Origin of the sequence: Streptomyces sp. NPDC002870, assembly GCF_042888505.1 — a bacterium.
Taxonomy (GTDB): domain Bacteria; phylum Actinomycetota; class Actinomycetes; order Streptomycetales; family Streptomycetaceae; genus Streptomyces.
This window is the reverse complement of sequence record NZ_JBIAPW010000017.1, coordinates 1-55,302: the sequence shown is the minus strand read 5'-3', so window position 1 is coordinate 55,302 and position 55,302 is coordinate 1. Positions and strand designations below refer to the sequence as shown.

The window sequence follows — 55,302 nt, the reverse complement described above, 5'->3', positions numbered from 1 at the left end:
ACCCAGGCGGGCCAGCGCATCCCGCTGGGGCATCAGGTCCGCGCCCGGCAGCGCACACGCGTCCAGCGCCACATGGGAGGTGATGTCGCAGCTGCCGTCAGGGACGGGAGGGACCTCGCGGCCCTCCCGGAAGCCGGTCAGTGTGCCGAAGGGCGGCCGGGCGTCCCGTACATGCGCGTAGTCGGCCGCGACCGCCAGACCGGCCTCCAGCGTGCCCACCGCCGCGGACCACGCCTCGTCGCGCGGGCGGCCGATCTCCGCCCGCCTGCCCCGCTCCGTCAGGGGCCACCAGCGGGCCAGCCAGTCCGCGTCCGCGCCGCCCACGGGGGAGCCGAGGTGTTCCGTGCCGTCCGGGCGTACGAGGACGTAGCGCGCCACCCCGTCCGGGTCCACCTCGGCGACGTCAACCGGGACGTTGTCCAGCCACTCGTTGGCGAAGAGGAGCCCGCTCACGCCCGCGGGGAGCTCGGCGGTCCACTCGATACGGGGGTCGAGGCCGACGGGGCGGGCTGCACGTTCGACGGCGTACGCCCGGACCGGGAAGCCGGACGGGAGCACCGCCAGCACGCCCGTCACGAGTTCCCCGCGGCCCGCGCCGACGTCGACGAACGCCACCTCCTCGAGACCGGCCTTTTCCGCCGCGCTGAGGAGTAGCCGAGCGACCGCCGCGGCGAAGAGGGGCGAGACGTGCACGGACGTACGGAAGTGCCCGGCCGGTCCCTCGGGCTTCAGATAGAAGCCGTCGGGCCCGTACAGCGCGGCCTCTGTCGCTTCCCGCCAGCCGCGCCATTGGCACGTCTCACCCGTTACGTCATCCATCACGCGAACAAGTCTCCACCTTGCGGAGTACGCTGCCGCCATCCGGATCGCTCCTCCGGTTGACCCTGGCAGCTATCTGCTTTCTTTACGCTGGGTTACGTGCAGCTCCTCTATGACTTCATCCGCAGACACCCGACGGGCGTCGACACCTTCTGGGCTGTCGTGCTCTTCGGGTTCTCGATGCTGTGGGTGATCCAGGTGCCCGTCGGGGTCGAGGCCCGGACATCGGCAGCCGTGATCGTTCTCCTGCTGAGTCTGGTCGTGGCCCTGCGCCGCCGTATGCCGGAGAGGATGCTGGTCCTCGCCGCCGTACTGGGCGTCGCCCAGCTCGTGCTGGACATCGAGGTCAACCCGGCCGACTTCGCGATGCTGGTGATCATCTACACCGTCGCCGCGTACGACGGCTCGCGCTGGGCGTCCCGGCTGGCACTCCTCGGCGGGCTGGCGGCGGCGCCGTTGGCGCAGGTGCGCTGGCCGATGCAGGAAGCCGGTGCGGGCGGCAAGATCTTCTTCACGATCGTCATGAGCGCGACCTTCGCCCTCGCCTGGGTGCTCGGCGACTCGATACGGACCCGGCGCGCGTACTTCGCCCAGCTCGAGGAGCGCGCCACCCGGCTGGAGAAGGAGCGCGAGGCGCAGGCGAAGGTCGCCGTCGCCGCCGAGCGCGCCAGGATCGCCCGCGAGCTGCACGACGTCGTCGCGCACAACGTCTCGGTGATGGTGGTGCAGGCGGACGGCGCCGCCTACGTCCTGGACGCCGCGCCCGACCAGGCCAAGCAGGCGCTGGAGACCATCTCCACCACCGGCCGCCAGGCGCTCGCGGAGATGCGCAGGCTGCTCGGCGTGCTGCGCACCGGCGACGCCAAGGAGAGCGGTGAGTACGTCCCGCAGCCCGATGTGCAGCAGATCGAGGACCTGGTGGAGCACGTGCGCAGTGCGGGCCTGACCGTGGACTTCAAGATCGAGGGCACGCCGCGGCCCCTGCCGAGCGGCGTCGAGCTCACGGCGTACCGCATCGTCCAGGAGGCGCTGACCAACTCCCGCAAGCACGGCGGCCCGGAAGTCGGCGCCAGCGTACGGCTGGTCTACTTCGACGACGGCCTCGGCCTGCTGGTGGAGGACGACGGGCGCGGCGCGGCACACGAGATGTACGAGGACGGCGGCGCCGACGGCCGGGGCCACGGGCTCATCGGCATGCGCGAGCGCGTCGGTATGGTCGGCGGCACGCTCGACGCCGGGCCTCGGCCCGGCGGCGGCTTCCGGATCAGCGCACTGCTTCCCCTCAAGCCCGCCCACTAGAGACGTCCCGCCCACTAGAGACATAAGGACCCTGCTGACATGTCCATCCGTGTGATGCTCGTCGACGATCAGGTGCTGCTGCGCACCGGATTCCGGATGGTGCTGGCGGCCCAGCCGGACATGGAGGTCGTCGCCGAGGCGGGCGACGGCGCGGAGGCGATCGAGAACCTCCGCTCCACGGCCGTGGACGTGGTGCTCATGGACGTCCGTATGCCGAGGATGGACGGCGTCGAGGCGACCCGCCGGATCTGTGCAGAGCCGGGGGCGCCGAAGGTGCTGATACTGACGACCTTCGATCTGGACGAGTACGCCTTCTCCGGGCTGAAGGCGGGCGCCAGCGGCTTCATGCTCAAGGATGTGCCGCCCGGCGAACTGCTCGGCGCGATCCGCTCGGTGCACAGCGGCGACGCCGTCGTCGCGCCGTCCACGACGCGACGGCTGCTCGACCGGTTCGCGCCGCTGCTGCCGAGAAGCGGCAAGGAGCCGCGGCACAAGGAGATCGAGAAGCTCACCGAGCGGGAGCGCGAGGTGATGCTGCTGGTCGCGCAGGGCCTGTCGAACGGCGAGATCGCGGGCCGTCTGGTGCTCTCGGAAGCCACGGTCAAGACGCATGTGGGCCGCATCCTCACCAAGCTGGGCCTGCGGGACCGGGTGCAGGTGGTGGTGCTGGCGTACGAGACGGGGCTGGTGCGGGCGGGCGGGGCGGGCTGATCAGTCTTCCCGGAGGACGAGGTCGAGCAGCCCGGGAAAGCGCGCGTCGAACTCCGTACGCCGTAGCCGGCTGACCCGCTTCGGCCCCATGTCCCGATGCTCGACGAGTCCGGCGGAGCGCAGCACCGAGCGGTGGCGGCTGATGGCCGCCTGACGCAGCGACTAACGCGGCACGGTCTCCAGGAAGTCGCTGCCGAGGCGGGCGACGGCGGCGCTCTCGGGGGTATGGGGGCGTCAGCCCCCGCGTTCCCTCCCCCGAGGGGGCTGTGGAGCATCCCCAGTTTCGGGATGGGGGTACCTCCCAGGCGAAGCTCTGGGGGAGGGCGGGGTGGGGGAGCTACCCCACCCGCCGCACAAACTCCTCCACCGCCTTCCTCACGTCCTCCCCCGTCCACTCCAGCCCCTCCGCCCCCACCGTCACTTCCGTCACCGCGATCCCCGGCGGGCACCCCTCCGTGAACCACCTGCGGAACAGCGTCACGCCCGTCTCCTCCGACTGGCCGAGCGCCGCCGCGTTCAGCGCGTCCGCATCCGACGCCAGCCAGACCTGGAACTGGTGCGTATGCGGCTCATCCGGGTGGACGCGGAACCACGGGACGCCTGCCGCCGCGAAACCCTCCCGCAGCGCCGCCGCGACGACCTTCGCGTGGGCGACGTACGACGGCAGCCGCGGCAGCTCCCGTTCGAGGCCCAGCAGCGCCGACAGGGCCGTGGGGTACTGCTGGAAGATCTGGCCGCCGTACCGGTGGCGCCAGGCGACGGCCTCGTCGACCAGCTCCGGCGGGCCCGCGAGCACCGCGCCAGAAAGCGCGTCCAGGGACTTGTAGAAGGACACGTACACGCTGTCCGCCAGCGACGCGATCTCATCCAGCGCGCGGCCGAAGTGCGGGGCGCACTCCCATAGGCGCGCGCCGTCGAAGTGCACCACTGCATCGCGTGAGCGCGCCGCCTCCACGACCGCCACCAGCTCGTCCCACGTCGGCAGGACGAAACCCGCGTCCCGCAGCGGCAGTTCCAGCATCAGCGCCCCGAAGGGCTCGTCGAAGTCGAGCACCTCGTCGGCCGTCGGCAGCCGCGGCTCCCTCGTCGGGTGGACCGTGCGCAGCCCGCTCACCACCCCGAACGCACCCCGCTCGTGCAGCTCCGGATGCGCCTTCGGATGCAGCGCGACCGTCGCGTTCCCGGTACGCCCCGCCCAGCACCGCAGCGCCACCTGCTGCGCCATCGTCCCGGTCGGGAAGAACGCCGCGGCCGGGAAGCCGAGCAGCCGCGCCACCCGCTGCTCCAACTCGGCGACGACCCCGTTGCCGTATACGTCGGTCCATTCGTCCAGGTCGTAGACCGTCCCCGCGTCCGCCGCCAGCGCCGTCAGCCGCTCCCCGACGCGGCGGTCTGCGGAGGCCCGCCACAGCACCCGGTGCGAGGCCCGCCACGCGGCGAGCCTGCGCTGCCGCTCGTCCGGCTCGCCCACTTGGGCCTCGTCAGCTTCAGCCATGCTCCGATCATCGCCCACGCCACCGTCGGCGTCCTCCCCCTCGCCCACAGGCTGTGGACAACCGCAAGGGTGCGAGAGGCGCTGGCGTAGCATGACGAGAAATCGTCCGGTACCCCCCGCGGACTGGAACGGAAGGCCCCGCCGCGTGAATGCCACAGCACCACAGGAACCGCTCGACCCGCGGGACCGCCCAGCCCGCCTGACCGTGGGCGTCGTCGGCGCAGGCCGTGTCGGTCCGGCCCTCGCGGCGTCGCTGCAACTCGCGGGACACCGCCCCGTCGCCGTCTCCGGCGTCTCGGACGCGTCCGTACGACGGGCGGCCGTCCTTCTCCCCGACGTACCGCTGGTGACCCCCGCCGAGGTCCTCGCCCGTTCCGAACTGGTGCTGCTGACCGTTCCGGACGACGCGCTTCCGGGGCTGGTCGACGGACTCGTGGAGACCGGTGCCGTACGCCCCGGGCAGCTGCTCGTGCACACCTCCGGGCGGTACGGCGCGAACGTGCTGGACCCCGCCAGGCGAGCCGGCGCGCTGCCGCTCGCGCTGCACCCGGCGATGACGTTCACGGGGACGAGCGTGGACGTCCAGCGGCTGGCGGGCTGCTCGTTCGGAGTGACGGCCCCCGAGGAACTGCGGCTGGCCGCAGAGGCGCTGGTCATCGAGATGGGCGGCGAGCCCGAGTGGATCGAGGAGGAGGCCCGCCCGCTCTACCACGCGGCGCTCGCCCTCGGCGCGAACTACCTGGTCACGCTGGTCGCGCAGGCCATGGAGCTGCTGCGTACGGCGGGGGTCGCCGCCCCCGACCGGATGCTCGGCCCGCTGCTCGGCGCGGCCCTCGACAACGCACTGCGCTCCGGCGACGCGGCCCTCACCGGACCGGTCGCCCGCGGTGATGCCGGCACCGTCGCCGCCCACGTCGCGGAGCTGCGCAAGCACGCCCCCGGCATGGTCGCCGGCTATCTGACGATGGCGCGCACCACCGCCGACCGGGCCCTCGCGCACGGCCTGCTGAAACCGGAGATGGCGGAGGATCTGCTGGGCGTCCTCGCGGACGGTGACCCCCGATGAGCCGCAGGTTCGAACTCGTACCGACGCGCGAGGCGCTTCAGTACGCCCTCGACCACCGCGCCACCCCCGGCCGCATCGCCGTCGTGATGACCATGGGCGCGCTCCACGAAGGCCACGCCTCCCTGATCCGCGCCGCCCGCGCGCAGGTCGGGCCCGAAGGCTTCGTGACGGTCACGGTCTTCGTCAACCCGCTGCAGTTCGGTGCGGGCGAGGACCTGGACCGCTATCCCCGTACCCTCGAAGCCGATCTCAAGACGGCCGAACAGGCGGGCGCGGACGTGGTGTTCGCACCGTCCGCCGACGAGGTCTACCCCGGCGGCGAGCCGCAGGTCAGGATCGCCGCAGGCCCGATGGCCGAGCGCCTCGAAGGTGCTTCGCGCCCCGGCCACTTCGACGGCATGCTCACCGTCGTCGCCAAGCTTCTCCACCTCACCCGCCCCGATGTCGCCCTCTTCGGCCAGAAGGACGCGCAGCAGCTCGCCCTGATCCGCCGTATGGTCCGCGACCTGAACTTCCCGGTCGAGATCGTCGGCGTGCCCACCGTCCGCGAGAGCGACGGCCTCGCGCTGTCCAGCCGCAACCGCTACCTGTCGGCGGCCGAGCGGCGCACCGCGCTCGCCCTGTCCGGCGCGCTCTTCGCGGCCCACGACCGGCTCGCCGCCCAGCAGGCGCTGCACGCCCGCGCCGAGGCCACCCCCGGCACGCACGCCCGCGCCGCCGCGCTCTCCGCGATCGGCGAGGCGCGCGCCGCGGCCGACGCGCACGCGGTGGCCCAGGCGGGACCGGGCGGCGCCGACGGCGTACGAGCCGCGGCCCGTACCGTCCTCGACGAGGCAGCGCAGGCCGCGCCGCCCCTGGTCCTCGACTATCTGGCCCTGGTCGACCCGGCCACGTTCGCCGAGGTCCCCGACGACCACACCGGCGAGGCGATCCTCGCGGTCGCCGCGAAGGTCGGCGCGACGCGTCTGATCGACAACATCCCGCTGACCTTCGGGCCCCCGGTCTTCGACCCGCAGTCTCGCGAAGCGCCGTCTCGCGACGCGCAGCCCGTCGAAGCGCAGCCCCTCGCATCATCGACGCCCGACCACCCGCCGACCCTCGAACCCCCGACCTTCGGAGCCGCCAAGTGACCGGTATACGGCTGACCGCCCCCGCTCCCGGCTGGGCCATCGACGCCGACGTCGTCGTGGTCGGCTCCGGCGTCGCCGGCCTCACCGCCGCGCTGCGCTGCGCGGCCACCGGGCTGAGCACGGTCGTGGTCACCAAAGCCCGTCTGGACGACGGCTCCACCCGCTGGGCGCAGGGCGGCATCGCCGCGGCGCTCGGGGACGGCGACACCCCCGAGCAGCACTTGGACGACACCCTCGTCGCCGGCGCTGGCCTGTGCGACGAGGAGGCGGTACGCACCCTGGTCACCGAGGGCCCCGACGCCGTACGCAGGCTCATCGCCACCGGCGCGCACTTCGACACCTCCGAGGCCGGCGAGATCGAGCTCACCCGCGAGGGCGGCCACCACCGCCGCCGTATCGCGCACGCGGGCGGCGACGCGACGGGCGCCGAGATCTCCCGCGCCCTGGTCGAGGCGGTCCGCGCGGCCGGTCTGCGCACCATCGAGAACGCCCTGGTCCTGGACCTGCTGACGGACGCCGAAGGCCGTACGGCAGGCATCACCCTCCATGTCATGGGCGAGGGCCAGCACGACGGCGTCGGCGCGGTCCACGCCCCCACCGTCGTGCTCGCCACCGGCGGCATGGGCCAGGTCTTCTCCGCCACCACCAACCCCGCCGTCTCCACCGGCGACGGCGTCGCGCTCGCGCTGCGCGCCGGAGCGGAGGTCTCCGACCTCGAATTCGTACAGTTCCACCCGACGGTGCTCTTCCTCGGCGCGGACTCTGAGGGCCAGCAGCCGCTGGTCTCCGAGGCGGTACGGGGAGAGGGCGCCCACCTCGTCGACGCATCCGGCACCCGCTTCATGCTCGGACAGCACGAGCTGGCCGAGCTCGCCCCCCGCGACATCGTCGCCAAGGGCATCATGCGCCGCATGCAGGAGCAGGGCGCCGCGCACATGTATCTCGACGCCCGCCACTTCGGCGCCGAGATGTGGGAGCAGCGCTTCCCCACGATCCTGGCGGCCTGCCGCGCCCACGGCATCGACCCGGTCACCGAGCCCATACCGGTCGCCCCGGCCGCCCACTACGCCTCCGGCGGCGTCCGCACGGACCTGCACGGCCGCACGACCGTGCCCGGGCTCTACGCCTGTGGTGAGGTCGCCTGCACGGGCGTCCACGGCGCGAACCGGCTGGCCTCCAACTCCCTTCTGGAGGGCCTTGTCTTCGCGGAGCGCATCGCCGCCGACATCGCCTCCCGCGCCCCGCTCCCGGCCGGCGCGGCCGCCGAGCCCGCGACCCTGTCCGTACTGCCGCTCATCGCTCCCGAGGCGCGGTCCGACATCCAGCGGATCATGTCGCAGGGCGCCGGCGTGCTCCGCTCGGCCAGTAGCCTCGCCGGCGCGGCGGCCGCGCTGCACGCGGTCCACCGCAACGCCGTGCACGACCAGGAGGGTTCCGGCAAGACGGCCGAGCCCGGCGTCGAGTCCTGGGAGACGTCGAACCTCCTGTGCGTGGCCCGCGTGCTGACCACCGCGGCCCTCGAGCGCGAGGAGACCCGCGGCTGCCACTGGCGCGAGGACCGCCCCGAGCGCGACGACGCCGACTGGCGCCGCCATCTCGTCGTGCGTCTGGCTCCCGACCGCAGCCTTGTCGTCGGCCGCACCGAGAACACCGCTTTCGCCCCGACCGTCCCCGAATCCGTCCCCGCCACCGTCCCCGCCACCGTCCCCGACGCCCCCAGGGAGCCGTAACCGTGAGCACGCCCGAAGAACGTCCGCGTCCCGTGGACGTACCGCTGATCCAGATCGGCGCCCCCGCGACCGAGACGGGGGGGTGCTCAGACGCCTGCGGCTGCGGCGACGACGAAGCGTACGAGTGCGGTCTCGATCCCGCCCTGGCCCGACTGCTCGCCGACGCGGGCCTCGACCCGGTCCAGGTCGAGGACATCGCGCACCTCGCGCTCGGGGAGGACCTCGACGGCGGCGTGGACGTGACGACCGTGGCGACCGTCCCCGAGGACGCCGTCGCCACCGGCGACTTCACCGCCCGCGAGGCCGGCACGGTCGCGGGCCTGCGGGTCGCAGAGGCCGTCCTGTCGATCGTCTGCACCGAGTCGTTCGAGGTGGAGCGGCACGTCGAGGACGGCGACCGCGTCGAGGCCGGGCAGAAGCTGCTGTCCGTCACCACCAACACCCGCGATCTGCTCACCGGCGAGCGCAGCGCGCTGAACATCCTGTGCCGCCTGTCCGGCATCGCGACCGCGACCCGCGCCTGGGCGGACCTGCTCGAAGGCACCAGGGCCAGGGTCCGCGACACCCGCAAGACGACGCCCGGCCTGCGCGCCCTGGAGAAGTACGCGGTGCGCTGCGGCGGCGGCGTCAACCACCGTATGTCGCTGTCCGACGCAGCCCTGGTCAAGGACAACCACGTGGTGGCGGCGGGCGGCGTGGCCGAGGCGTTCAAGGCCGTACGGGAAGCCTTCCCCGACCTCCCCATCGAAGTCGAGGTGGACACCCTCCACCAGGTACGCGAAGTCCTCGACGCGGGCGCCGACCTGATCCTGCTGGACAACTTCACCCCGGCCGAGACAGAGGAGGCCGTCGCGATCGTCGCGAGCCGCGCCGCCCTGGAATCCTCCGGCCGCCTGACCCTCGAGAACGCCCGCGCCTACGCCGAGACGGGCGTCGACTACCTCGCGGTGGGCGCGCTCACGCACTCCTCCCCGATCCTCGACATCGGCCTCGACCTGCGCGAGGCAGGCATCTGATGCTGCTCACGATCGACGTCGGCAACACCCACACCGTCCTCGGCCTGTTCGACGGCGAGGAGATCGTCGAGCACTGGCGCATCTCCACCGACGCCCGCCGCACCGCCGACGAACTGGCCGTCCTGCTCCAGGGCCTGATGGGCATGCACCCGCTGCTCGGCGACGAGCTGGGCGACGGCATCGAGGGCATCGCCATCTGCTCCACCGTCCCCTCCGTCCTGCACGAGCTGCGCGAGGTGACCCGCCGCTACTACGGCGACGTGCCGGCGGTCCTCGTCGAGCCCGGCATCAAGACCGGCGTACCGATCCTGATGGACAACCCCAAGGAGGTCGGCGCGGACCGCATCATCAACGCGGTCGCCGCCGTCGACCTGTACGGCGGCCCGGCGATCGTCGTCGACTTCGGCACGGCGACGACCTTCGACGCGGTCAGCGCGCGCGGTGAGTACGCGGGCGGTGTGATCGCCCCGGGCATCGAGATCTCCGTCGAGGCGCTGGGCGTGAAGGGCGCACAGCTGCGCAAGATCGAGCTGGCCCGTCCGCGCAGCGTGATCGGCAAGAACACCGTCGAGGCGATGCAGTCCGGCATCGTGTACGGCTTCGCCGGTCAGGTCGACGGCGTCGTACGGCGCATGAAGGTCGAGCTGGCGGACGACCCGGACGAGGTCACCGTGATCGCGACCGGCGGTCTGGCCCCGATGGTGCTGGGCGAGGCGTCGGCGATAGACGAGCACGAGCCGTGGCTGACCCTGATCGGCCTGCGCCTGGTCTACGAGCGGAACGTCTCCCGGATGTAACCGGGGGCTTCGCCCCCAGACCCCAGAGCCCAGACCCCAGACCTCAATCGCCTCACCTCATTCGCCGGAAGGGCTCAAGATGAGCCCTTCCGGCGAATGAGGTGAGGGTCCGCCGCGCCCGGGGTTGGTCAATTAACCCGATTTTGTCCAAGTCGCACGTATCGTCGGGCCATGCCCACGCCATACGGATCCCGCGGAGGCATGGCCTTCAGCGCCGACGAGCTGCGTGTGCTCCGACGCGCCCTCGCCATGGCCCTCCATCCTGTCCCTCTCGCCGACGACGACGTCCAGGAGACACTGCGGCTGGCCGACTCCGTGGACGAGGCGGTACGCGAGGCCGGCCGACTGCGCACGTTCCTCCTCGCCGACCTCGTCCGCTACCGCGAAGCGCTCCCCGGCTCCGCCGCGGGCTATCTGGAGCTCCTCCAGGACGCCCTGGCCTCCGGCTACCACCCACACCCCGAGGACCTGGCCGCGCTGCGCACGCTGCGCTCCACCCCTGTCGGCGCGGCCGTGCTGCACCGCTGCCAGACGCTTGCGGAGCAGTCCGTGCGCGCCCGGCTGGCCGGCCGCTCGGTGGAGGCCGGGGCCACCGCCCCGGCCCCCCGCACCCGGCTCCTCGCGCTCGTCGGCGGCCGCGCTGCCAACGATCCCAAGCCGCAGCAGAAGCCCCAGCAGAAGCCCCAGCAGAAACCGCAGCCCAAGCCGCCCGCGCCGGGCGAGAAGCCGGTGCCGAAGCCGTCCGAGGTCTTCCCGCCGCGCCGCCGGCCCGTGCCCCCGCCCGAACAGCTCGCTGCCGGATAGCTACTCTGTGAGCCATGGACTACGTATCCGCGCTCCTGCCCCCCGTGGTGATGGCCATCTTCTTCACCGCTCTGGTCGTGACGATCGTCAAGAGTCAGGGCGGCCCGAACAAGGCCAAGGAGGACGCGATCGTGGACGCCGCAGTGGCTCGCGCGCAGGCCGCCAAGCAGGCCGGCCGCGACGACTGACCCTGTCGCACACCGAGGACGTACGGCCGATTTTCAGTCGTACGTCCTTTTTGTTCCGTCAATAACCGGCCATTCCGGCGTCTCCCACTATGGTGGTTATGTGCCCCGCCAATTGGGAGAGCTGGAAGACGCCGTCATGACACGCGTCTGGCAATGGAACCGGCCGGTCACCGTCCGCGAAGTCCTCGAAGACCTTCAGCAGGAACGGTCCATCGCCTACACCACCGTCATGACCGTAATGGACAATCTCCATCAGAAGGGCTGGGTCCGCCGGGAAGTCGACGGCCGCGCCTATCGATATACGGCGGTCTCCACCCGGGCCGCGTACTCGGCCGCACTGATGAACGAGGCCTGGTCCAAGAGTGACAACCCGGCGGCCGCACTTGTCGCGTTCTTCGGCATGATGTCGCCCGAGCAGCGTGAAGCGCTCGCTGCCGCAGTCCGACTCGTTCAGGGTGACGTTCAGGGAGACGTTCAAGCCGCGGTTCGGGCCGAGGTTCCCGGCGAGGTTCCGGCCGACGAGGCCGCCGACGGCGGGACGTCCCCGGAGCGATAGCGTCGGGGCATGCCTTATGCCGCACCAAATGCCATCACCGTCAGACGGGCCAGGACCAGCGATGTGCCGTCTGTCCGCCGACTCGTCGACCCGTACGTGAGTGAAGGCATCCTGCTCGACAAAGCGACGGTCACTCTTTACGAAGCCATCCAGGAGTTCTGGGTCGCGGAACGCGACGAGGACGCCAGGGTGGTCGGCTGCGGCGCACTGCATGTGATGTGGGAAGACCTCGCCGAAGTGCGCACTCTCGCCGTCGATCCCGTCTTCAAGGGAACCGGCGTCGGCCATCAGGTGCTGGACAAGCTACTGCGGACGGCCCGCTGGCTCGGAGTGCAGAAGGTTTTCTGCCTCACCTTCGAAGTGGACTTCTTCAGCAAGCACGGCTTCGTGGAGATCGGTACGACACCGGTTGACGGAGATGTCTACAGCGAGCTGCTCCGTTCCTATGACGAGGGCGTCGCGGAGTTCCTCGGGCTCGAACGAGTGAAGCCGAACACCTTGGGCAACAGCCGGATGCTTCTGCACCTGTGATCACCGCTTGAGACGGATCCCTATGTCCGAATCGCGCACGTTTCCCGTGTTCTCGAGGATCTGAACCTCTGCCAAGGGTTTGTGTTTTTCGGGGAAAAGCGGTTTCCTTTCCGCGTACTGCATTTTCGATGAAAGGAAATCCGGTGGCACAGAAGGTTCAGGTCCTTCTTGTCGATGACCTCGACGGTGGCGAGGCGGACGAGACCGTGACGTTCGCTCTGGATGGCAAGACCTACGAGATCGACCTCACCACCGCCAATGCGGACAAGCTCCGTGGTCTGCTCGAGCCGTACGCCAAGAGCGGCCGGCGTACCGGCGGCCGTGCCGCGTCCGGCCGTGGCAAGGGCCGTGCGGCTGCGGGCGGCAACAAGGACACCGCCGAAATCCGCGCCTGGGCCAAGGCGAACGGCTTCGAGGTCAACGACCGCGGCCGAGTCCCGGCAACGGTCCGCGAGGCTTACGAGAAGGCCAACGGCTGAGTATTCGCACGCGGCGTATTCGTACGCAGCAATCGGGCCCGGTGGCACTCAGTCGCCACCGTGTCCACAAGTCGTACGAGATCGGGGCCGATTCCCTCACCGTCTGCGGCACTGCGTCCGAAAGGGGCCAGGGCCGGCAGCGTCGGCTCCACCTCGCGCCCCGGCACGGGGGGTCGCACCCACACGGCGGCCCCCCGCGAGCCAGGGCAACCCGATCCAGGGCATCCAGGAGGTGGCGGCGCGGTCATCAGGCCGCCCGTGCCGATGGCGGTCAGATCGAGAGCGATCCCGCCCCACTCCAGCCACTCGAGCAGCCCAGGCAGCTCGTCGGCACTTCCCGCTGCCACCAGGAGCCGCATTCTGTGCCCCATGAGGGCCACGGGCCCGGCGGTCCTCGTCCGGCGCAGCACGGCGGCGCCCGCGTCGGCGGGCAGCTCCAGCACATCGAAGCGCAGCCCGGTCAGCAGCCGCACCGGCGACCCGTCGGCGGCGGCCCAGCCGAGCTCGTTCTCGTACCACCGCGCGACACCGCCGTCCGACGGCGTGCGGGGGAGTGGAACGGTGATGGCCATACTCCGGGAACTCCCGATCGGCCCCGCCAGTTACGCAGAGTGGGGGAGTGATTGCTTACCGTGTCCGAGTTTGGGGCGTGTGGGGGCATTCGGGGGCGCAAAGTTGTTCGCCCATAGCTGAGGGAACCGGTGCGCGCCGCATGGACTGTCAGTGATTGCGGGTAAGACATTCCTAGTGGGAAGGGGCGACACGCATGCCTGGCCGTCTCACGTTCGCCATCGGCGTAGTGATGGTGAGGGTAACTGCCTGGCCTGCGGGAACATCGTCTCGCACCATCGGGTTGGAGCAGGTGTCGGCGTTCAGCGGTCAGGAGGCCATGGACGGGTGTCGGCAGTTGGAATGAGCGGTCCCCGCTTGCGGGACTAAGCTGCGGAAGGACAGGGAGGGGATCGTCCCCAATCTTTCTGACCGCTCTGAGGAGCGATTAACGATGTTCGAGAGGTTCACCGACCGCGCGCGGCGGGTTGTCGTCCTGGCTCAGGAAGAAGCCCGGATGCTCAACCACAACTACATCGGCACCGAGCACATCCTCCTGGGCCTTATCCACGAGGGTGAGGGTGTCGCCGCTAAGGCCCTGGAGAGCCTCGGGATTTCGCTCGAGGCGGTCCGCCAGCAGGTGGAGGAGATCATCGGGCAGGGGCAGCAGGCCCCGTCCGGGCACATCCCCTTCACCCCTCGTGCCAAGAAGGTCCTGGAGCTCTCGCTCCGGGAGGCCCTCCAGCTCGGCCACAACTACATCGGCACCGAGCACATCCTGCTCGGCCTGATCCGCGAGGGCGAGGGCGTCGCAGCCCAGGTCCTCGTGAAGCTGGGCGCCGATCTCAACCGGGTGCGGCAGCAGGTCATCCAGCTGCTCTCCGGCTACCAGGGCAAGGAAGCCGCCACGGCAGGCGGCCCGGCCGAGGGCACGCCCTCGACCTCGCTCGTCCTGGACCAGTTCGGCCGGAATCTCACCCAGGCTGCTCGTGAGTCCAAGCTCGACCCGGTCATCGGGCGCGAGAAGGAGATCGAGCGGGTCATGCAGGTGCTGTCCCGGCGTACGAAGAACAACCCGGTTCTCATCGGCGAACCCGGCGTCGGCAAGACGGCGGTCGTCGAGGGCCTGGCGCAGGCCATCGTCAAGGGCGAGGTGCCCGAGACCCTCAAGGACAAGCACCTCTACACCCTGGACCTCGGCGCGCTGGTCGCCGGCTCCCGCTACCGCGGTGACTTCGAAGAGCGCCTGAAGAAGGTTCTCAAGGAGATCCGCACCCGCGGCGACATCATCCTGTTCATCGACGAGCTCCACACCCTGGTGGGTGCGGGCGCCGCCGAGGGCGCGATCGACGCGGCCTCGATCCTCAAGCCGATGCTGGCGCGGGGCGAGCTGCAGACCATCGGCGCCACGACGCTGGACGAGTACCGCAAGCACCTGGAGAAGGACGCAGCGCTGGAGCGCCGCTTCCAGCCCATCCAGGTCGCGGAGCCGTCGCTGCCGCACACCATCGAGATCCTCAAGGGCCTGCGGGACCGTTACGAGGCCCACCACCGCGTCTCCATCACGGACGAGGCGCTGGTCCAGGCCGCGACGCTGGCGGACAGGTACATCTCGGACCGCTTCCTGCCGGACAAGGCGATCGACCTGATCGACGAGGCCGGATCCCGGATGCGCATCCGCCGGATGACCGCGCCGCCGGACCTCCGCGAGTTCGACGAGAAGATCGCGGGCGTCCGCCGCGACAAGGAGTCGGCCATCGACTCCCAGGACTTCGAGAAGGCGGCCTCTCTCCGCGACAAGGAGAAGCAGCTGCTTGCCGCGAAGGCCAAGCGGGAGAAGGAATGGAAGGCCGGCGACATGGACGTCGTCGCCGAGGTCGACGGCGAGCTGATCGCCGAGGTCCTCGCCACGGCGACGGGCATTCCGGTCTTCAAGCTGACCGAGGAGGAGTCCTCGCGCCTGCTCCGTATGGAGGACGAGCTCCACAAGCGCGTCATCGGGCAGAAGGACGCCATCAAGGCGCTCTCGCAGGCCATTCGCCGTACGCGAGCGGGTCTGAAGGACCCGAAGCGCCCCGGCGGCTCGTTCATCTTCGCCGGCCCGTCCGGCGTCGGTAAGACCGAGCTCTCCAAGACGCTCGCCGAATTCCTCTTCGGCGACGAGGACGCGCTGATCGCCCTCGACATGTCGGAGTTCAGCGAGAAGCACACGGTTTCCCGTCTCTTCGGTTCCCCGCCCGGATACGTGGGTTACGAAGAGGGTGGCCAGCTCACCGAGAAGGTGCGCCGGAAGCCGTTCTCCGTCGTCCTCTTCGACGAGGTCGAGAAGGCCCACCCCGATATCTTCAATTCCCTTCTGCAGATCCTGGAGGACGGTCGGCTGACCGACTCCCAGGGCCGCGTCGTGGACTTCAAGAACACGGTCATCATCATGACGACCAACCTCGGGACCCGGGACATCTCGAAGGGCTTCAACCTGGGCTTCGCCGCGCAGGGCGACGTCAAGTCGAACTACGACCGGATGAAGAACAAGGTCAACGAAGAGCTGAAGCAGCACTTCCGGCCCGAGTTCCTCAACCGTGTCGACGACACGGTGGTCTTCCACCAGCTCACCGAGGAAGACATCATCCAGATCGTCGACCTCATGATCGCCAAGGTGGACGAGCGGCTGAAGGACCGTGACATGGGCCTGGAGCTCAGCCCCACGGCCAAGTCGCTCCTCGCCAAGAAGGGCTACGACCCCGTTCTGGGCGCCCGGCCGCTGCGCCGGACGATCCAGCGCGAGATCGAGGACATCCTGTCGGAGAAGATCCTCTTCGGCGAGCTGCGCCCCGGTCACATCGTGGTCGTGGACACCGAGGGCGAGGGTGAGGAGAAGAAGTTCACCTTCCGCGGCGAGGAGAAGTCGGCGCTGCCCGACGTCCCGCCGATCGAGCAGGCCGCCGGCGGAGCCGGTCCGAACCTGTCGAAGGACGCGTGACGCTCGCGCTGAGCTGAGCTGAGCGATTGAAGGGGCTGCCCCGGCCGTACGGAAACGTACGGACCGGGGCAGCCCCTTTTCGTGGTCGTCAGCGGTAGCCGATGATCTGTCGCTTCGGAAGGCCGGAGACATTGAGCTTCAACCCGGCCACAGCCCGCAGCGGCCTCAGATTCAGCTTTTCCCCCTCCAACGAGGGGTACGAGATGTAGACGGAGCGCAGCCGGGATATCCGGGCCATGGCCCCCACATCGGCGGCGGAAACCCGTACGGCATCCAGGTCGACCACCTCCAGCGCTTCGAGCTCCGGGAGGAAGGCGAGGCTCTCCACGGCGGGGCAGCGCCTGATGGCCACCTGCCTGAGCTGTGAATCGCAGCAGCGCAGGAAGCTCAGGTCGGTGAGGAGCTTGTTGTCCGCGATGCCGATGGTCTCGATGCTGTGGCCGTCGAGGCGGGACTCGAGTTCGGCGGTACTGATGTCGCCCGTGATGTCGAGGTGCCGAGCGTGAGACAGCACGGGGAGCTGTGCCAGCTGTTCGCGGTTGGTGATCTGCAGGGGCACGTCCGTCAGGTCGACGCGAGCCAGGACTTCGCGGGCGAACGTCTCGACCGGGTAGTTGGCCCAATTGCGCGCCAGTGAGAAGGCCAAGCGGTTGGAGCCGTCGGCCCTTTCCGCGAAACGCCGGGCGTAGGGAACGGCGTCGACGCCGCCGATCTCGTTGATCAGATCGACCACATGCTTCTTGTTCCATGTGTCCCGGTGGTCGGGGCCAGGCAGAAGCGGCAGCACATACGGCCCCAGCCGGGCCAGCAGGTGCAGCTCGGTGGCATTGCGGGGCGGGAGGGAGGACGTGATCCCCGACCGCACGCGCTTGAGAGTTGTCGCGTCCAGCCACGCCGCGTGCTGTGCGCACAACGCCGCCAGTACGTACAAGGCGGTACGCCTGCCTTCCCGCTTCCCCATCGAGGAGCCGGCGGCCATCAATCCATTGACCAGCAGGGGCAGTTCGCGACGGGAGCAGTGGCCCGCGGACAGCAGCAGGACGTCCTGCCACTGCTGCTCATGGGCGTGCTGCAGCGCCTCCTTGAGCTGGTCGCCCTCGACGAACTCCTTGGCCGCCAGGAAGTCCTGGAAGGTGCGGTGGGCGAACTGGAAGCTGTCGTCGCCGCGTTCCTGGAGGAGACCGCTGCGGTTGAGCAGATGATTCAGTACATCCTCGGGGGTGCCCTGCTCCTGTACCCGTGGCATCCCCGGCAGGGCGCGGTTCAGTTGGTGCAGGGCCTGTTCCCGGGTGAATTCGGCCTGGCCGCCCCGCACCAGCCACACCGCGATCCGCTGGAGCAGCTGCAGATGCTCCTCCACAGTCATGGAGATGCCTTCGGGCGCGTCGATCTTGCGGCGCTTGTCGCGGTTGCCGAGGAGCATCTGGAGCGCGGACTGGTAGAGCGCCCACCGGGTCTCCGGCAGGAAGCCCTGGCGCAGCCGGTGCAGGGCGCAGATGACCGCGCAGAGCAGCGGCGTACGGGCGAGATCGCTGAGCGCGCGATTCTGCTCGAACTGCTGGGTCAGGTCCCGTTCCAGGTCGTCCAGGTTCTCGCCGTCGTCGCCGTCCAGGCGGGCTGCCCTGTGCCAGGCGGCGACGAAGGAATGGATGTCCGAGCCCGTCATGGGCAGCAGACTGAGCTCCTCGAAGTGCTCCGACTTCAGCCAGTCAGGCTCGACCGCGAGCGGCCGTACGGTCACCACGCACCGGGTGCCGGGGAAGCGGGCGAGCAGCCCGGACAGCCACGCATGGGCCTCTTCCCGGTCGCTCTTCGGCACCTCGTCGAGCCCGTCCAGCAGCAGCAGGGCGCGACCGGCCTTGAGCACCCGCCCCGCCCAGCCTTCTGGCGGGTCGTCCGTCATCAGCTGGGCCACCGAGTGGAGCTGGGAAGGGGTGGGGAAGGTGCCGCCGCGAGCACGCAGGGTGCGCAGGGGGACGACGAACGGCACCAGCCCGTTCAGCTGATCGAGCCGTGGACCGAGCGTCCCCGCCGAGGCGTGCGCGGCAAGCCACCACATCAGTGTCGTCTTGCCGGCGCCCGCCTCACCGCGCAGCAGGACGCGCGGGCGGTCGGCCAGCAGCTCGTCGATCCTCTTCGGTACGGAGGCCACGGCACCGCCCGCAGCGGGGATTTCGGGCACTTCGGGGGCTTGGGGCGGGCCGCCGGGCCCATTGTGACGCTCGCCCTCCCGGGGCTGGGCCTCCAGGCTCACATAGGCCGTGTCGAGGTCCCACTCGGAGTCCCGTTTGCGCAGCTCGTCGAGGCCGAAGATCCTCGTTCTGCGGTAGGCGGCGCCCACTGCCTCCGCAAATTCCCTCTCGAAGCGGAGGTCGTTGATCGCCGGGCTGCTGAGCTCCGTCAGGCGCGGCGGCGGGTGACCGGTCGACGCACCGTATGCCTCAAGGAATCCCTGGTTCATCGCGAGCGTCTGCAGCGCAAGGCACCCGACTCGCTGGTGGCCACGGCCGCGAGGGACCTCCTGGACGATGCCGAGAAGCCCGTCGTCGGCGAAGACCGGCGCACCGGAGAGCCCCGCGAGCGGCGACGTACCGTCAGCGAGCTCGCGCGCGGGAGGCCGGTCGAACTCGAAGACCATCGTGCGCCGGATGAGCCCGGCCATGGGGAGGATCGTCCCGGTGTACTGATCGAGGTCCAGCTTTCTGCCGTCGTCGTATCGCTGGATCCGAGGGAAGCCGATGATCTCGCAGTGCGGCAGTGGCCGGTCGGCGGCCACGGTGCTCATACGGGGCAGCTGTATGCGGGCTTGCGGCTTGCGCGTGGTGTGCAGCAACGCCGCGTCGAGGCCCTCGTCGGACCAGACCAGCCGGCAGACCAGTTCGCCTGCGCTGCCGGGGAAGGCCACCCGGGCGGTGTCGGCGGCGCCGACGACATGCGCGCACGTGAGCACGGTGCTGCGGCCGATCAGTACGCCGCTGCCCTGGCGTTCGGCCAGGACCGCGACGACACTCCGCGACGGCGTCATGGATGACGAGCGGGCCATCAGTCAGCGGGTCCGGCGCCGAAGTCGTCGGTGCTGCCGAGGTCTTCGTTGCCGACCTTCCAGGACTCGCCCGTGGCCGCGTTCCGAGGCTTGAGGGTGAAGGCGATCTTGTGGGTGTGGCCGGTGGTACGGGCGGCGTCCGCACCCGCCTCGACCACCCAGGCCTTCACCTTCGCACCGCCCTCGACCTCGTTGCGGAGTTCGATCGTGAACTCCATCTGGATGTCCCCGACTTCGAAGGCGACCGGCTGGCCGGTGGCCCGAGTGGCCGCGTCGAGTAACTGGTCGCGTACCGACTGAATGGCGTCGGCGAGCTCGATGTCCGTCATGGCCCGGACCGTACCTTCCGTACGGTCCGGGCGACCGGCGTTTCAGCAGAACCTCGGCTTCTGCCAGGAGCATTCGACGTCCGCCGCCGGATCCGAGCTGCGCGGAGTCCGCGGGGGTGCGGTGGCGATCGTGCCCCCGGCCGTGTCGGACCTGGCCAGTGTGACCACGATCGCGTCCTCGATGCTCTTCACCGAAGAGGCCAGGTAGTTGTTGAGCACGACGCTGAAGACGAGTTCGCGGCCGCCGGCGTCCGTGACGTATCCGGAGAGGGCCGAAGCGCCCGTCAACGAGCCGGTCTTGGCGCGGGCGTTGAGGGCCGCCGGGGTCCCGCACATCCGGGAGCGCAGGGTGCCGCCGATGGCGCGGTCCGGGTTGCAGGCCACCGGGAGGGACGCCGACCAGTCGGCGTACCAGGGGGCGTCCCGTACAGAGAGGAGCAGGGTGGCGAGCTGCTGGGCCGGGAAGAGGTTCATCCGGGCCAGGCCCGAGCCGTCGAACTGGCGAATGGTGGAGGTCTGCACGCCCTCCTGCTTCAGGTAGCCGGCGATCGCAGACAGGCCCGCGTCCCAGGTGCCGCGGCCGGCCGTCTCGTAGCCGATCGTCTTGGTGAGCGCCTCGGCGTGCATGTTGTTGGACAGCTTCATGAAGGGGAACATCAACTCCCGCAGCGGCATGGAGCTGTGCGAGGCGAGGAGCTTCGCGTCGGGCGGGGTGGGACGGCCGAGGCGGGGGCTGCCGGCGATGCGTACGCCATGGGCGGCGAGTGCGTCGGAGAAGACCGCGGCGGCGTAGCCGGTGGGTTCCCAGACGGTCACCCACTCCCTGGTGGCGCTCGCGCCGACCGGGATGTTCCCGCTGACGGTGATCGTGTTGGTGCCGTGCTGCCGCTCGACGGCGAGGGTGTCGGGCTGTCCGGCGGGGACGGTGGTGCCGCGGACGTCGACGCGTACGTAGTCGGTGGGCGGGGTGAGCTTCACGCGCGGCTTGTCGCCCGGTGCGGCGCCGGGGAGTGCCTCGACGACGACCGTGCCGGAGTCGTAGTCGGTGTCGGGCGCGACGGTGAGCGGGGAGATCTGCGCGGAGTAGTACGAGGACTCGTCGTCCGCGGCCCAGGAGCGGCCGAGGCGCTGGGTGTCGAAGCGGGTGTCGTCCGCGACGAGGCGGCCGGCGACGCGGGTGACGCCGGAGGCGGCCAGGTCGGCGGCGAGCCGGTCGTAGTCCTTGGCGAGCGTGGTCGGGTCGCCGCTGCCGCGCAGATAGAGGTCGCCGAGGAGGATGGAGCCGTGGCGGCCGCCGGTGGACAGGACGTCGGTGCGGTAGCGGTAGTCGGGGCCGAGCAGCGCCATCGCGGCGGCGGAGGTGGCGAGCTTGGTGTTGGAGGCGGGCATGAGGCGGTCGGCGCCGTCGCGCTGGTAGAGCCGCTCCCCGGTGGCGGCGTCGGCGATCACCACGCTTGCGGCTCCGCCGTCCATGCGGGCGTCGGCGAGGATTTTGTCGATGGCGCCCTTGAGGCCAGTGTCGGAGGGGCCGGCTCCGGCGGGCGCGCTCCAGGTGAGCGTGCAGGCGAGCCCGATGACGACGGGCAGGATCCAGCCGCGGCGGCGTCGCTTCGGGCGAATCACGGGACTACTCGTTGCACACACGGGTCTACTCATGGCACACGAGCATCCCGGACGAGAGTGTGCGCGGGAAGAACGCGTGGCCGTCCGGAGGGGGTCAGGAGGGGGTCAGGAGGGGTCCAGAACGGGTTCCGGAGGGGGTCTCGGAAGGGTCTCGGAGGGGTCTCGGAAGGGGCATGCGGAGGGGCGGTTCTCCGTCCAATCCGTGACAAGGCACACAGGGGTTTCGGGGCCTACTAGCCGCAGTAGTGGGCTGGATCGGCTCTGATGCGGGACCTCGGGCCAGGGCTGGCCGGGACCTTGGGTCCTCCGGTGTCCGATGGCGGGTGATCCGGGGCGGATGTCGTATTCGCACGGTTCGTACGCGGTCCGTACATGGGGTTAAACCTTTCCGCTTCGGAGGATTTCGCCCGATTTGCGATTGGGCTCCGAAGGGAGGACAGGGACCGTCAAGGGCTGGATTCCCCGCGCCGCGGCTACGACCCGATGTCGTAGTTGGGTGGTTTTGGGCATTGTGGGTGCCTGGGTTACCAAGGGATGGCCAAGCCCGGCGCCGAGGTGCCGGGTCCCTTAATGCCCCGGAGGTTCACTCCAATGTCGCAGCGCGCCACGACCCACCTTCCCCGCCCGTCCGCTCTCCGTACCCGCGCCGCCGTGGTGGCCGCCGGCCTGGGGGCGTCGATGGTGCTCGGAGCCGGGGCCGCGTTCGCCGCTGGGACCGGTGCGCCGGCGGCTGCCGGGTCCGCCACCGCGGTGGACGCCTCGAGCGCCGTCGCCGCGCAGGCCCTGGCGCAGTCCAAGGCCGCCGTCGCCGCGAAGACGGCAGCGGCCAATGCGGCAGCCGCGAAGGCCGCCGCCGCGAAGGCCGCTGCCGCCAAGGCCGCAGCCGCCAAGGCCGAGGCCGCGAAGTCCAAGGCCGCCAAGCCGAAGGCCGCGAAGAAGGCCGTGTCCTGGGTCAAGCCCGTCACCGGCTACACGCTGACCGCGAGCTTCAACCAGGGCGGCAACATGTGGTCGTCCAAGCACTCCGGCCAGGACTTCGCCGTTCCCGTCGGCACCCCGGTCAAGGCCGCCTTCAACGGTGTCGTCGTGAAGGCCGGCCCGAACGGCGGCGGCGACGGTCCCGCGTACGGCAACGCCGTCGTGATCAAGCACACCAATGGCAAGTTCTCGCAGTACGCCCACCTGTCGAAGGTCAACGTCACGGTCGGCAACAGCGTGAAGGCGGGCGAGACCATCGCCCGGTCCGGCAACACCGGCAACTCGTCCGGTCCGCACCTGCACTTCGAGATCCGTACGACCCCGAACTACGGCTCCGCGCTCAACCCGATGGCCTACCTGCGTTCGGCCGGCGTCACCATCTGACGCAGCGGAGCTGCGGTGCTGCGGCGCGTGTGCCTGCCGTGACCGTCAGCCTTTGACGTGGTGAGCCTGGCTCACCAGCTCGATGGCGACCTCGAGGACGGCCTGGCGCTTGTCCTCCGGGTCGGCCTCGATGTCCTTCAGTACGAACATTCCGGCGTGCATCGTGAAGAGCGCGCTGATGCAGCGGACCTGGTCGGCAAGGGCCGCCTCCGGTTCCTTGATGAGTTCGAGCATCACCATCATGCGGTCCTTGAAGGTCTCGCCGATGCTCAGATCGCGCATCGCGGCCTGGTTCTCCTGCATGAAGCGGAAGAACGGGGCCGCGTTGACGAGCGCCTCGCTGTAGCGACGCAGGATCTCCTGCTTGGTCTCCAGCGTGTGCGGCTGGGACTGCCCCCACTCGATCAGCTCGTCCATCGGCCTCGTCAGGTCCTGGAAGAGGCTGATCAGGATGTCTTCCTTGGTCTTGAAGTGGTAGTACAGCGCCGCCTTCGTGACATCGAGGGCCTCTGCGATCTCGCGCAGTGACGTCTTCTCGTAGCCCCGCTCGGCGAAGAGCTCCAGGGCAACGTCCTGAATGCGCTGGCGGGTGTTGCCTCTGGCCATGAGGGCTCTCCTGAGAACTTACTTGACGCCCGGCTAGTTGCGGGTCTACCTTCCCCAGTGTAGTCAACTAGCCGGGCGGCAAGTAAGTGCCAGGGGAGCGGGAACGATGGTTGATATAGCCAAAGGCGAGGCACAGCCGAGCGCTGACGCGCAGCCGCGCGCAGGGGCCCGGCCGGGCGCGGAGGGGCCGCCGGGCATCGAGGGGCCGCCGAGCGCCGGTGGCCGGGCGGGCGCCGCGAGGCAGCCGGGGGCCGAGGCGCAGCCGGGTTCCGAGCCTCAGCCCCGCAGCATGCGGGTAGTGATACTCGCGCTCATGATCGCCATGCTGCTGGCCATGCTCGACAACATGATCGTCGGCACCGCGATGCCGACCATCGTCGGCGAGCTGGGCGGCCTCGAGCATCTGTCCTGGGTGGTCACCGCGTACACCCTGGCCACCGCCGCCTCCACCCCGATCTGGGGCAAGCTCGGCGACATGTACGGCCGCAAGGGCGTCTTCCTCACCTCCATCGTGATCTTCCTGATCGGCTCGGTCCTCAGCGGCATGGCCCAGGACATGGGGCAGCTGATCGGCTTCCGCGCCGTCCAGGGCCTGGGCGCGGGCGGGCTGATGGTCGGCGTCATGGCGATCATCGGGGATCTCGTGCCGCCGCGGGAGCGCGGTAAGTACCAGGGGATGATGGCCGCCGTCATGGCCGTCGCCATGATCGGCGGACCACTGGTCGGCGGGACCATCACCGACCACCTCGGCTGGCGCTGGAGCTTCTACATCAACCTGCCGCTGGGCGCCGTCGCGCTCGCCATGGTCACCGCCGTGCTCCACCTGCCGAAGAAGGAGCGGACCAAGGCGCGCATCGACTATCTGGGCGCCGGGCTGCTGACCGTGGGCATCACCTCGATCGTGCTGGTCACCACCTGGGGCGGTACGGAGTACGCCTGGGACTCCGCCGTGATCATGGAGCTCATCGCGATCGGCGTGGCCGCGCTCACCGGCTTCCTGTTCGCCGAGACCAGGGCGGCCGAACCGATCATGCCGCTGCACATCTTCCGCAGCCTCAACTTCACGCTGATGTCGGTGATCGGCTTCATGGCCGGGTTCATGATGTTCGGCGCGGTGCTGTTCCTGCCGCTGTTCCAGCAGTCCGTCCAGGGCGCTTCTGCGACCAATTCCGGTCTGCTCCTGCTGCCGATGCTGATGGCGATGCTCGTCGTCTCGATGATCGCGGGCCGGGTCACCACCAGCACCGGCAAGTACCGGCTCTTCCCGATCATCGGCGGCGGGCTGATGGTGACGGGGCTGTTCCTGCTCGCGCAGATGGACACCGAGACCTCGCGGCTGACCTCCGGCATCTACATGGCGGTGCTCGGCGCGGGCATGGGCTTCCTGATGCAGATCACCATGCTGGTCGCGCAGAACAGCGTCGAGCAGAAGGACATGGGCGTCGCGTCCTCCGCAACCACTCTCTTCCGTACGCTCGGCGCCTCCTTCGGTGTCGCGATCATGGGCGCGCTGTTCACCGGCCGGGTCCAGGACGAGATGGCGGCACGCGGCGGGTCAACGGCCACCCAGCAGTCCGCGCAGCTGGACGCCGCGAGTCTGGCGAAGCTGCCGGACCCGGTCCGTGAGGCGTACGAGTTCGCTGTGGCGTCCGGAACGCATGCGGCCTTCCTGCTCGGCGCGGCGGTCGCGGTGATCGGCTTCGTGGCGGCCTTCTTCGTCAAGGAGGTGCCGCTGCGTGGGGCGGCACCGGTGCCGGACGCCCTGGCCGCCCCTGCTGCGGCCCCGGCCGCTCCGGCCGTGGACAGGGTGGCCGACCAGGTCTGACCAGGTCTGACCAGGTCTGACCTCGACAAACCCCCTGGCCGACGGCCCCCGGTGTGCACGCCGGGGGTCGTTGTCAGTGGTGCGTGTCAGCATCGGGTGTGTGGAAAGCAACACTGCGGCCCCGGCGCGCCTTGCCCATCTGCGGCAGCTGCGCCTCGCCAAGGACGCCATGGACCGCGACTGGGCCGAGCCGCTCGACCTGGACGCGGTGGCCGCCCATGCCGGGTATTCGCGCTACCACTTCGTACGCGCCTTCAAGGCGGTGTACGGGCAGACGCCCGGCCAGTATCTGTCGCGCAGGCGGATAGACCGGGCCGAGGAGCTGCTGCGCTCGGCGGATCTGTCCGTCACCGAGATCTGCACGCTGGTCGGCTTCAGCAGCCTGGGCACGTTCTCGACCCGGTTCAAGAAGCAGACCGGGCTGACCCCGAGCGAGTACCGCGCCAAGCATGTGGGGCGGGGAGCCGCGCTGATACCGGGGTGCTACGCCCTGCTGTGGGCGGGCGGCTTCCCCGGCAAGGAGAAGCCTGTTTCCGAGCAGCGCAATTCTGAAGAAGCCGGCTGACCGGGCCGCTGCCTACGGTGGCAGGGCAAGCGGGAACCACGCCGCACCGAGGAGCACCTGTGATCAAGGGTCTTGCCATTTCCACCGTCTGGGTCCTGGACCAGGACCGGGCGAAGGAGTTCTACACCGAGAGGCTCGGCCTGGAGGTCCGCACCGATATGACGATGGGCGAGGGCGGCATGCGCTGGCTGACGGTCGGCGCCAAGGACCAGCCCGATGTGGAGCTGACGCTCATGGTGCCCGGCCCGCCCGCGATGGACCCGGAATCCGCCGAGGCGATCAAGAAGCTCATAGCCAAGGGGGTCATGGGCGCCGGGGTGCTGACCACCGACGACGTCCACGGGGACTACGAGAAGCTCAAGGCACGCGGCGTGGAGTTCGTGCAGCCGCCGCAGGACCGTCCGTACGGCACGGAGGCGATCCTGCGCGACGACTCGGGCAACTGGTATTCCTTCACTCAGCGGCGCGGGGGCGGGCTCGACCTGGACAAGGACTGGTCCTGCTAGTTCTGGAGCGGGGCGCGTAGTCCTGGAGCGGGGTGCGCCCTAGTCCGGCAGCGGCATCATCGGGAAGCTGCCGGTGTTGGTCGGCGCGTGCTCGGGAAGCCAGAGCACCGCGATCGCGCCGCCCGACTCGCCCAGCGGCGTCGCCATCCCCTCCGGCGCGGCATTGCGGAACGTCAGCCGCGCGCCGAGGACCCGTGCCTGGCCCGCCGCGATCGTCAGGCCCAGGCCGTGGCCCGTCCCCGCACGGTCGCTGGCGCCCGTGCGGAAGCGGCTCGGGCCCTCCCGCAGCAGCGCCTCGGGGAAGCCGGGCCCGTGGTCGCGGACCCGCACCACGCGGCCCTCGACCGTGACCTCGACCGGCGGCTTGCCGTACTTGGCGGCGTTGGTCAGCAGATTGAACAGGATGCGTTCCAGCCGCCGTGGATCGGTGCTGACCCACGACTCGTGCACGACGCGGACGACCACATCGGGGTTCAGCAGTGTGATCCGGCGGCTGACGAACTCACCGAGCGAGATCTCCTGGAGCTCGGCCCGTTCCGACGCGCTGTCGAGTCTGGCCACCTCCAGGACGTCCTCGACCAGCGTCCGCATGGCCTGCGCCCGGTCCCGCACGAGCTCGGTGGGGCGGCCGGGCGGCAGCAGCTCCGCGGCCGTGAGCAGCCCGGTCACGGGGGTACGCAGCTCGTGCGCGATGTCCGCGGTGACCCGGCGCTCCGCCTCGATACGCTCGTTCAGGGCGTCGGTCAGCGCGTCCACGGCACGCGCCAGATCGTCAGTCTCGTCACGTACGACACCGCCTATCGCGTCCCTGACCCGTACCTCCGTATTGCCCTGCGCGACGTTGCCGGCGGCCGCGGCGGCCTTGCGCAGCCGACGGGAGAGCTGCCCGCCGATCAGCACGCCGAGCGCGCAGCCGCCGAAGACCACCGAGACCGAGCCGATGATCAGCGCCCGGTCGAGGTCCTTCATGACGGTGGCGCTGCGGCCTGCGAACTGAGTGTGCAGGGAGAGCACGTCGCCGTTGGACAGCGGTACGGCGGCCCATATGTCGGGCGTGCCGCCGTTGCCCTCGTCCACATAGGTGCCGCGTCGCTTCTCGCGCATCAGCTTCTGGAGCGACCTGGGCAGCGCGGGGTCATTGATCTTGGTGTTGAAGCGCGGGTCCTTGTTCTTGGACGTCTCGTACCAGCGCTGCGCGAGCAGCACCCGGTCCATCTGCACATCGCGGGCGTTGTCCAGCATCGAGACGCGGGCGGCGTTGTGCACGACAAGGCTCAGCGCCATCGCGATCAGCGCGCCGACGCCCGCGATGGCGATGCTGATCTTCCAGCGGACACCCGTGCGCAGTACGAGCCGCTTCATGCCTTGAGCTTGTAGCCGAAGCCGCGGACCGTTTCGATCCGGTCCTGTCCGATTTTGGTGCGCAGCCGCTGGACATGGACGTCCACGACGCGGGTGTCGCCGCCCCAGCCGTAGTCCCAGACCCGCTCGAGCAGCTTGTCGCGGGAGAGCACGGTCCCGGGCGTGGACGAGAACTCCAGCAGCAGCCGCATCTCGGTCGGCGTCAGCGACACCGGCGCACCCCCCTTGCGCACCTCCATGCCCTCAGTGTCGATCTCCAGATCGCCGAAGGCCAGCAGCGGCCCCTGCGGATCCTGACCCGACGGGGCCGCACCGCCGCCCGCCGCGCCGCCCGCGTGGCCGAAGCGGCGCAGCACCGCGCGGATGCGCGCGACCAGCACCGCGCCGTCGAACGGCTTGGTGACGTAGTCGTCGGCGCCGGCCTCCAGGCCGAGCACCACGTCGATCGAGTCGGCGCGCGCCGACAGCATGATCACGGGCACGGTCGACTCGTCCCGGATACGGCGGCACAGGCTCACGCCGTCCAGCCCCGGCACCATCACATCGAGCAGCGCGATGTCCGGCCGGTCGGCGCGGAAGGCATCCAGGCCCTGCAGCCCGTCGGGCACCGCGGTGACCACGAAGCCGTCCCGCTCCAGGGCGAGCTGGGTCGCCTCACGGATGACGTCGTCGTCCTCGACGAAAAGGACATGGGTGTCGGCCATCCCCGCTGCTCTCAGTTCTCGTTCGGTACGGGCGGCTCGGTGGCGACAACCTCGCCCTCTCCGACCGTTCTGCTGAATTCGTTGCGTACCCAGTACTGCTGGACGAACTTCCCGGCCAGCCAGTGGTACGTGGTCACTTCCTCGCCGGACGGCTCGGCGACCGGATCACCCTTGGCGTAGACCTGCTTGGTCACCACCAGGTCGCCCCGGTCGATCGCGGAGTACACCGCGGGCTCCTCGGCGGCGAACACATTCTCATACTTCTCGCCGGTCTCGCGGTACACGTACGTGCCCATGCCCACTGCGTCGCCGCACGTCAGCACATTGACGACGACATCGGGCGAGGTGCCGCCGGTGAGGTTTCCGTAGGAGGTGTCCACCGGGTAGGAGTCCCGGGCGCACGGCCTGAGGTCGGCCTTGACCCGCTCACTGACCTTCGGATCGCTCATGATCAGCTTCACCGCGCTGACGGGCTCGATCTTCTGCGCCCCGCCGGTGGGGGACATGTTGGGCGAGGGGGTGGTCTTGGCGACGGCGTCGGCGTGCGCCGCGCCTTCGTCCTTGACCCCGGTGCCGCCCGTGGAGCAGGCGACGGCGAACACGCCCATGGCGGCGAGCCCGGCCATCACCGCGCCGCTCGCCGCCAGGTTCCTGTTGCCGCCGTTGCCAGTCAGGCCGCGCACCGCTCCTGCCCCCGTCCGTCGCGCTCACCGTTACGCCGCACCTCGCCGCGCTCCAGGGCGCGGACGTCCAGGTCCCGGCTCTCCAGCTCCTGACGGAGCCGGGCCAGCGCCCGGTGCAGCGTGCTCTTCACCGTACCGGCAGACATGCCCAGCGCGGCGGCAGTCTCCTCGGTGCTCATCTGCTCCCAGTGTCGCAGCACCACGACGCTGCGCTGCTTGGGTGCGAGCACCTTCAGGATGTCCATCAACAGGGCGCGGTCCGCGCGCTGCTCACTGCCGTCGTCGACGCTCGCGTCGGGCAGCTGCTCGGTCGGAACCTCTTCCAGCTTGCGGGCCCGCCACCACTCCGTACGCGTATTGATCATCACGCGGCGGAGGTACGCGTCGGCCAGCGACTTGTCCGCTATGCCGTCCCAGCGACCGTAGGTGCGGACCAGAGCGGTCTGCAGCAGGTCCTGCGCGTCGATCGGGTCGGGGACGAGACGCCGGGCGCTGCGCAGCAGAGCCTCCTGCCGGTTGCGTACGTACTCTTCGAATTCGAGCACCTCGCCGTGCGCCATTCCAACCGCCTCCACCCCGTGAGTCCTGCGACAAGCACTGCCGTTCCCTTGCGTCACAAGAAGCTACGGAGGTGTTGTCACGGGCCTGTGCGGAGCAGCCGTCGGAGGGCGCACGGCCATCCATCGGTTGTGTAACAACAGATGTTTCAGGTCCGGTTCGAGTGGGAAACGGCCGCGGGCTCAACTGTGAGGGAGTCGGTAGAGGCCGTTCTCCAGTGGTTCCACGAGCCCGTCGGCGACCAGTCCGTCCAGCGCCCGGGCCCGCTGGACCGGCTCGTGCCAGACCGCGTCCAGCGCCGACTGCGGCACCGGCGCCACCGCCTCGCGCAGCACGGCGAGGAGCCTGCCGCGCACCTGCCGGTCCGTTCCCGCGTACGTCTGGCCGCGGCGCGCGGGACCTTCGTACGCGGGCTTCCCGGCCAGCCGCCACGCGCACCGCGCGGCGATCGGGCAGCGCGCGCAGTCCTCGTTCTTCGCCGTGCACACCAGCGCGCCCAGCTCCATGGAGGCCGCCGCCCAGCGGGCCGCGGTCGCCTCGTCGTCGGGCAGCAGCGCACGGGCCAGCTTGCGCTCGACGGCGGTCGTCGCGGTCGGCGGGTACTGGATGCCGGTCGCGGCGCGGGCCAGGACCCGGCGGACATTGGTGTCGAGGACGGCATGGCGCTGTCCGTACGCGAAGGAGGCCACCGCGGCCGCGGTGTACTCCCCGATGCCGGGCAGCGAGAGCAACTGCGCGTGGTCGCTCGGCACATCACCGCCGTGCCGCTCCGTTATTGCCTTCGCGGCGCCGTGCAGGCGCAGCGCACGCCGGGGATAGCCGAGCCGGCCCCAGGCGCGGACCGCCTCGCCGGGCGCCTCGGCCGCCAGATCGGCCGGGCGCGGCCAGCGTGCCAGCCACTGCTGGTACACCGGGAGCACCCGGCTGACGGGTGTCTGTTGCAGCATGAACTCGCTGACCATCACACCCCAGGCGCCGGCCTCCGGGCGGCGCCAGGGCAGATCGCGTGCGTGCTCGTCGAACCAGGCGATGACCGGCGTGTGGAGGGACGCCGCGTCGGCCGGGGCAGGGTCTGTGGTGGTGTCAGTCATGGCACTCTGATCCTGGCACGACAAGGGGAGCGGACGCTGCATACGCTCCGGGATAGCCTCCGGGCGCCGCCGAAGCCTCGGTCCCGGCCCTGTCCCGGCCCTACCCCGTCCCGGGCATCGGTCCTGGCCCCGCCCCGGTCCTGACCCCGCCCCGGCATCGGTTCTGACCCTGCCCCGGCATGACCCTGCCCCGGCATGGTTCTGACCCCGCCCCGCTCCGGCCCGGGCATCAGCCGCGGCCCCGGCCCGGTGAGCCGGAAGGCCACGCACGTGAATTCCCGCTGCGGGCCCGCGTCGTGGGGGCGAAGTCGGTGATGTCGCGGCAGAGGCCGCGGCGTGCGGCTGCTCCCCATGGTCACGGACCGTACCCAACAGGCCCGCACGGTCACCCATAGCGATCGGCGGCGGGTGGCATTGGGGAAAGTCGGGGCGGTTGCGGCGCCGACCGTGATGATGATCGCCAGAACTCGCGAAGTCGGGGGGCGGATGGGACGGGAGTTGGCCACGATCTCTCGTAGAGTTTGGGCCGTGGGATCTCTGCGCAATCCGATCGGGCCGCTCCCCTCCTCCATCTACTGGCGACGGAGGGCAGTCGCGGCGTCTTTGATCGCGCTGCTCGCGTTGCTGATCGTATGGGCCGTCAGTTCCGGTGGCGGCGGAGGCAACGGAGGCAGGGACGACGGCGGTGCCAACGGCTCCGATCCCGCGCCATCCATCACCCCGGGGCCCTCCCAGTCCGGACCCGCGATCAGCGAACAGCCGGGCGGGCGCGACGAGTCGGGCGAATCCGGCGACAGCGACGGCGGCGCCGACAGCGGCGGTACGGACGCGGGCGGCGACGGCGGCACGGGCGGTGACGGCGGCAAGAACGGCGACAACGGAGCGGGCGGCGCGGCCAATGGCGGAGCGGGCGGCCAGCAGGTCCCGGCCGGATCGACCCTCCCCGACTGCTCCCCGGGCGCACTGAAACTGACCCTGCGCAGCGTCAAAGTCTCGTACGAGCCGGGGGAGAAGCCCACGTTCCAGCTGGTCGCGTCCAACTCGTCGGCGACGGCCTGCAAAGCGGACTTCGGTCCGAAGGCGGCGGTGCTGACGGTCATCGACGACGATGACGACGAGGTGTGGTCCTCGAAGGACTGCCCGCGCACGGCCTCCGGTCTGCTGCTGAGGGTTCCGGCGGGCGAGACGATCACGCACACGGTGGAGTGGGACCGCAGGCAGAGCGCGCCGCAGTGCGCGACGCCGCCCGCGGGGGCGGTCGCTCCCGGTACGTATCTGGTGGAGGCGAAGTTCCCGGGGGTGACGGTGCTGCCGGCGTCGTTCCGTCTGGAGAAGGACTAGGACGTGTTTTAGGGCCCGTTTCTCAACTCGCCTTCTGGATCTTTGGGGGTGTCTAGGCCGGCTGTGTGGCCGGGGTCAACGGGCCTGTACGTGAACGGCGTTGTCCTGGGTGCGGTTGCCGGTTGCCGGTTGAGCCCGGAGGCCGCGCCCCGGGCCGTGTACTGCTCGGCGCTGTGTCGGTCCAGGCACTGGTGCCGGGTACGGCGGATCCGGCTGCGGGTGGCGGCACTTCAGCAGGGTGAGGGCCGGCGGGTCTGTCCGGTCTGCGGGGCGGGTATACCGAGGCCTGCGGCCCGGGCGGATGTTCATCACTGGCACACTTCCTGCGCCCACCCCCGGCGCCCTCGTCAGCGAACCCGACAGGGATGACGCGGGCACTGGCAAGACCGTGCTGGCTTTGGCTCTGCTCCTGGGCTTGGCCAGAGAGCGCACAGTGGGCGAGCCGATACCGCTGCGGCTGACCGCTGCCTCATGCCAGGCGGCGAGATCCGGGATTGGCTGCACAGCTACCTCACTGGTACGTACCACCTCAGCTCGCGTGACGTGGCGCTGCTCCTGACGGAGGAACTCGTTCTGCCCGTCATCTACGGTTTGGACGAGATGGACCTCGACACCGATCCCGGCTATACCTCCCGCGCCGCCGGCCTGCTTCATGCCGTCGAGCGCTTCGAGACAGGGGTACCCACTCCCCAGCCGTCCTGACCTGCCGTTACGCCGACTATCAGGCGCTGGTCGACACCGACGCCCAGCCGCAGCAGTTCCGGCAGCGGTGAAAGCGGCGTCGGACTTCAGTCCTTCGGCACGCTCGCATCGGGCGTGGTGGACCTGGGGCGGCGTTTGCGGGCGGTGGCGGAGCGAGGCGGCTGGGTGCGCATGTGGTCGCGTACGCGGGTCATGATGTCGCCGATGTGGTGCAGGTCTTCGCCGGAGAGCGGATCGAACAGCAGGCGGCGGGCGAGCTGGACGTGACCGGGCAGCACGCGACGGACCAGGGCCAAGCCGTCGTCGGTGAGGGTGACGGCGGTCGCGCGGTAATCGTCGGGGTCGGGGCCACGGGTGATCAGTCCGGCCTTCTCCAGCAGCCCGGCCTGGTAGGTCAGGCCGCTGCGGCTGTAGACGACGCCGTCCGCCAGCTGGGTCATGGTCAACGGGCCGGGGGCGTCGGCTAGACGGGCCAGTAGCTCGAACTGGACGTAACTGATGCCACCCTCGGCGCGCAGCTGCTGTTCGAGCTGGTACTGGAGCAGGCTGACGGCCTCCAGCAGCACGAAGTAGGTGTTCAGCTGCGCGGGGTCCAGCGGCTTGACGCCGGCGTCAGGGCGGATCTCGGACATCCGTCCAGAGTATGTGCTGCGAATTCAAAGCACGATGACCGGTCATGCGTGACGGGCGTCACACCGGTGCTGGGTATTGCTACGGATTCGAAGCAAGTTATGGTCATCATGCTTCGAGTTCGAAGCACAATGACGAAGGAGTGATCATGAAGGCAGTGCGTTACCACGCCTACGGCGACAGCGGCGTCCTGGTCTACGAGGACGCCGGCCGTCCGGCGGCAGGCAAGGGTCACGTGGTGGTGCGGGTGGCCGGCACCGCGTTCAGTCCCGTGGACGCCACGATCCGCGCGGGTTTCCTGCGCGAGGTGTTCCCGCTGGCCTTCCCGCACATCCCGGGCTTCGACGTCGCCGGGGTGATCGCGGAGGTCGGCGAGGGGGTCAGCGGATGGAAGGCCGGAGATGCGGTGGTGGCGTTCCTGCCGATGAATGGGCCTGGAGCGTCCGCCGAGTACGCCGTCGCGCCAGCCGAGGCGCTGGCCTTTGCACCGAGGAGCGTCGATCTGGTCGACGCCGCGGCGCTGCCGTCGACCGGCCTGACCGCGTGGCAGTCGCTGTTCGAGCATGCCCGCCTGAAGGCCGGGCAGAGCCTCTTGGTCAACGGCGCGGGTGGGGCTGTCGGTGGCTACGCGGTCCAGCTGGCCCGGCAGACCGGTGCCACCGTCACCGCCACCGCCAGTGCGCGCAGCATCGACCGCGTGCGCTCCTACGGCGCCGACCGGATCATCGACCACACCGCCACCCCGCTGCCGCAGGCGGTGGCCGGACAGCGGTTCGACGCGGTGCTGAACCTCGTGCCCACCAGCCCCGAGGAGACCGCGGCCCTGGTGGACCTGGTCGCCGACGGCGGAGCGTTCGTCAGCACCACCACCCCCGGTCCGGAGGACGCCGGTCGCGGCGTGCGCACGGTGCGGGTCTTCGTCCGCAGTGACGCCACCCACCTCGCCGAGCTGGTCAGCAGGGTGGACGCCGGTGATCTGGAGATCGACGTCGTTCAGCGGCGCCCGCTGGCCGACCTGGCCGCCGTCCACGACGACGCCGCCGCCGGACGGCTGCCCGGTAAGACCGTCCTGATCCCCTGACCCACACGCCATCGGTCCCGGCCAGCGCCGGGCCGTGTGCACCGAAGCCGACCCAGCAGCTGCGTCAGTGGCCGCGCTGACACCACCTAGGAGTACGTCATGACCGCACCGTCTGTCTCCCGGACGCCCGTCCGCCCGCCGTACGACCCCGAACTCGACGCCCTTCTCGCCGGCAGCCCGCTGCCGGCCGTCGTTACGCCGGACATGATCGAGCCGCTGCGGGCCGCTCCCTTCACCGCTCCGATCGAAGAGCTGCTGGCCGGCCGAGCCCTGGACCATGAGGTCGTCACCGTGCCCCGTCCGGACGGCGAGCTGACCGCCTCCATCTTCACCCCGCGCGGCAGGACGAGCACCGGGCCGGGCATCTACTACCTCCACGGCGGCGGCTTCATCATCGGCGACCGGTTCACCGGCATCGAGAACATCCTCGACTACGCCCTGCACCACGACGCCACGGTCGTCTCCCTCGACTACCGCCTCGCCCCCGAGCACCCCGACCCGGCCCCGGTGGAGGACGCCTACGCCGGCTTCGTCTGGACCGCGGCGCATGCCGCCGACCTCGGCATCGACCCCGAGCGGATCCTGCTCGCCGGCACCTCCGCCGGCGGCGGCCTGGCCGCCGGGGTGGCCCTGCTGGCCCGCGACCGCCAGGGCCCCCAGGCGCTGGCGCAACTGCTGATGAGCCCCATGCTCGACGACCGTGACCAAACGGTCTCCACCCTGCAGTACGCCGGCACCGGCTCCTGGAGCCGCGAGAGCAACACCACCGGCTGGAACGCCCTGCTCGGCGACCGGCGCACCACCGATGCGGTCTCCTCCTACGCTGCTCCCGCCCGGGCCACCGACCTGTCCGGCCTGCCTGCGGCCTTCATCGACGTCGGCTCCGCCGAGGTCTTCCGGGACGAGGACGTTGCCTACGCCTCCCGCCTGTGGGCCGCCGGCGTGCAGGCGGAACTGCACGTGTGGGCCGGCGGCTTCCACATCTTCGACGGCGCCGCCCCCACCGCGGCCCTGTCCCAAGCCTCCCTCACCGCCCGCGACGCCTGGGTGCACCGCACCCTCACCAGCTGACGGAGAAGATCTGATGACCATGGCATACCTGGCACAGCCCGAGCAGCAGCAGAAGCTGGAATGGCTCGACGGAGGAACGTTCTCCGTGCTGCTCGACACGCACGCCACCGAGGGTCAGCTGACGGTAGGCCGGTTCGACGTCTCCAAGGGCGAGGCCCCGCCGTTCCACCTGCACACCCGCGAGGACGAGGTGTTCCTCCTCCTGAAGGGCACCGCCCTCGTCTGGGCCGGAGAGGAGGAACACGAGCTGCGCGAAGGCGGAATCGCCTATCTGCCGCGCAACATCCCGCACTCCTACCGCATCACCTCCGACCGCGCAGACCTACTCATGATCGCCACCCCGGGCGGCATCGAAGGCATGTTCCGCCACGCCGGACGCGACCTGAACACACGCCGCCCCGACGGCTTCGAGATCCCCAAGTCCCTTCTGAAGCAAGCCTCCGAGTTGTACGGCGGCGTCATCGTAGGTCCTCCGCGCTGACCCGCTCCCAACTCAACAGTCTGGAGCCGCAAGGAGATCGCCATGCCCTGCCCGCCTGGGGCACACCCCTACATCGCGATGAGCACGCCCCCGACGTAGGCGCGCATCACGTCGAGCGCCCGCCATGCGGCCTCGTTCATCCGGGGATCGGTGAGGTCCAGGAGGTCCTTCACGCTGACGTCCGCCTGCTGGCGTTCAGTTCACCACGGGCACTGCCCCGAACAAGGGGTAAGCGGGACCAGGCGTCGGGGGTGGCCGGGCGCATCAGCCGCGCAGAAACTCCCGCTTCCGGAGGCGACATGCGACCCGTAGCCAGACCGCACCGTCAGGATCGGGGTCATGCAGAACGGGTCCGCGCAGAGGCGGACCGGGCCGCCGGTCTTGTTGACCAGCACGTGTGCCGTGAGGGGCAGTTTGTAGCAGCCGCTGGGGTACTCATAGGTCGTCACTGGTTCCACCTCGGTCCCGAAGACGATGGCCTCGCCGGTGGCCGCACCGGCTGGAGTGCTGGCGGCACCGATGGCCTCGCCGGTGGCCGCACCGGCTGGAGTGCTGGCGGCACCGATGGCGAGGACCGCCATGGCCAGGGCAGCAAGCGAGTAACCGAGCCGAGGAGGTGGCCCCAGCCCTGCGACGCCTGGCACGCACTCCCCCAGCTACCGCTGGGAGGTGCCCCCACGCGATGTTGTCGGAGTCGCCCAAGTACGTCCAGTACGAGGGCGATCTCCCCCAGACTTCGTCCGGGGGTGCCCCCACCGCCTCGCGATTGCACGCACCAGACGCCGCAGGGCCCGCCCTGCGGGCGGACGGCGCTACTTCCAAAAAACACGCCCTGGCGGGCAGCCCGTCCTGGGGGTACCTCCCAGCGGTGGCCGGGGAGATCGCGGACTGAGCTCGAGCTACACGTACCGCTCGAGGATCGACGACTCCGCGAGCCGCGAGAGGCCCTCGCGCACACTGCGCGCCCGCGCCTCGCCCACACCGTCGACCGTCTGCAGATCGTCGACGCTCGCCGCGAGCAGCTTCTGCAGGCCGCCGAAGTGCTCCACGAGCCGCTCGATGATCGCGCCCGGCAGCCGCGGCACCTTCGCCAGCAGCCGGTAACCACGCGGCGACACCGCGGAGTCGAGCGTCTCGGGCGAACCGCTGTAGCCCAACGCCCTTGCCACTACGGCCAGTTCGAGCAGCTCGGTGTGGGTGAGGTCGTCCAGCTCGGTGAGCGCCTCGTCGACCGTCCGGGACCGCTTCGCCGTCGGCTCCGGCACATAGTCGCGCACGACCAGCTCACGCTCCGGCTCCACGCCCGCGATCAACTCGTCCAGCTGGAGGGAGAGGAGGCGGCCGTCGGTGCCCAACTCCACCACGTACTCGGCGATTTCGGTCGCGATCCGGCGCACCATCTCAAGGCGCTGCGCCACGGCCGTGACGTCCCGGACCGTCACCAGATCCTCGATCTCCAAGGCGGAGAGCGTGCCCGCGACCTCGTCGAGGCGGAGCTTGTACCGCTCCAGCGTCGCGAGCGCCTGGTTCGCTCGGGACAGGATCGCGGCAGACTCCTCGAGGACCCGGCGCTCCCCGTCCACGTACAGCGCGATCAGCCGCATCGACTGCGACACGGAGACGACCGGGAAGCCGCACTGCCGGGAGACCCGGTCCGCGGTGCGGTGGCGGGTGCCCGTCTCCTCGGTGGGGATGGACGCGTCCGGGACCAGCTGCACACCGGCCCGGTGGATCTTGGTGATGTCCTTGTCGAGGATGAGCGCGCCGTCGAGTTTGCACAGCTCACGCAGCCGGGTCGCGGTGAACTCCACGTCCAGCACGAAACCGCCGGTGCACATCGACTCGACGGTCTTGTCCATGCCGAGGACGATCAGGCCTCCGGTATTGCCGCGGAGGATCCGCTCCAGGCCGTCGCGCAAGGCCTGGCCGGGCGCGACCGCGCTCAGGGCGGCGCGGATCAGCGCTTCGTTGCCGGAGCCTCCGCCGGACTTTCCGGGTGCTGCTGCCCGGTCGTTGGCTGCCACTGCACTCCTCCGGCTCGTACGGATGGGCGAGACCAGGGCAAAGTCTACCGGCGCGTCTCGTCGTCCTGTGGGGCGTCTGTCCGCTCTTTGCGCGGAGCGGTCACCGAGCCCCCCTGACGCCCCCGCGGGAGCACCCTCAGAGCATCTCCCATGTCGGCCACTTCTGTGACCTTCATGCCGACCGGAACCTTGCCGGGGTCGGACGGGACGAGGGCGTGCGTGAAGCCGAGCCGGTGTGCCTCGGCGAGCCTGCGCTGGACGCCGGTGACCCGTCTGACCTCGCCCGCAAGACCGACTTCGCCGATCGCGACCAGGTTCTTGGGCAGCGGGATGTCGCAGGCGGCCGATGCCAGGGCGAGCGCGATCGCAAGGTCCGCCGCGGGCTCGGAGAGCTTCACGCCGCCGACGGTCGCGCTGTAAATGTCGCGTTTGCCCAGTGCGGTGATCCGGCCGCGCTGCTCGAGGACGGCCAGCATCATCGAGACCCGGGAGGTTTCCAGCCCCGATGTGGTGCGCCGGGGCGAGGGGATCTGCGAGTCGACGGTCAGCGCCTGCACCTCGGCGACGAGCGGGCGGCGGCCCTCGAGGGTGACCGTCAGGCAGGTGCCTGGGACGGGGGCGTCCCGCCGGGTGAGGAACAGGCCGGAGGGGTCGGCGAGGCCGGTGATGCCCTCGTCGTGCAGCTCGAAGCAGCCGACCTCGTCCGTCGCGCCGAAGCGGTTCTTGACGCCTCGTACGAGACGCAGACGCGCGTGGCGGTCGCCCTCGAAGGACAGCACGACGTCCACCAGGTGCTCAAGCAGCCGCGGTCCGGCGATCGCGCCGTCCTTTGTGACATGGCCGACAAGGAGCGTGGCCATGCCGCGCTCCTTGGAAGCACGGATCAGCGCGCCGGCCACCTCACGGACCTGGGCCATGCCGCCGGGCGCGCCGTCGATCTCGGGTGACGCGACGGTCTGTACGGAGTCGAGGACCAGCAGCGACGGCTTGACCGCGTCCAAGTGGCCGAGGACCGCGGAGAGATCGGTCTCGGCGGCGAGATAGAGGTGGTCGTGCAGCGCGTTGATCCGGTCCGCGCGCAGGCGCACCTGGCCGGCCGACTCCTCGCCCGTGACATACAGCGTGCGGTGCTCGTCGCTGGCGGCCTTCGCCGCGACGTCTAGCAGCAACGTGGACTTTCCGACGCCCGGCTCGCCCGCGAGCAGCACCACGGCGCCCGGCACCAGGCCGCCGCCGAGGACACGGTCCAGCTCGTCCACGCCGGTGGGGCGGGCGGTCGCCTGCCGGCCGTCGACCTGGCCGATGGGGAGGGCCGCGGTGGAGACGCGGCCCGCGGCGGTCGTACGAACAGCGGGCGCTCCGTACTCCTCGACCGTCCCCCAGGCCTGGCACTCGGGGCAGCGGCCGAGCCACTTGGCGGTCGTCCAGCCGCAGCCGGTGCAGCGGTAGGACGGCCGGTCCTTCGCGGATTTCGTACGGGCAGCCATGCGCAAACCGTAGCGGGGCCCACTGACAACGCCGTCGCCACGGCCCCCGGCGGGCTACTTCACGGGCCCGCCGACTCCGAACTCATAGGAGCCAGGCGTACGCCGGTGGCCCGCTAGGGGTTGAATTAACGATTCCTGTCCTTCTTCGAACGATCTGTTCACCCGTAAGGATTAAAAGTGTTCAAGCGGTACGAAGGGGATGTGCTCCAGCGCCTACGGTCACGGCGTGACGAGCAGCAGGCTGGAACCTCCCACGCACACCACTCGCGCACACCGGGCGAACCGGCGCGCGTCCCGTCCGTCGGCTCAACAGCCGCTCGCGCGCTATGAGCCGTACCTCGACGGCCTGTTCACGTACTGCCTCTCCGTGCTCTGCGACCATGAGGCGGCGACCGCGCTCCTCGGCGACGTACTCGCCATCGCCGAGCGGCAATACGGGCGTTGCCCGGCGGGCGAGGCCCAGCGGAAGGCATGGCTGTACGCGCTCGCGCGGTGGGCCTGTCTGCGCCGGCTGACCGAGCAGCGGCGCAAACGGCAGGCGACGCACGCAGGACGCCCCGCGCGGGCCGCCGACTCCGGGGAGGGCGAGCCCCAGGTCTCGGAGGAGGCCGCCGAGCGCCACCACCGTGAACTGGCTCTGCTGGCCTGGCCGGAGGCGGCCGGGACGACACCCGAACAGCGCGAGGCCCTGGAACTCGCCGTACGGCACGGGCTCGGCCCCCGCGAGGTCGGCGCCGTCCTCGGCCTGGACCCGAGAGCCGCGCGTGAGCTGCTGGCCGCCGCGGCCGGCGAGGTCGAGCGCACCGGGGCCGCGCTCGCCGTCGTCGAGACCGGCAACTGCCCGGCCGTCGCCCGGCTCACCGGCGACCACCAGGTGCTGCTCTCCGCCACGCTGCGCCAGGAGCTCGTCCGGCACGTCGACGACTGCCCCCGCTGCCGCCGCACCGCGGAGCGCGCGGGTGCGGGCGGGCCGTGGCCGGGGTCGGCCGTCACGCCGGCCGCGCTGCCGCTGGTCGGGGCACCGCGGGCCGACTCGTACGTCGCGATGCTGCGCGTACCCCGCGCCCGGGCCGCCGCGCCGCGCTTCGGCCCCGGTGGCTTCCCGCTCGACCCGAAGGACCACGCGGCCCGACGGGACCGGCTGCGGGCGCGCGCCGTGACGACCACGGTCGTGGCGACCGTCGTCGCGGCGCCGGTGCTCGCGCTGTGGGCGGCGTACCGGGGCGCGCCGCTGACGGGGGAGGGGCGCGACGGGTCCTCGGTCGCCGCGATCGAGGCGGACGGGCCGAGCGGCATCGACGGCGAGCCGTACGACCACTACGAGAACGCGGGCAACGCGCAGGCGGAACCGGACCCGAGGTTCACGGCGGGCTCGCGCTCACCGGACGTCTCGGTCGAGGTCATCAGCGCGGGCACCCCCGTCTCGCCGTCCCGCCCCGGCGTTGCGGGCCCGGGCCGCCTCACGGTCGAGGCGGAGCCCGCCGGCGACACGACGCGGATCACGATGACGGCCTCGGGCGGCTCCCCGGTCACATGGTCGGCGTGGACGGACGCGCCTTGGCTGTACGTGAGCCAGTCCTCGGGCACGCTCAACCCGGGCGAGTCGGTCACGATCTACGTCACCGTCGACCACGACCGGGAGCCGTCGGGACCGTGGACCGCGCGGGTGGGCGTGGACCCGTCGGGCGCGGTGGTGGAGATCGACGGCTACGGCGCGACGAGCCCGCCGCCGCCCTCGGACCCGCCCCCGCCGCCGTCGGACCCGCCCCCGTCCCCGACGCCGTCGGACCCGCCCCCGTCCCCGCCCCCGTCCCCGCCCCCGTCGGAGGACGCGACACCGTCCGCCCCGCCGCCGTCGGACCCGCCCGCATCCCCGCCGCAGAGCTGAGCGACGGACGCCCCTGCGGGGGTGTGGGGGGGCGCGGTGCGGCGGATTCGCGCCGCGCGGGGCGCGGGCGCGGTCCTTTCCACCACCCCGCCCTCCCCCAGAGCTACCCCCATCCCGTAACTGCGGGCGCTGCCCCCAGCCCCCCGGCGGGGGGAAAGGGAACGTGGGGGCTTACGCCCCCACACCCCCGGCCACTCAGGCGGCTTCGCCGCGGACCCCACGAAGCGGGGCCAGCCCCCCCCCGGCGCTCCTGCGGCTTCGCCGCGGAGGCCAGGAACCCGGGGCGGCTGCACGTCGCCCGGGCGGGCCCGCACCAGGTGCCTCTCGTTGGGGAGGGGCCGTGCAGGGTCGTCCCCGCAGGGGATCGGCGGCCGGACCCAGTGATCAACACGGCCCCCTACACGCCGCCGACCCCGAGGAGTCGAGCCCGGAGGGGCACCGGAACCCGCACGCAGCGGCGCCGGGCAAGCCCGCGGCCCGCGCAACGCACGCCCGCACCGCACGACACCGGGCAAGCCCGCGGCCCGCGCAGCGCAGACCCGCACCCCGCGACGCCGGGCGACCCCGCACCCCGCGCAACGCAGACCCGCACCGGGCGACCCCGCGGCCCGTGCAGCGCACGCCCGCGCCCTGCGACGCAACCCCAGGACCGCAGCGCACGCCCGCGCCCCGCGACGCCAGGCGGCCCCGTGGCCCGCGGCCCTACCTCGGGTCCGCCGGGTGGGGGGCCACCAGGGGGAGCTGCGAGGACAGGCGCGCCTCGCACAGCTCCGCCAGCACGTCGTACGCCTCCTTGCCCATCAGCTCCGTCAGCTCCGGGCGGTACGTCACATACACCGGCTCCCCCGCCCCGTGCGCCGACGTCGCCGACGTGCACCACCAGTGCAGGTCATGGCCGCCCGGGCCCCAGCCCCGCCGGTCGTACTCCCCGATCGAGACCTGCAGGACCTTCGTGTCGTCAGGCCGCTCGATCCAGTCGTACGTACGCCGCACCGGCAGCTGCCAGCACACGTCCGGCTTCGTCTCCAGCGGCTCCTTGCCCTCCCGCAGCGCCAGGATGTGCAGCGAGCAGCCCGCCCCGCCCTCGAACCCCGGGCGGTTCTGGAAGATGCAGGACCCCTCCCAGCGGCGCGTCTGGCGCTCGCCGTCGTCGTCGGTCTGGACCCAGCCCGACTCCGTGCCCACGTCGTGGTACTGCCACAGCTCCGGCGTGAGCCGCGCGACGTTCTCCGCCACCCGCTTCTCGTCGTCCTCGTCGGAGAAGTGCGCGCCCAGCGTGCAGCACCCGTCGTCCGCGCGGCCCGCCTGGATGCCCTGGCAGCCGCTTCCGAAGATGCAGGTCCAGCGCGAGGTCAGCCAGGTCAGATCGCAGCGGAAGACCTGTTCGTCGTCGGAGGGGTCCGGGAACTCGACCCACGCTCGCGCGAAGTCCAGGCCCTTCTCGTCGTGCTTGGGGGGCTTGATCTGCTTCGGGGGCTTGGCTTTGCCCTGCTTCGCCTTTTTCGTCTTTGGCACAGTCCCAGCGTATGCGCGCCACGGCAGTAGCGTTCGGTTCATGAGACTCGGAGTCCTCGACGTCGGTTCGAACACGGTGCACCTGCTGGTGGTGGACGCCCACCCCGGCGCCCGCCCGCTGCCCGCCCATTCCCACAAGGAGGAGTTGCGACTCGCCGAACTCCTCGACGACGGCGCGGCGATCGGACCCGCCGGCGTCGCCCGGCTGATCGAGGTGGTCGGCCACGCGGTGCAGGCCGCCGAGGACCAGGGCTGCGAGCAGGTGCTGCCGTTCGCGACCTCCGCGGTTCGGGAGGCCAGCAACGCCGACGAAGTGCTCGCCCGGATCAAGGCCGAGACCGGGGTCGACCTGCAGGTGCTGACCGGCGAGGAAGAGGCCCGGCTGACCTTCCTCGCGGCCCGCCGCTGGTTCGGCTGGTCGGCCGGGAAGCTGCTGGTCCTGGACATCGGCGGCGGCTCGCTGGAGATCGCGTACGGGATCGACGAGGATCCGTACGTGGCGGTGTCGCTGCCGCTCGGCGCGGGCAGGCTGACGGCCCTGCTGCCCGGCGACCCGCCCGACCCGAAGGACGTGAAGGCGCTGCGCCGCAGCATTCGGGCCGAAATCGCCCGTACGGTCGGCGAGTTCAGCCGGTTCGGGAAGCCGGACCACATAGTGGCGACGTCCAAGACCTTCAGGCAGCTGGCCCGTATCGCGGGTGCCGCGCGCTCCGCAGAGGGCCTTTACGTGCAGCGTGAACTGAGTCGTAAGTCACTGCAGGAGTGGATGCCGAAGCTCGCCGCCATGACGGTCGAGCAGCGCGGCGCCCTCCCCGGCGTCTCCGAGGGCCGGGCCCGTCAGCTGCTGGCAGGAGCGCTGGTCGCGGAGGGTGCGATGGACCTGTTCGGGGCGCCGGCGCTCGAAATCTGCCCCTGGGCTCTGCGCGAGGGTGTCATTCTGCGGCGCCTGGACCATCTCCCGACCTCCTAGCGGCGGCCCGTACGCTGTCTCCCGTGGCAGAACCAGTGGTGCGTATCCCGGATGCGAAGGTTGTCCTGTCGACGGCCTCCGTCTATCCGGAGTCGACGGCGACGGCCTTCGAGATTGCCGCGCGCCTTGGTTACGACGGCGTCGAGGTCATGGTCTGGACCGATCCCGTCAGCCAGGACATCGAGGCTCTGCGCCGTCTGTCCGACTACCACCAGGTACCGATTCACGCCGTGCACGCGCCCTGTCTGCTGATCACCCAGCGGGTCTGGTCAACCGACCCCTGGGTGAAGCTCCAGCGGGCGCAGGCGGCCGCCGAGAAGCTGGGCGCCTCGACGGTCGTCGTGCACCCGCCGTTTCGCTGGCAGCGGCAGTACGCCCGTGACTTCGTCACCGGCATATGGCGGATGGCGCACGAGACGGACGTCCGGTTCGCCGTCGAGAACATGTACCCGTGGCGCTACCGGGACCGCGAGATGCTCGCGTACGCCCCCGACTGGGACGTCACCAAAGAGGACTACCGGCACTTCACGGTCGACCTCTCGCACACCGCGACGTCCCGTACCGACACGATGGCCATGATCGACCGGATGGGCGACCGGCTCGGCCATGTGCACCTCGCCGACGGCAAGGGGTCCGCGAAGGACGAGCACCTGGTCCCGGGGCGCGGCAACCAGCCGTGCGCCGAGCTGCTCGAGCGCCTCGCCCGTACCGGCTTCGACGGCCATGTCGTCATCGAGGTCAACACCCGGCGCGCGATGTCCGCCGCCGAACGCGAGGCCGACCTGGCCGAGGCGCTCGCCTTCACCCGGCTGCATCTGGCGTCGGCCGCGTCTTCCGGGGTGCGCGGGTCATGACCGGCGCTGCGGCTCCGCGGCGGCGCGGCCGTCCGGCCCGTACGGGAGCGGGCGAGGGCCCGGGCGCCCGGGAGCGGATCCTGGAGGCGGCCCGTACGGAATTCGCCGAGCGCGGCTACGACAAGACGACCGTCCGCGGCATCGCCAAGGCGGCGGACGTCGACCCGGCACTGGTCCACCACTACTTCGGTACGAAGGACGAGGTCTTCGGGGCCGCCATCGAGGTCTCCTTCGAGCCGGCGATGGTGATCCCGGAGATCCTGGGGCAGGGCGCGGAGGGCATCGGAGAGCGGCTCGCCCGCTTCTTCATCGGGGTGTGGGAGAACCCGGCGACCCGGGCCCCGCTGCTGGCGATCCTCCGTTCCGCGCTCACCCACGAGGCTGCGGCGAAGGTGCTGCGCGGCTTCGTACTGCGGCGGCTGCTCGAGCGGATCGCGGGCGATCTCGACGTGCCGGACCCGAAATTCCGTGCGGAGCTTGCCGCCTCGCACATGATCGGCATCGCGATTCTGCGCTATGTGATCCAGGTCGAGCCGCTGGCCTCTGCGGACCCGGAGGAGATTATCGCGATGGTGGCCCCCACGCTGCAGCGGTATCTCACCGAGGCATGAGCGGCAGCTGACCGAGCTGCTGACCGGCAACTGACCGGCAGCTGACCGAAGCGTGAGCCTCGCGTCCCGTATAACGGACAGACTGTCCAGATCTTGGAGCCGCGGCGTACGCTCGATGGGAGTCCTACCCCTTCTGAAGGAGCGAGCGACGATGCCCGAGCTGAGGTCCCGCACTGTCACCCACGGCCGCAATATGGCGGGCGCCCGCGCCCTTATGCGGGCGTCGGGCGTAGCGGGCGCGGACATCGGAAAGCCGATCGTCGCGGTCGCCAACTCGTTCACCGAGTTCGTGCCCGGGCACACCCACCTCGCCCCGGTCGGCCGGATCGTCTCCGACGCGATCCTGGCCGCGGGCGCCGTGCCCCGCGAGTTCAACACGATCGCGGTCGACGACGGCATCGCGATGGGCCACGCCGGCATGCTGTACTCCCTGCCGTCCCGCGATCTGATCGCGGACAGCGTCGAGTACATGGTCGAGGCGCACTGCGCGGACGCCCTGATCTGCATCTCCAACTGCGACAAGATCACCCCCGGCATGCTGATGGCCGCGCTGCGCCTCAATATCCCGGTGATCTTCGTCTCCGGCGGCCCGATGGAGGCCGGCCAGGCGACCCTGGTGGACGGCACGGTCCGCAAGCTCGACCTGATCAACGCCATCGTGGACGCGGTCGACGAGAACGTGTCGGACGAGGACGTTCTCCGCATCGAGGAGAACGCCTGTCCCACCTGCGGGTCCTGTTCGGGCATGTTCACAGCCAACTCGATGAACTGCCTCGCGGAGGCCATCGGCCTCGCCCTCCCCGGCAACGGTTCGGTGCTCGCCACCCACACCGCCCGCAAGGCGCTCTACGAGAACGCCGGCCGCACGATCGTCGAGATCACCAAGCGCTACTACGAGCAGGGCGACGAGTCCGTCCTGCCGCGCAACATCGCCACCCGCGAGGCCTTCGAGAACGCCATGGCGCTCGACATCGCCATGGGCGGCTCCACCAACACGATCCTGCATCTGCTCGCCGCCGCGCAGGAGGCCGAGCTCGACTACGACCTGACCGACATCGACGCCGTCTCGCGCCGCGTCCCGTGTCTGGCCAAGGTCGCGCCGAACGTCGCCCCCGGCGGCACGTACTACATGGAAGACGTGCACCGCGCGGGCGGCATCCCGGCGATCCTGGGCGAGCTCTACCGCGGCGGGCTCCTCAACGAGGACGTCCACACCGTCCACTCCCCGTCCCTCGCCGACTGGCTCAAGACCTGGGACGTGCGCGGCGGCTCCCCGTCCGCCGAGGCCGTCGAGCTGTGGCACGCGGCCCCCGGCTGCGTCCGCTCCGCGACCGCCTTCTCCCAGTCAGAGCGCTGGGATTCCCTCGACGTCGACGCCGAGAACGGCTGCATCCGGTCCGTCGAGCACGCGTACTCCAAGGACGGCGGACTGGCCGTGCTCAAGGGCAACCTCGCCGTCGACGGCGCTGTCGTGAAGACCGCCGGTGTGGACGAGTCGATCTGGACCTTCGAGGGACCTGCCGTCGTCTGCGAGTCGCAGGACGAAGCCGTCGACAAGATCCTCCGCAAGGAGATCAAGGAGGGCGACGTCGTCGTCATCCGCTACGAGGGCCCGCGCGGCGGCCCCGGCATGCAGGAGATGCTCTACCCGACGTCGTTCCTGAAGGGCCGCGGGCTCGGCAAGGCCTGCGCGCTGGTGACCGACGGCCGTTTCTCCGGCGGCACGTCGGGCCTGTCGATCGGGCACGCCTCGCCGGAGGCGGCGAGCGGCGGGACCATCGCGCTCGTCGAGGACGGCGACCGCATCCGTATCGACATCCCGAACCGGTCGATCGAACTCCTCGTCGGCGATGAGGAGTTGGCGGCCCGTCGCGAGGCGCTGGACGATGTCTACGCGCCGAAGGACCGCGAACGGAAGGTCTCGGCCGCGTTGCGCGCGTACGCGGCGATGGCGACCAGCGCCGACAAGGGCGCGGTCCGGGACGTGTCCCGGCTGGGTTGATCCCGGGCCGATCCCCGGCTGACCCGGTTCCAGGGCCGGCTCACCACTTGGCCGGGTCCCGGTCGTACGGCCTCACCACTTGGCCGGGTCCCGGTCGTACGGCCTCACCACTTGGCCGGGTCCCGGGCGTCCAGCGCGAAGACGGAGCCGTCCGGGGCCGTGCCGAAGACCCTGTCTCCGGCGGTGACGGGTGCGGGCAGCACCGACGCGAAGGTGTAACGCCCGTCGTCCATACGGGGTTCGGTCTGGCCGATGAGCACACCGCGTACGGCGTCCACGGCCAGCAGCCGACCGTCCCCGGCCGTCACATACACCCCACGGGCGTCGGCGGCCGGTCGTGAGAGATGGGTGACCGAGGTCTCCAGCCGCCACAGCTGGGCGGGCTTCGTCCCGCCGGTGTCGAGGGCGAGGAGCGATCCGCCCGATCCGCTCAGATAGACGGTGTCCCCGGTCACGGTGGCCTGCGCCTGGTCGACGGGCGCCGGCAGCGGGATACGGCGTACCGCGCGGGGCTTGCCCGCGGTGGCGAGTCGTACGACAGCGTCCGTGAATCCGTCCGTGTCGGCGGAGAGCAGATACAGGAAGCCGCCTGCCGACTGCACCGGGCTCAGCGCCCCCTTGACCCGCTTCTCCCAGAGCAGGTCGCCACTGGCCGGGTCGACCGCGCTGACCAGCGTCGACGTACCGTCCGTGGAGGGTGTGGCGGCGAGCGCGAGTCCGTCGCCGCCCGCGGAGGCGGTCCACTGAGTGCCGTGTCCGCCGCGCTGCCGGGTCCAGCGCTCCTCGCCCGTCGCGGCGTCGACGGCCCGCACCAGCCCGCCGTCCGTCGCCAGCAGCACCGCGTCACCGGCGGGCCGGACCGTGGAGTACCGGGAGATGTCGACGTCCCAGCGCACCTCGCCGGACTCCGGGTCGAGCGCCTCGAGCCGGTCCCCTCCGGGTGCGACCACCTGCAACAGCCCGCCGGCGAGTACGGGCGTCATGCCCTCGTCGGTCTGCGCCGCGCTGTCGCCGGTCTTCGCCGACCAGAGAGTCTTGCCGTCGGCCGGGTTGAGGCGGGCAGCCTTGATGCCGGGCGCCGTGCAGTAGAGCCCGGAGCCGGCCGCCGCGCAGACGGGCGTTCTGTTCTCGTCGTCCCCGCCGCGCAGGGGCACGCTCCAGGGGCGGAAGGTCTGCTCGGCGCGGGGCCCGGCGGGTGCGGGAGCCGAGGTGTCGCCGTCGCCCACGGTACGTACGACCACGATCCCTGCCGTGACCAGCACCGCCAGCGCCGCGGACGCCCAGCGGAGTTTCCGGCTCCGCCAGGGCTTGGGCCGGGAGCCGGAACCAACTGCGTCGGGAGGCACGGGCGCGCTCGTGCGGGGGTCCGGGGTGCGCGGCGCCGGTATGTAGGCCTGAGTGTCGTACGACGAGGAGGGCGAGGACCCGCGCAGCGCGACCATCAACTCGTACGGCGTCGGCCGGTCCGCCGGGTCCTTCGCCAGACAACGCCGGAACAGCGGCACGAGATCCGCCGGCACACCCGCCAAGTCGGGTTCGTTGTGCACCACTTGGTACGCCACGATGTACGGGCTGTCCGAGTCGAAAGGCCCGCGCCCGGTCGCCGCGTGCACCAGCACGGCCCCCATCGCGAACACATCGGCGGCGGGCCCGACCTCGCGGGGCCGCTGGAACTGCTCGGGCGCCATGAACGGCGGCGTACCGATCAGCTTTCCCGTCTCCGTACGCAGATCACTGTCCGCGGGACGGGAGATGCCGAAGTCGATGACCTTCGGCCCGTCGGGAGCGAGCAGCACGTTGCTCGGCTTGAGATCGCGGTGCACAACGCCGACGCGATGGATGTCACGCAGCGCCTCGGCGAGACCGGCGCCCGCCTTGCGCAGTTCCTCCGAGCTCAGCGGCCCACTCCGCTTCACCCGCTCGGCCAGTGTCGGGCCCTCGATGAACAGCGTGGCCATCCAGGGCCGTTCCGCCTCCGGGTCGGCGTCGACGACGGGCGCGGTGAACGCGCCGCTGACCTTGCGGGCGGCCGCGACCTCCTGGCGGAAACGGGCTCTGAACTCCGGGTCCGATGAGTGTTCGGCATGGATGACCTTGACCGCGAGGCGCAACCCTGAGGCGGAGGTGGCCAGATGGACGACGCCCATGCCGCCGGTGCCGAGGCATGCCTCAAGACGGTACTGCCCGGCATATTCCGGATGCTCCGCTTCCGGGAACCGCCCGGTGCTGCGCAGCGGTGGCATCTCCCACCCCCGTGTTGTTCGTGCGCAAGGCGCGACGCACGGAGCCTAGTCGATGATGCGTGCGATGCAGGTGTGGCTTGCTAGCCTGCGCGGCGTACAGCGCGCATACGCGGCGCACAGATCAACGGGGGAGAGTTCGATGGCTGTTGAAGAAGTACAGAATGAGGCTTCGGCCGGGGCGACGGCCGAGGCCGAGGACTCGCTGGCGGCCAAGCGCTATCCAGTCGCGCCGGGCTACCGCCTGAATGTCCGCAGCGGCCCCGGCACCAACTACCGGCTCATCAAGGTCCTGCCGTACGGAGCCCGGGTGCCGATCAACTGCCAGAAGCCGGGGGAGCGGGTCAGCGGGCCGTACGGCACCACCGACCTGTGGGACAACATCGCCAACGGGCAGTTTGTCTCGGACGCGTATGTGAACACGGGCAGCGACGGCTATGTGACCATCCGCTGCTCCTGACGCGAGCCCCGTCCCGCCGCAGGGATAATCGCCCTCGTGAGCGAGCAGAGCGAGAACACCAGTAGCGAGAACACCAGTAAGGCCGGTGGCGGTCCGCAGCCCGAGCCCATCCGTTTCTTCGGCACGACCTGGGTCGGCCACGACGGGGGCTACGGGCTGCGCCGCGCCGGCGTCGCCGCCGGTGCGCTCGCCGCCGCCGTAGCCGGCTGCCTCGTGCTGCGCTTCGCCTACCAGGGGCTGGCGATCGCCGACGTCGGCGGCTTCGTCAACATGCTGGTCGTCGGGATGTTCGCGATCTGCAGCGCTGTCGCCTTCCGCAAGACCTGGGAGGGCTTCACCCGCAGGTCCACCGGTTCCGCGGCCGAGGATTCGCTGCGCAGCCTGAAGGCGATCGGGTTCGTCGGCTCGCTCCTCGCGTACTTCTTCCGCGCGCTCACCGAGGCACCGGGCGAGAAGCTGCGCCGCGAGGAGTACGAGACGGCGCGCAGCCAGTACGAGAAGCGCCGCGGCACCCGCACCGGCAACCCCGCCGCCCGCAAGGCCAAGGGCGGCAAGTCCGGGCGCAAGTAGCCACGGCCTCGCGGCACATCCGGCTGATCCCGGGCATCAGCGCGCCCGGGCCGGCCGCGCTTGCCGTCGGCGGTCCGGCTGATCCCGGGCGATGGCTGCCCCCGGATCCCGGGCGATGGCCGGCCCCGGATCCCGGGCGATGACCGGCCCCGGATCCCGGGCGGGCAATGGGCGCCCCCGGGTCCCGGGCGATGGCCGGCCCCGGATCCCGGGCTCAGCGCGCCCTGCGCGAGAACCGCCCGACCAGGCCGACCACGCCCATCACGAGCGCGCCCCGCCACAGGCCCTCCCACAGGCTGCCGAAGAAACCCTGCGCGGTGAGCGCCTGCTGGACCACCACGTCCGTGGCGACCATCAGCGCGCCCGGCACTGCCGCGACCCGCCATGGGTGGGCCGCGGCCCAGCGCCGTATCCGGTGGTCGGACGCGCTGCCCGTGCCGGGCTTGTCGCCGAGCACCGCGCCTGCCCCGCCGACCATGAAGAACAGCATCAGCGCGACCGACAGCGCGCCGGCCAGCACGCCGAGGCCCATGCCGTCGCCGATCGTGCCGAGCACGAGGGCGACGCCGCCGCCCAGCCCGCCGACCGCCGCGGCGGCGCGCCACGGCCCGAGCGTCACCGACGCGACGGCCAGCCGCCGCTGCTCGGCCTTCGAGATCTCACTGTTGTGGCTCATATGTCCACCGTCCGCCGCCCGTCTCCCAATCGCCATGGGGGATGCCCCTGACGCGCCCCCCATCTCTCGACCCGCCCCCCATCTCCCGACGCGGCACCTCTCTCTTGACGTGGCAAAGCCGCGAGCGCATTATTCATCACATGATGAATTCTTCTGGAGTGGCCGTCCTGGCCCGCGGCCTCACAGTCGTACGAGGCGAACGCACCGTCCTGCGCGGCATCGACTTCACCGTGCCGCCCGGCCGGATCACCGGCCTCCTCGGCCCCTCCGGCTGCGGCAAGTCGACCCTGATGCGCGCCGTGGTCGGCACGCAGGCCAAGGTCACCGGAACCCTCGACATCCTCGGCAGCCCCGCGGGCGCCGCCGCCTTGCGCTCCCGTATCGGCTACGTCACCCAGGACCCGGCCGTCTACGACGACCTGACGGTCCGCCAGAACCTGGACTACTTCGCCTCCGTCCTGCAGCCCGGCCGCCGCCACCGCGACACCCGCCGCGACTACGTCACCCGCGCCATCGCCGACGTGGACCTCGTCCCGCACGCCGACTCCCTCGCCGGCCGCCTCTCCGGCGGCCAGCGCAGCCGCGTCTCCCTCGCCGTCGCCCTGCTCGGCACACCCGAGCTGCTCGTCCTCGACGAACCGACCGTCGGTCTCGACCCCGTGCTGCGCCGCGATCTGTGGAATCTCTTCCACCGCCTCGCCGACGAGCGCGGCGCGACGATCCTCGTCTCCTCGCACGTCATGGACGAGGCGGAGCGCTGCCACCGCCTGCTCCTGATGCGGGAGGGCGAGATCCTCGCCGAGGACAGCCCCGACGACCTCCGCATCCGCACCCGCTCGCAGACCGTCGAAGCCGCCTTCCTCCACCTGGTCGACGAGGCCAACGCCCGGCAGGCCGATTCCACGCGGCAAGCCGAATCTCAGCTCAAGGCCATTGAGGAGAACGCCCGATGAGCACCGCCCGCACTCTCGCCACCGCCGCCCGCGTCCTGCACCAGCTCCGCCACGACCCGCGCTCCATCGCACTCATGATCTTCGTGCCGTGCGTGATGCTCTTCCTGCTGCGCTACGTGTTCGACGGCAGCGAGCGGACCTTCGACTCCATCGGCGCCTCGCTCCTCGGTATCTTCCCGCTGATCACGATGTTCCTGGTGGCCTCCATCGCCACCCTGCGCGAACGCACCTCAGGCACCCTGGAACGCCTGCTCGCCATGCCCCTGGGCAAGGGCGATCTGATCGCCGGCTACGCCCTGGCCTTCGGCCTCGTCGCCATCGTCCAGTCCCTCCTCGCCACCGGCCTCGCGCTGTGGGCACTGGGCCTGGACGTCATCGGCTCGCCCTGGCTGCTGCTCCTCGTCGCGCTCCTCGACGCCCTGCTCGGCACGGCACTGGGACTCTTCGTCTCGGCATTCGCCGCCTCCGAATTCCAGGCGGTCCAGTTCATGCCGGCCGTGCTCTTCCCGCAGCTGCTGCTCTGCGGCCTGTTCACGGCGCGCGAGAAGATGCAGCCCGTCCTCGAGGGGATCTCGAACGTCCTGCCCATGTCGTACGCCGTCGACGCCATGACCGAAGTCCAGCGATACCCGGACGCCACCGGCGACTTCACCCGTGACGTCCTGATCGTCGCGGCCTGCGCGCTCCTGGTCCTGGCCCTGGGCGCGGCGACGCTGCGCCGCCGCACCCTCTAGTTCAGGAACCTCTCCTGGTCCGAATGGCGCTCCCGCAGCGCCCTCCAGCCCGGACGGGCGCCCGCTCCGAGGCGCGGGCGGGCTTGCGCACGCCCGTACCGCCCCTCGGACGCCCCGGCACAGTCACGCCCTCGGTGCGAGGATGGCGACACGTACCCCCACCGGCGAGGTGAACAGAGCCATGACCCAGACAGTCGCAGTCCTCGGCACGGGCAAGATCGGCGAGGCCCTCCTCAGCGGCATGATCCGCGCCGGCTGGCGCCCCGCCGACCTGCTGGTCACCACTCGCCGCGCCGACCGCGCCGATGAGCTCCGCACCCGCTACGGCGTCGAGCCCGTCACCAACGCCGAGGCCGCCAAGCGCGCCGACACCCTCATCCTGGCCGTCAAGCCTCAGGACATGGGCAAGCTCCTCGACGAACTCACCCCGCACATCACCGCGGACCGCCTCGTCATCAGCGCCGCTGCCGGTATCCCCACCTCCTTCATCGAGGAGCGCCTGACCGCAGGCACCCCCGTAGTCCGTGTCATGCCCAACACCCCCGTACTCGTCGACGAGGGCATGTCCGTGATCTCGGCCGGCAGCCACGCGACCGCCGAGCACCTCGCCCACACCGAGGAGATCTTCGGCGGCGTCGGCAAGACCCTCCGCGTTCCCGAGTCCCAGCAGGACGCGGCCACCGCCCTGTCCGGCTCGGGTCCGGCGTACTTCTACTTCCTCGTCGAGGCCATGACCGACGCCGGCATCCTCCTCGGCCTGCCCCGCGCCCAGGCCCACGACCTGATCGTCCAGGCCGCCATCGGCGCCGCCGTCATGCTCCGCGACAGCGGCGAACACCCCGTCAAGCTTCGTGAAGCCGTCACCTCCCCCGCCGGCACCACCATCAGTGCCATCCGTGAACTCGAGAACCACGGTGTACGCGCCGCTCTGATCGCCGCCATCGAGGCGGCCCGCGACCGCAGCCGCGAGCTCGCGTCGGGCAACGGCTGACACGGAGCCGTCCTCCGCTACCCGGGCAGCAGCCCGATCGCCTGGTAGGCGGCATCAACTCTCGGCCGGGCCATTCCCCTGGCCCGCTCGGCTCCCTTCCTCAGCACCTCATCGACGCGCCCCGGATCCGCTGCCAACTCCGCATGTCGCTCCCTCACCGGCCTCAGCAGCTCCACCACCGCCTCGGCCGTGTCCTTCTTCAAGGCCCCGTACGACTCATATACACCGGCCAGCTCGATTGGGTTCCCACCCTCACAGGCCGCCAGCACTTCGAGCAGATTCGCGATGCCCGGCTTGCCCTCGCGGTCGTACTCGACCTCGCGCCCGCTGTCCGTGACCGCCCGCATGATCTTCTTGCGCACCACATCCGCCTCGTCGAGCAGATAGACGATCCCCGCCCCGGACTCGTGCGACTTCCCCATCTTCGAGGTCGGGTCCTGCAGATCCATGACCCGCGCGGCCACCGGCGGATGCGTCGCCTTCGGCACGGTGAACGTGTGCCCGTAACGCTGGTTGAACCGGACCGCCAGATCCCGCGTCAGCTCCACATGCTGGGCCTGGTCGTCACCCACAGGCACCTCATCCGTCCCGTAGGCCAGGATGTCCGCCGCCATCAGCACCGGATAGGTCAGCAACGACAGGCGCACACTCTGCCCGGCCACCCGCGCCTGCGCGGCCTTCTCCTTGTACTGGATCATGCGCCGCAGCTCGCCGTCCGTGGCCGTGCACTCCAGGAGATACGACAGGCGCGCGTGCTCATCCACATGACTCTGTACGAACACGGTGCACAGTTCCGGATCCAGCCCCGCTGCCAGCATCAGAGTCGCGGCCTGCCGACTGAGCCTGCGAACCCGCGCCGGATCGTGCTCCACGGTCAGCGCATGCAGATCGACCACGCTGAACAGCGCGTCCGCCTGGTGCTGATCGACCTCGACCCACCTGCGCAGCGCCCCGAGATAGTTGCCCAGCGTCAGATGCCCCGTGGGCTTGATCCCGCTGAAGATCCGCGTCATCACGCTCTCCGTCTCCTGGTCGGAGCCGCCGCGTCCTGCGGCCGGACTCCCGGAGGGAGAAACGAGAACGGCCGCCGAAGCGGCGGCCGTTGAGTACATGCGTAGGTGCCGGCCGCCGTCAGGCGGCCCACCACTGAAGGAGGCACGTACGCGTTGTCATGCGCCCGAGAGTACGTGGTCCGGCCCCAGGTTGACAGCGGATACCGCCATCCGTAGTGTTCTCCGAGTTGTCCGACGTGAGCACCGACTTCGGCCGGTCCCCGGACAGCCATTCCGCAAGACCCACTACAAGCGAGCGGCACTCTGTCGCCCGGCTTTCTGTGCGCTTTTGCGAAATGAGGAATCCGCGTTCGAACGAGCGCAGCCCGATTAGCGTCGGCGGTCAGGATTCCGCTAAAGTCTCACTCGTCGGAACGGCCTAACAGTCGGAAAGACAACCCGAGTTCGACCGGGAATCAGGCCCGAGAGGATCTGATAGAGTCGGCACCGCCGGAAAGCCGAAAGGCCGGAAAGCGAGCCCCTTCTGACGGGGAATCGGACATGAAAGCGTCTGATAGAGTCGGAAACGCAAGACCGAAGGGAAGCGCCCGGAGGAAAGCCC

General features: G+C 70.6%; 52 protein-coding genes and 1 pseudogene (1 of these 53 only partly in view). 32 read left to right on the top strand and 21 right to left on the bottom strand.

The window, feature by feature from the left end; genetic code table 11:
• Positions 1-819: the 5' portion of an SAM-dependent methyltransferase gene (locus tag ACFYWY_RS21620; protein ID WP_389189242.1), read on the bottom strand. It extends 159 nt beyond the left edge of the window; the window shows 819 of its 978 coding nt (coding positions 1-819); its start codon is at positions 817-819; its stop codon lies off the left edge, out of view.
• Positions 820-918: 99 nt separating this feature from the next.
• On the opposite strand from ACFYWY_RS21620, the gene ACFYWY_RS21615 reads away from it, so the two are divergent.
• On the top strand, positions 919-2,118 hold the full coding sequence (locus ACFYWY_RS21615) for a sensor histidine kinase (protein ID WP_389188971.1): 1,200 nt from the start codon (positions 919-921) through the stop codon (positions 2,116-2,118).
• Positions 2,119-2,157: 39 nt separating this feature from the next.
• Positions 2,158-2,829: a response regulator gene (locus ACFYWY_RS21610; RefSeq protein ID WP_389188968.1), complete on the top strand. Its 672-nt coding sequence runs from the start codon at positions 2,158-2,160 to the stop codon at positions 2,827-2,829.
• Here ACFYWY_RS21610 and ACFYWY_RS21605 read toward each other — a convergent pair.
• Both ACFYWY_RS21605 and ACFYWY_RS21600 read right to left on the bottom strand, forming a co-directional pair.
• Positions 2,830-2,982, bottom strand: a pseudogene (locus ACFYWY_RS21605) (transcriptional regulator); the annotation flags it as partial. It lies immediately after the preceding gene.
• A 184-nt stretch (positions 2,983-3,166) separates the two neighbouring features.
• Positions 3,167-4,324 carry a threonine aldolase family protein gene (locus ACFYWY_RS21600; RefSeq protein ID WP_389188965.1) on the bottom strand — a complete coding sequence of 386 codons (1,158 nt, stop codon included), beginning with the start codon at positions 4,322-4,324 and terminating at the stop codon, positions 3,167-3,169.
• Positions 4,325-4,469: 145 nt separating this feature from the next.
• Between ACFYWY_RS21600 and ACFYWY_RS21595 the strand changes: the two genes are divergently transcribed.
• The 10 genes from ACFYWY_RS21595 (at position 4,470) to ACFYWY_RS21550 (ending at position 12,621) form a co-directional block, all read left to right on the top strand.
• Complete coding sequence (locus ACFYWY_RS21595; RefSeq protein WP_389188962.1) at positions 4,470-5,390, top strand: Rossmann-like and DUF2520 domain-containing protein; 921 nt, start codon at positions 4,470-4,472, stop codon at positions 5,388-5,390.
• Complete coding sequence (gene panC / locus ACFYWY_RS21590; protein WP_389188959.1) at positions 5,387-6,520, top strand: pantoate--beta-alanine ligase; 1,134 nt, start codon at positions 5,387-5,389, stop codon at positions 6,518-6,520. The genes ACFYWY_RS21595 and panC overlap by 4 nt, the downstream gene beginning before the upstream one ends.
• Complete coding sequence (locus ACFYWY_RS21585) at positions 6,517-8,250, top strand: L-aspartate oxidase (protein ID WP_389188956.1); 1,734 nt, start codon at positions 6,517-6,519, stop codon at positions 8,248-8,250. Before panC ends, ACFYWY_RS21585 begins: the two co-directional genes overlap by 4 nt.
• A gap of 2 nt (positions 8,251-8,252) precedes the next feature.
• Positions 8,253-9,266 carry a carboxylating nicotinate-nucleotide diphosphorylase gene (gene nadC, locus ACFYWY_RS21580; RefSeq protein WP_389188953.1) on the top strand — a complete coding sequence of 338 codons (1,014 nt, stop codon included), beginning with the start codon at positions 8,253-8,255 and terminating at the stop codon, positions 9,264-9,266.
• On the top strand, positions 9,266-10,063 hold the full coding sequence (locus ACFYWY_RS21575; protein WP_215098503.1) for a type III pantothenate kinase: 798 nt from the start codon (positions 9,266-9,268) through the stop codon (positions 10,061-10,063). The genes nadC and ACFYWY_RS21575 overlap by 1 nt, the downstream gene beginning before the upstream one ends.
• A 201-nt stretch (positions 10,064-10,264) precedes the next feature.
• Positions 10,265-10,867 carry a hypothetical protein gene (locus tag ACFYWY_RS21570; RefSeq protein ID WP_389189238.1) on the top strand — a complete coding sequence of 201 codons (603 nt, stop codon included), beginning with the start codon at positions 10,265-10,267 and terminating at the stop codon, positions 10,865-10,867.
• Between the two features lie 14 nt (positions 10,868-10,881).
• The gene (locus tag ACFYWY_RS21565) at positions 10,882-11,055 is read left to right on the top strand and encodes a hypothetical protein (RefSeq protein WP_389188950.1); all 174 of its coding nucleotides are present in this window, start codon (positions 10,882-10,884) and stop codon (positions 11,053-11,055) included.
• 100 nt (positions 11,056-11,155) lie between these two features.
• A complete protein-coding gene (locus ACFYWY_RS21560) occupies positions 11,156-11,611 on the top strand; it encodes a BlaI/MecI/CopY family transcriptional regulator (protein WP_389188947.1) in 456 nt (151 codons plus the stop codon).
• A gap of 9 nt (positions 11,612-11,620) precedes the next feature.
• Positions 11,621-12,142, top strand: coding sequence for an amino-acid N-acetyltransferase (locus ACFYWY_RS21555; protein WP_389188944.1), 522 nt, complete (start codon positions 11,621-11,623; stop codon positions 12,140-12,142).
• A gap of 143 nt (positions 12,143-12,285) precedes the next feature.
• A complete protein-coding gene (locus ACFYWY_RS21550) occupies positions 12,286-12,621 on the top strand; it encodes an Lsr2 family protein (protein ID WP_307661879.1) in 336 nt (111 codons plus the stop codon).
• Here ACFYWY_RS21550 and ACFYWY_RS21545 read toward each other — a convergent pair.
• Complete coding sequence (locus tag ACFYWY_RS21545) at positions 12,600-13,193, bottom strand: SCO3374 family protein (protein WP_389188941.1); 594 nt, start codon at positions 13,191-13,193, stop codon at positions 12,600-12,602. The two genes, ACFYWY_RS21550 and ACFYWY_RS21545, sit on opposite strands and share 22 nt — an antisense overlap.
• A 431-nt stretch (positions 13,194-13,624) precedes the next feature.
• Between ACFYWY_RS21545 and ACFYWY_RS21540 the strand changes: the two genes are divergently transcribed.
• The gene (locus ACFYWY_RS21540; RefSeq protein WP_356227214.1) at positions 13,625-16,150 is read left to right on the top strand and encodes an ATP-dependent Clp protease ATP-binding subunit; all 2,526 of its coding nucleotides are present in this window, start codon (positions 13,625-13,627) and stop codon (positions 16,148-16,150) included.
• A gap of 88 nt (positions 16,151-16,238) precedes the next feature.
• Here the strand turns inward: ACFYWY_RS21540 and ACFYWY_RS21535 are convergent, their stop codons facing one another.
• From ACFYWY_RS21535 to dacB, 3 genes are read right to left on the bottom strand one after another with little or no spacing between them, the layout of a single operon-like run.
• Positions 16,239-19,175: an NACHT domain-containing protein gene (locus tag ACFYWY_RS21535; protein WP_389188936.1), complete on the bottom strand. Its 2,937-nt coding sequence runs from the start codon at positions 19,173-19,175 to the stop codon at positions 16,239-16,241.
• Positions 19,176-19,192: 17 nt separating this feature from the next.
• A complete protein-coding gene (locus tag ACFYWY_RS21530; protein WP_389188933.1) occupies positions 19,193-19,522 on the bottom strand; it encodes a trypco2 family protein in 330 nt (109 codons plus the stop codon).
• A 42-nt stretch (positions 19,523-19,564) separates the two neighbouring features.
• On the bottom strand, positions 19,565-21,178 hold the full coding sequence (gene dacB / locus ACFYWY_RS21525) for a D-alanyl-D-alanine carboxypeptidase/D-alanyl-D-alanine-endopeptidase (RefSeq protein WP_389188929.1): 1,614 nt from the start codon (positions 21,176-21,178) through the stop codon (positions 19,565-19,567).
• A 558-nt stretch (positions 21,179-21,736) separates the two neighbouring features.
• On the opposite strand from dacB, the gene ACFYWY_RS21520 reads away from it, so the two are divergent.
• Positions 21,737-22,507, top strand: coding sequence for a M23 family metallopeptidase (locus ACFYWY_RS21520; protein WP_389188926.1), 771 nt, complete (start codon positions 21,737-21,739; stop codon positions 22,505-22,507).
• 45 nt (positions 22,508-22,552) lie between these two features.
• Here the strand turns inward: ACFYWY_RS21520 and ACFYWY_RS21515 are convergent, their stop codons facing one another.
• The gene (locus tag ACFYWY_RS21515; RefSeq protein ID WP_389188923.1) at positions 22,553-23,113 is read right to left on the bottom strand and encodes a TetR/AcrR family transcriptional regulator; all 561 of its coding nucleotides are present in this window, start codon (positions 23,111-23,113) and stop codon (positions 22,553-22,555) included.
• A gap of 289 nt (positions 23,114-23,402) precedes the next feature.
• Here ACFYWY_RS21515 and ACFYWY_RS21510 point away from each other — a divergent pair, with 289 nt between their 5' ends.
• The 3 genes from ACFYWY_RS21510 to ACFYWY_RS21500 all read left to right on the top strand — a co-directional run bounded on the left by ACFYWY_RS21510 (position 23,403) and on the right by ACFYWY_RS21500 (position 26,009).
• Complete coding sequence (locus ACFYWY_RS21510) at positions 23,403-24,938, top strand: MDR family MFS transporter (protein ID WP_389189235.1); 1,536 nt, start codon at positions 23,403-23,405, stop codon at positions 24,936-24,938.
• Positions 24,939-25,107: 169 nt separating this feature from the next.
• Positions 25,108-25,503 carry a helix-turn-helix transcriptional regulator gene (locus ACFYWY_RS21505; RefSeq protein WP_389189232.1) on the top strand — a complete coding sequence of 132 codons (396 nt, stop codon included), beginning with the start codon at positions 25,108-25,110 and terminating at the stop codon, positions 25,501-25,503.
• 59 nt (positions 25,504-25,562) lie between these two features.
• On the top strand, positions 25,563-26,009 hold the full coding sequence (locus tag ACFYWY_RS21500; RefSeq protein ID WP_389188920.1) for a VOC family protein: 447 nt from the start codon (positions 25,563-25,565) through the stop codon (positions 26,007-26,009).
• Between the two features lie 39 nt (positions 26,010-26,048).
• On the opposite strand, the gene cseC is transcribed toward ACFYWY_RS21500, so the two are convergent.
• From cseC to ACFYWY_RS21475, 5 genes are all read right to left on the bottom strand, one after another.
• Positions 26,049-27,371 carry a two-component system sensor histidine kinase CseC gene (gene cseC, locus ACFYWY_RS21495; RefSeq protein WP_389188917.1) on the bottom strand — a complete coding sequence of 441 codons (1,323 nt, stop codon included), beginning with the start codon at positions 27,369-27,371 and terminating at the stop codon, positions 26,049-26,051.
• The gene (cseB, locus tag ACFYWY_RS21490) at positions 27,368-28,075 is read right to left on the bottom strand and encodes a two-component system response regulator CseB (RefSeq protein ID WP_389188914.1); all 708 of its coding nucleotides are present in this window, start codon (positions 28,073-28,075) and stop codon (positions 27,368-27,370) included. The genes cseC and cseB overlap by 4 nt, the downstream gene beginning before the upstream one ends.
• Positions 28,076-28,086: 11 nt before the next feature.
• Positions 28,087-28,758, bottom strand: coding sequence for a hypothetical protein (locus tag ACFYWY_RS21485; protein ID WP_389188912.1), 672 nt, complete (start codon positions 28,756-28,758; stop codon positions 28,087-28,089).
• Positions 28,746-29,318 (bottom strand): SigE family RNA polymerase sigma factor, encoded by a 573-nt coding sequence (locus ACFYWY_RS21480; protein ID WP_389189229.1) that lies wholly within the window; start codon positions 29,316-29,318, stop codon positions 28,746-28,748. Before ACFYWY_RS21480 ends, ACFYWY_RS21485 begins: the two co-directional genes overlap by 13 nt.
• 180 nt (positions 29,319-29,498) lie before the next feature.
• On the bottom strand, positions 29,499-30,407 hold the full coding sequence (locus tag ACFYWY_RS21475; protein WP_389188910.1) for an A/G-specific adenine glycosylase: 909 nt from the start codon (positions 30,405-30,407) through the stop codon (positions 29,499-29,501).
• A gap of 528 nt (positions 30,408-30,935) precedes the next feature.
• Here ACFYWY_RS21475 and ACFYWY_RS21470 point away from each other — a divergent pair.
• Complete coding sequence (locus tag ACFYWY_RS21470; RefSeq protein ID WP_389188908.1) at positions 30,936-31,748, top strand: hypothetical protein; 813 nt, start codon at positions 30,936-30,938, stop codon at positions 31,746-31,748.
• 471 nt (positions 31,749-32,219) lie between these two features.
• On the top strand, positions 32,220-32,450 hold the full coding sequence (locus ACFYWY_RS21465) for a hypothetical protein (RefSeq protein ID WP_389188905.1): 231 nt from the start codon (positions 32,220-32,222) through the stop codon (positions 32,448-32,450).
• Positions 32,451-32,536: 86 nt separating this feature from the next.
• On the opposite strand, the gene ACFYWY_RS21460 is transcribed toward ACFYWY_RS21465, so the two are convergent.
• Positions 32,537-33,082 (bottom strand): MarR family winged helix-turn-helix transcriptional regulator, encoded by a 546-nt coding sequence (locus ACFYWY_RS21460; RefSeq protein ID WP_389188902.1) that lies wholly within the window; start codon positions 33,080-33,082, stop codon positions 32,537-32,539.
• A 146-nt stretch (positions 33,083-33,228) separates the two neighbouring features.
• On the opposite strand from ACFYWY_RS21460, the gene ACFYWY_RS21455 reads away from it, so the two are divergent.
• The 3 genes from ACFYWY_RS21455 to ACFYWY_RS21445 all read left to right on the top strand — a co-directional run bounded on the left by ACFYWY_RS21455 (position 33,229) and on the right by ACFYWY_RS21445 (position 35,713).
• Positions 33,229-34,161, top strand: coding sequence for an NADP-dependent oxidoreductase (locus ACFYWY_RS21455; RefSeq protein WP_389188899.1), 933 nt, complete (start codon positions 33,229-33,231; stop codon positions 34,159-34,161).
• Positions 34,162-34,260: 99 nt separating this feature from the next.
• Entirely contained in the window at positions 34,261-35,232 is a 972-nt protein-coding gene (locus ACFYWY_RS21450) for an alpha/beta hydrolase (RefSeq protein WP_389188896.1), read from the top strand.
• 13 nt (positions 35,233-35,245) lie between these two features.
• The gene (locus tag ACFYWY_RS21445; RefSeq protein ID WP_389188893.1) at positions 35,246-35,713 is read left to right on the top strand and encodes a cupin domain-containing protein; all 468 of its coding nucleotides are present in this window, start codon (positions 35,246-35,248) and stop codon (positions 35,711-35,713) included.
• A 200-nt stretch (positions 35,714-35,913) separates the two neighbouring features.
• Here the strand turns inward: ACFYWY_RS21445 and ACFYWY_RS21440 are convergent, their stop codons facing one another.
• From ACFYWY_RS21440 to radA, 3 genes are all read right to left on the bottom strand, one after another.
• Positions 35,914-36,357, bottom strand: a complete 444-nt coding sequence (locus ACFYWY_RS21440; RefSeq protein ID WP_389188890.1) for a hypothetical protein — start codon at positions 36,355-36,357, stop codon at positions 35,914-35,916.
• Positions 36,358-36,612: 255 nt separating this feature from the next.
• Complete coding sequence (gene disA, locus ACFYWY_RS21435; protein ID WP_389188887.1) at positions 36,613-37,737, bottom strand: DNA integrity scanning diadenylate cyclase DisA; 1,125 nt, start codon at positions 37,735-37,737, stop codon at positions 36,613-36,615.
• A gap of 44 nt (positions 37,738-37,781) precedes the next feature.
• Positions 37,782-39,224, bottom strand: a complete 1,443-nt coding sequence (radA, locus tag ACFYWY_RS21430) for a DNA repair protein RadA (RefSeq protein WP_389188884.1) — start codon at positions 39,222-39,224, stop codon at positions 37,782-37,784.
• Between the two features lie 199 nt (positions 39,225-39,423).
• Here radA and ACFYWY_RS21425 point away from each other — a divergent pair, with 199 nt between their 5' ends.
• On the top strand, positions 39,424-41,112 hold the full coding sequence (locus ACFYWY_RS21425; RefSeq protein ID WP_389188881.1) for a hypothetical protein: 1,689 nt from the start codon (positions 39,424-39,426) through the stop codon (positions 41,110-41,112).
• Positions 41,113-41,814: 702 nt separating this feature from the next.
• Here ACFYWY_RS21425 and ACFYWY_RS21420 read toward each other — a convergent pair.
• Positions 41,815-42,627 (bottom strand): hypothetical protein, encoded by an 813-nt coding sequence (locus ACFYWY_RS21420; protein WP_389188879.1) that lies wholly within the window; start codon positions 42,625-42,627, stop codon positions 41,815-41,817.
• 40 nt (positions 42,628-42,667) lie between these two features.
• On the opposite strand from ACFYWY_RS21420, the gene ACFYWY_RS21415 reads away from it, so the two are divergent.
• The 4 genes from ACFYWY_RS21415 (at position 42,668) to ilvD (ending at position 47,064) form a co-directional block, all read left to right on the top strand.
• Positions 42,668-43,597: a Ppx/GppA family phosphatase gene (locus ACFYWY_RS21415; RefSeq protein ID WP_389188876.1), complete on the top strand. Its 930-nt coding sequence runs from the start codon at positions 42,668-42,670 to the stop codon at positions 43,595-43,597.
• A gap of 23 nt (positions 43,598-43,620) precedes the next feature.
• Positions 43,621-44,451: a sugar phosphate isomerase/epimerase gene (locus ACFYWY_RS21410; protein ID WP_307661859.1), complete on the top strand. Its 831-nt coding sequence runs from the start codon at positions 43,621-43,623 to the stop codon at positions 44,449-44,451.
• Positions 44,448-45,062 carry a TetR family transcriptional regulator gene (locus tag ACFYWY_RS21405; RefSeq protein WP_389188872.1) on the top strand — a complete coding sequence of 205 codons (615 nt, stop codon included), beginning with the start codon at positions 44,448-44,450 and terminating at the stop codon, positions 45,060-45,062. The genes ACFYWY_RS21410 and ACFYWY_RS21405 overlap by 4 nt, the downstream gene beginning before the upstream one ends.
• Positions 45,063-45,213: 151 nt before the next feature.
• Positions 45,214-47,064: a dihydroxy-acid dehydratase gene (ilvD, locus tag ACFYWY_RS21400; protein ID WP_389188869.1), complete on the top strand. Its 1,851-nt coding sequence runs from the start codon at positions 45,214-45,216 to the stop codon at positions 47,062-47,064.
• Positions 47,065-47,168: 104 nt separating this feature from the next.
• Here the strand turns inward: ilvD and ACFYWY_RS21395 are convergent, their stop codons facing one another.
• Positions 47,169-49,307 (bottom strand): PQQ-binding-like beta-propeller repeat protein, encoded by a 2,139-nt coding sequence (locus ACFYWY_RS21395; RefSeq protein WP_389188866.1) that lies wholly within the window; start codon positions 49,305-49,307, stop codon positions 47,169-47,171.
• A gap of 139 nt (positions 49,308-49,446) precedes the next feature.
• On the opposite strand from ACFYWY_RS21395, the gene ACFYWY_RS21390 reads away from it, so the two are divergent.
• Both ACFYWY_RS21390 and ACFYWY_RS21385 read left to right on the top strand, forming a co-directional pair.
• Positions 49,447-49,764, top strand: a complete 318-nt coding sequence (locus ACFYWY_RS21390) for a peptidase (RefSeq protein WP_389188863.1) — start codon at positions 49,447-49,449, stop codon at positions 49,762-49,764.
• Positions 49,765-49,800: 36 nt separating this feature from the next.
• Complete coding sequence (locus tag ACFYWY_RS21385; protein WP_389188860.1) at positions 49,801-50,334, top strand: hypothetical protein; 534 nt, start codon at positions 49,801-49,803, stop codon at positions 50,332-50,334.
• A 214-nt stretch (positions 50,335-50,548) separates the two neighbouring features.
• Here the strand turns inward: ACFYWY_RS21385 and ACFYWY_RS21380 are convergent, their stop codons facing one another.
• A complete protein-coding gene (locus ACFYWY_RS21380; RefSeq protein ID WP_389188857.1) occupies positions 50,549-51,010 on the bottom strand; it encodes a hypothetical protein in 462 nt (153 codons plus the stop codon).
• 140 nt (positions 51,011-51,150) lie between these two features.
• On the opposite strand from ACFYWY_RS21380, the gene ACFYWY_RS21375 reads away from it, so the two are divergent.
• The 3 genes from ACFYWY_RS21375 to proC all read left to right on the top strand — a co-directional run bounded on the left by ACFYWY_RS21375 (position 51,151) and on the right by proC (position 53,688).
• On the top strand, positions 51,151-51,963 hold the full coding sequence (locus ACFYWY_RS21375) for an ABC transporter ATP-binding protein (protein ID WP_389188854.1): 813 nt from the start codon (positions 51,151-51,153) through the stop codon (positions 51,961-51,963).
• A complete protein-coding gene (locus ACFYWY_RS21370) occupies positions 51,960-52,697 on the top strand; it encodes an ABC transporter permease (protein WP_389188851.1) in 738 nt (245 codons plus the stop codon). The genes ACFYWY_RS21375 and ACFYWY_RS21370 overlap by 4 nt, the downstream gene beginning before the upstream one ends.
• Positions 52,698-52,878: 181 nt before the next feature.
• Complete coding sequence (gene proC / locus ACFYWY_RS21365; protein ID WP_389188848.1) at positions 52,879-53,688, top strand: pyrroline-5-carboxylate reductase; 810 nt, start codon at positions 52,879-52,881, stop codon at positions 53,686-53,688.
• A gap of 17 nt (positions 53,689-53,705) precedes the next feature.
• On the opposite strand, the gene trpS is transcribed toward proC, so the two are convergent.
• Complete coding sequence (gene trpS, locus ACFYWY_RS21360) at positions 53,706-54,701, bottom strand: tryptophan--tRNA ligase (RefSeq protein ID WP_389188845.1); 996 nt, start codon at positions 54,699-54,701, stop codon at positions 53,706-53,708.
• Between the last annotated feature and the right edge of the window lie 601 nt (positions 54,702-55,302).

Excerpts from the sequence above, each read along its gene's own strand:
- ACFYWY_RS21610 (WP_389188968.1), top strand. The coding sequence starts at position 2,158 with ATGTCCATCCGTGTGATGCTCGTCGACGATCAGGTGCTGCTGCGCACC.
- ACFYWY_RS21600 (WP_389188965.1), bottom strand. The coding sequence starts at position 4,324 with ATGGCTGAAGCTGACGAGGCCCAAGTGGGCGAGCCGGACGAGCGGCAG.
- panC (WP_389188959.1), top strand. The coding sequence starts at position 5,387 with ATGAGCCGCAGGTTCGAACTCGTACCGACGCGCGAGGCGCTTCAGTAC.
- ACFYWY_RS21575 (WP_215098503.1), top strand. The coding sequence starts at position 9,266 with ATGCTGCTCACGATCGACGTCGGCAACACCCACACCGTCCTCGGCCTG.
- ACFYWY_RS21570 (WP_389189238.1), top strand. The coding sequence starts at position 10,265 with ATGGCCTTCAGCGCCGACGAGCTGCGTGTGCTCCGACGCGCCCTCGCC.
- ACFYWY_RS21565 (WP_389188950.1), top strand. The coding sequence starts at position 10,882 with ATGGACTACGTATCCGCGCTCCTGCCCCCCGTGGTGATGGCCATCTTC.
- ACFYWY_RS21555 (WP_389188944.1), top strand. The coding sequence starts at position 11,621 with ATGCCTTATGCCGCACCAAATGCCATCACCGTCAGACGGGCCAGGACC.
- ACFYWY_RS21545 (WP_389188941.1), bottom strand. The coding sequence starts at position 13,193 with ATGGCCATCACCGTTCCACTCCCCCGCACGCCGTCGGACGGCGGTGTC.
- ACFYWY_RS21540 (WP_356227214.1), top strand. The coding sequence starts at position 13,625 with ATGTTCGAGAGGTTCACCGACCGCGCGCGGCGGGTTGTCGTCCTGGCT.
- ACFYWY_RS21535 (WP_389188936.1), bottom strand. The coding sequence starts at position 19,175 with ATGACGCCGTCGCGGAGTGTCGTCGCGGTCCTGGCCGAACGCCAGGGC.
- ACFYWY_RS21530 (WP_389188933.1), bottom strand. The coding sequence starts at position 19,522 with ATGACGGACATCGAGCTCGCCGACGCCATTCAGTCGGTACGCGACCAG.
- dacB (WP_389188929.1), bottom strand. The coding sequence starts at position 21,178 with ATGAGTAGACCCGTGTGTGCAACGAGTAGTCCCGTGATTCGCCCGAAG.
- ACFYWY_RS21520 (WP_389188926.1), top strand. The coding sequence starts at position 21,737 with ATGTCGCAGCGCGCCACGACCCACCTTCCCCGCCCGTCCGCTCTCCGT.
- ACFYWY_RS21515 (WP_389188923.1), bottom strand. The coding sequence starts at position 23,113 with ATGGCCAGAGGCAACACCCGCCAGCGCATTCAGGACGTTGCCCTGGAG.
- ACFYWY_RS21510 (WP_389189235.1), top strand. The coding sequence starts at position 23,403 with ATGCGGGTAGTGATACTCGCGCTCATGATCGCCATGCTGCTGGCCATG.
- ACFYWY_RS21505 (WP_389189232.1), top strand. The coding sequence starts at position 25,108 with ATGGACCGCGACTGGGCCGAGCCGCTCGACCTGGACGCGGTGGCCGCC.
- cseC (WP_389188917.1), bottom strand. The coding sequence starts at position 27,371 with ATGAAGCGGCTCGTACTGCGCACGGGTGTCCGCTGGAAGATCAGCATC.
- cseB (WP_389188914.1), bottom strand. The coding sequence starts at position 28,075 with ATGGCCGACACCCATGTCCTTTTCGTCGAGGACGACGACGTCATCCGT.
- ACFYWY_RS21480 (WP_389189229.1), bottom strand. The coding sequence starts at position 29,318 with ATGGCGCACGGCGAGGTGCTCGAATTCGAAGAGTACGTACGCAACCGG.
- ACFYWY_RS21475 (WP_389188910.1), bottom strand. The coding sequence starts at position 30,407 with ATGACTGACACCACCACAGACCCTGCCCCGGCCGACGCGGCGTCCCTC.
- ACFYWY_RS21465 (WP_389188905.1), top strand. The coding sequence starts at position 32,220 with ATGCCAGGCGGCGAGATCCGGGATTGGCTGCACAGCTACCTCACTGGT.
- ACFYWY_RS21460 (WP_389188902.1), bottom strand. The coding sequence starts at position 33,082 with ATGTCCGAGATCCGCCCTGACGCCGGCGTCAAGCCGCTGGACCCCGCG.
- ACFYWY_RS21455 (WP_389188899.1), top strand. The coding sequence starts at position 33,229 with ATGAAGGCAGTGCGTTACCACGCCTACGGCGACAGCGGCGTCCTGGTC.
- ACFYWY_RS21450 (WP_389188896.1), top strand. The coding sequence starts at position 34,261 with ATGACCGCACCGTCTGTCTCCCGGACGCCCGTCCGCCCGCCGTACGAC.
- ACFYWY_RS21445 (WP_389188893.1), top strand. The coding sequence starts at position 35,246 with ATGACCATGGCATACCTGGCACAGCCCGAGCAGCAGCAGAAGCTGGAA.
- radA (WP_389188884.1), bottom strand. The coding sequence starts at position 39,224 with ATGGCTGCCCGTACGAAATCCGCGAAGGACCGGCCGTCCTACCGCTGC.
- ACFYWY_RS21425 (WP_389188881.1), top strand. The coding sequence starts at position 39,424 with ATGTGCTCCAGCGCCTACGGTCACGGCGTGACGAGCAGCAGGCTGGAA.
- ACFYWY_RS21415 (WP_389188876.1), top strand. The coding sequence starts at position 42,668 with ATGAGACTCGGAGTCCTCGACGTCGGTTCGAACACGGTGCACCTGCTG.
- ACFYWY_RS21405 (WP_389188872.1), top strand. The coding sequence starts at position 44,448 with ATGACCGGCGCTGCGGCTCCGCGGCGGCGCGGCCGTCCGGCCCGTACG.
- ilvD (WP_389188869.1), top strand. The coding sequence starts at position 45,214 with ATGCCCGAGCTGAGGTCCCGCACTGTCACCCACGGCCGCAATATGGCG.
- ACFYWY_RS21395 (WP_389188866.1), bottom strand. The coding sequence starts at position 49,307 with ATGCCACCGCTGCGCAGCACCGGGCGGTTCCCGGAAGCGGAGCATCCG.
- ACFYWY_RS21390 (WP_389188863.1), top strand. The coding sequence starts at position 49,447 with ATGGCTGTTGAAGAAGTACAGAATGAGGCTTCGGCCGGGGCGACGGCC.
- ACFYWY_RS21380 (WP_389188857.1), bottom strand. The coding sequence starts at position 51,010 with ATGAGCCACAACAGTGAGATCTCGAAGGCCGAGCAGCGGCGGCTGGCC.
- ACFYWY_RS21375 (WP_389188854.1), top strand. The coding sequence starts at position 51,151 with ATGATGAATTCTTCTGGAGTGGCCGTCCTGGCCCGCGGCCTCACAGTC.
- ACFYWY_RS21370 (WP_389188851.1), top strand. The coding sequence starts at position 51,960 with ATGAGCACCGCCCGCACTCTCGCCACCGCCGCCCGCGTCCTGCACCAG.
- proC (WP_389188848.1), top strand. The coding sequence starts at position 52,879 with ATGACCCAGACAGTCGCAGTCCTCGGCACGGGCAAGATCGGCGAGGCC.
- trpS (WP_389188845.1), bottom strand. The coding sequence starts at position 54,701 with ATGACGCGGATCTTCAGCGGGATCAAGCCCACGGGGCATCTGACGCTG.